Here is a 57,671-nt window from a genome sequence, read left to right as displayed (position 1 = left end):
TAAAGAAATGGATCCGGTTACTGGCCCATCAAGAAACAGTATCGTAGAGCCTGCTTATACCTTTGTGGACGCTGGTGTGACATACCAGTTAACCGATAATACTCGTATTAAAGGCGCGATCTATAACTTGCTGGATGAGGAAATCAGTTACGAAGAATACGGATATGTCGAAGATGGTCGTCGCTACTGGTTAGGTTTAGACGTCGCATTTTAATTATTGTTGTAATAAGGCCGAGCATTGTCTCGGCCTTTTTTAATCCTGCTTTACTATGATTCAACAGGTGCGTTTTTCAGCCTGATCAGGTAGTATCTGTGACACGAAATTTTTGGTAGGGCGAAGGATAAATGCTAAAGGTTGCGATCAATGGATTTGGACGTATAGGTCGTAATGTTCTGCGAGCCGTATATGAAAGCGGAAAACATCAGCAGATCAAGGTTGTGGCGGTTAACGAATTAGCGCAGCCAGAAGCGATGGCGCACCTACTGCAATATGACACTAGTCATGGTCGCTTCGGTAAAAAAATCTCCCACGACCAAGAACACTTGCATGTTCATCATGACAGCGGCGAATATGACTCTATTCGCATTCTTCACCTCTCTGAACTCGAACTACTTCCTTGGCGCGATTTAGAAGTCGATATTGTCTTGGATTGCACTGGCGTGTTTGGTTCGCAAGCCGATGGGCAAGCGCATATAGAAGCTGGCGCGAAGAAAGTGCTGTTTTCACACCCGGGCGCAAACGACATAGATAATACGATTATCTATGGTGTGAACCACGAAACTCTGAAAGACGAGCACCGTGTTGTCTCCAATGGCTCTTGTACTACCAACTGTATCGTTCCCATCATTAAAGTGTTAGACGAAGCCTTCGGTATTGAGTCCGGTACCATTACCACGATTCACTCTTCCATGAACGATCAGCAAGTAATCGATGCGTACCATAACGATCTACGCCGTACCCGCGCTGCTAGCCAATCTATTATTCCGGTTGACACCAAGTTGCATAAGGGGATTGAAAGAATCTTCCCGAAATTTTCCAACAAATTCGAAGCAATTTCTGTTCGTGTCCCAACCGTTAACGTCACCGCAATGGATTTAAGTGTCACAATTAATACAAATGTGAAAGTTAATGACGTAAATCAAACCATTGTTAACGCATCTCAGTGTACATTACGTAACATTGTTGACTATACTGAATCGCCACTCGTTTCCATCGACTTTAACCACGACCCCCATAGTGCGATTGTAGATGGAAGCCAGACTAGAGTGAGTAACGGGCAACTCGTAAAAATGCTCGTTTGGTGCGACAACGAATGGGGCTTTGCTAACCGGATGCTGGATACTGCCTTAGCAATGCAAGCTTCTTCTCAAGTGGAGCAGTAATGACGAAGAAGTGATGGAGAATTTTTATTTCAAGCCTTGAAATAAATCCATGATATCTCCATATCATCTATAACCAGTTTGAAGAATTAACAGGCTTGGCAGGGTTGCCGAGTTTTCAAAAACTTTAATTATCAATATTTGAGAGGACACATCATGTCTGTAATCAAGATGACTGACCTGGATCTTGCAGGTAAACGTGTATTTATCCGTGCTGACCTAAACGTGCCAGTAAAAGACGGTAAAGTAACTTCAGATGCACGTATCATCGCATCTCTTCCAACTATTAAGCACTGCCTAGAAGCAGGCGCTAAAGTAATGGTTACGTCTCACCTAGGTCGCCCAACTGAAGGTGAATACGCTGAAGAGTTCTCTCTACAACCAGTTGTTAACTACCTAAACGACGCACTAGATTGTGAAGTTAAGCTTGCAAAAGACTACCTAGATGGACTAGAGCTAAACGCTGGTGAACTTGTTGTTCTAGAAAACGTTCGCTTTAACAAAGGCGAAAAGAAAAACGACGAAGAGCTATCTAAGAAATACGCAGCACTATGTGACGTATTCGTAATGGATGCATTCGGTACGGCTCACCGCGCTCAAGCGTCAACTCATGGTGTTGGTATGCACGCACCTATCGCTTGTGCTGGCCCTCTTCTAGCAAACGAGCTTGAAGCGCTAGGTAAAGCAATGGACAACCCAGCTCGTCCAATGGTTGCTATCGTAGGTGGTTCAAAAGTTTCTACTAAGCTAACTGTACTTGAGTCTCTATCTAAAATCGCTGACCAACTAGTTGTTGGTGGTGGTATTGCTAACACATTTATCGCAGCTGCTGGCCACAACGTTGGTAAGTCTCTATACGAAGCGGATCTAGTAGACACTGCTAAGAAGCTAATGGATGAGTGTGCAATTCCAGTAGCAACTGACGTTGCATGTGCGAAAGCATTCGACGAAAACGCAGAAGCAGAAATTAAACACGTTTCTGAAGTACAAGACGACGACATGATCTTCGACCTTGGCCCAGATTCAACAGCTGAACTAGCAGAAATCCTTAAGAACGCGAAGACTATCCTATGGAACGGTCCAGTAGGCGTATTCGAATTCAAGAACTTCGAAGCAGGTACTAAAGGTATCTCAGAAGCTATCGCAGCATCTGAAGGCTTCTCTGTTGCAGGTGGTGGTGACACGCTAGCAGCTATCGACAAGTTCGGTATCAAAGCTGACGTTTCTTACATCTCTACAGGTGGTGGCGCTTTCCTTGAGTTCGTAGAAGGTAAAGTTCTTCCAGCAGTAGAAATGCTAGAAGCACGCGCTAAGTAATTAAAGCAAAGCGGGGGAGTGATTCTCCCGCTTTCTTGTTTGCTGCAACGTGTGAGGAACTCTGCTAGAATAGCCTCAGTTGTGAGCAAACGTTTGCAAGATTTTCAACTTAACAAGTTTTGTTTAAAAACGACAGATAAATAGGATTACATCCATGTCTAAGATCTTCGACTTCGTAAAACCAGGTGTTATCTCTGGCGATGACGTTCAGAAAGTATTTGAAGTTGCAAAAGAAAACAGCTTTGCACTTCCAGCAGTAAACTGTGTGGGTACTGACTCTGTAAACGCAGTACTTGAAGCAGCTGCAAAAGTTAAAGCTCCAGTTATCGTTCAGTTCTCTAACGGTGGCGCTGCTTTCTTTGCTGGTAAAGGTCTAAAACTTGAAGGTCAAGAAGCTCAAATCCTAGGTGCTGTTGCTGGTGCGAAATACGTTCACGCTGTAGCTGAAGCTTACGGTGTACCAGTAATCCTACACACTGACCACGCTGCTAAGAAACTACTTCCTTGGATCGACGGTCTACTAGACGCTGGTGAAGAGTACTTCGCGCAAACTGGTAAGCCACTATTCTCTTCTCACATGATCGACCTTTCTGAAGAGTCTCTAGAAGAGAACATCGAGATTTCTGCTAAGTACCTAGAGCGCATGGCTAAAATGAACATGACTCTAGAAATCGAACTAGGTTGTACTGGTGGTGAAGAAGACGGCGTTGACAACTCTGATATGGATGCGTCTGAGCTATACACTTCTCCAGAAGACGTTGCATACGCATACGAGAAACTAAGCGCAATCAGCCACCGTTTCACTATCGCAGCATCTTTCGGTAACGTACACGGCGTGTACAAGCCAGGTAACGTTGTTCTAACTCCAACTATCCTACGTGATTCTCAAGCGCACGTTTCTGAGAAATTCGGTCTTCCAGCGAACTCTCTAAACTTCGTATTCCACGGTGGTTCAGGTTCTTCTCTAGAAGAAATCCGTGAGTCTATCGGTTACGGTGTTATCAAAATGAACATCGATACTGATACACAGTGGGCAACTTGGGATGGTATCCGTAAGTTCGAAGCTGAAAACCACGATTACCTACAAGGTCAAATCGGTAACCCAACTGGTGAAGATGCACCAAACAAGAAGTACTACGATCCACGCGTATGGTTACGTGCTGGTCAAGCTTCAATGGTAGCTCGTCTAGAGCAAGCATTTGCTGACCTAAACGCAGTTGACGTACTATAATCGTTACTGATTAAGTTACTTAAAAACCCGCTTTTTGAGCGGGTTTTTTTATGTCTATCATTTTGCCCCTATGTTTCTTTCCCTGTTTTCCTATTGATATCTTTATGCGTCAGGTTGTATTTTCTGGTGGGATGTTCCCCCTTTAACGTTTTTAAATAAAAACATAGGAATATCAGTCATAGGAGTGGCGAAATAAGAGTGCATTGCGTAACCTGTAACAAGCCAATATCAGAAAACTCTGATAAAGTCTTGTTTTGCATATCTTTGCGAAACTCTGACTTTGAAAAAAGTCAAAGTTGGGATATTGTGCCAAAAATCTGACACTGTTCAGTGGGGCAATAGGGATGTTGTTTTAGAAAAGAGCCTTTAAAAAAACAAGGTTCATAAATTAACGGCAATTGGATTTATATATCTTTATTTTTGAGGATAAGAATTATGGCAGGTGAATCGGTGGGTATCGATACCACTTTAACGGATGGTCTAACTCAGGCTGAAACTTGGCTGACAAACAACTCAGATCTACTGGTTCAGTACGGTGTGAACATTATCTCTGCGCTGCTTATTCTGTTTATCGGTAATATTATCGTTAAAGCAGTCGCTGGTAGTGTTTCTAAGGTACTAGAAAAGAAAAACATGGATAAGGCTGTCGTTGAATTTATTCACGGTCTTGTTCGTTACTTGCTATTTGTAATCGTACTTATCGCCGCTCTTGGTCGATTAGGCGTTCAAACCGCTTCAGTCGTGGCTGTAATCGGTGCGGCAGGTCTTGCTGTTGGTCTTGCGCTACAAGGTTCACTATCAAACTTTGCAGCTGGTGTACTCATTGTTGCGTTCCGTCCATTCAAATCTGGCGACTACGTAGAAATTGGCGGTGTAGCGGGTAGTGTTGAAGCAATTCAAATCTTCCAAACTGTTCTAAAAACACCAGACAACAAGATGGTTGTTGTGCCTAACTCGTCAGTAATCGGTGGTGCAATTACTAACTACTCTCGTCATGCAACACGACGTGTCGACTTAGTGATTGGTGTGTCATACAAAGCGGATCTTAAACTAACGAAGAAAGTAATTCGCGAGACGCTAGAAAAAGATCCGCGTATCTTGAAAGATCCTGATATCACAATCGGCGTACTTACGCTGGCAGACTCTTCAGTAAACTTTGTGGTTCGCCCATGGGTGAAAACTGCAGATTACTGGGGCGTATACTTTGATGCAATGCAAGGTATTAAAGAAGCATTGGATGAAAATGGTATCGAAATTCCATTCCCACAAATGGATGTTCATCTGAACAAAATCGACGCTTAATACAAGCGGTAGATATTCGAAAGCGAGGCCAATTGGCCTCGCTTTTTTATATCTCATAAAGAATGTGATTACCGGCAAGCAATAGACGTTTTAGATGTTTACCGGCAAAGCCAAAGGTGAATTCAGGCAACCCTGGCGTATAGAGCAACTCTTCGTGTAGATACAGGGTTGTATCTACAATGAGCGTGACATATTCAGGTAAGCCAATCGGACATACCGCTCCAGGCAAACAACCTAACACTTCGACCATTTCACCGTCGTCACAAATTGATGGGCGTTTACCTGTGACGGCTTTTATTTGTTTGGCATCGAGGCGAGAGTCTTTTTCTGTTAGATAAATTGCGTAGCCTTGTCCTTTAAGTTTTAAGAAGAGGCTTTTGGTGTGCGTGCCTGTCCATCCAAGCTCGGACGCAATTCTTATATCCGTGTCAAAGTCTAAGATGGCTTCATGCTGCCATTCCCGAAAAGGAATAGAGAGCGCGTTGAGTCGCTCTCTATTGATATCATAGATACGCTTTAGTGACTCCATGTCTATGTTGTCCTGTTGATTACCAGTACTTTTCAATAAGTTCGCTAGCTAAAATATACGCTATCGTGAACATCATTACTGCGACCGCGATGTCGATGCCTTTTTTCACTCTTGGCTTTGATAGGGTAGGGCCTAGTTTTGCGGCTCCTATCGACAAGGTATAGAACCAAACAAAGGAAGCCATCATCGTACCTAGTGCAAAAGCAATTCGGTCATGGCCTTCAAACTGCCCACCAATAGAGCCCAGAATAACGACTGTATCTAAGTACAAATGTGGGTTAAGTACAGTGACGGCTAACGCGCCTAATATGACCGTTCGACGACCACGAGCGACGACTTCACCTTTTGATTCTGAGTCACTGTCTGACTTAAACGCGCTCTTAAGTGACAGTAATCCATAAAAGCTCAGGAAGGCAATACCACCAAGGGTCACCGATGTTAGTAAGATTTCATTTTGAGACAAAATCGCACCACCACCAAAGATACCTAGAGAAATGAAGATCATATCTAGGATGCTACAAATAGTGGCAGTCGTCAGGTGATGATTGCGCTTTATGCCTTGATTTAAGACATACGCATTTTGTGCGCCGATCGGAATGATCATTGATGCCCCTAAACCAAATCCTTGCAATAGAACCCACAAGCTCACACTTCACCTCACTTCAAAATAACCAATAAATGCTCAGAAGAGTGAAAGATAAAGAGTTTATCTAAATAAGTATAATTAATGATTTTAATATTATATTAGCCAAGCTAATTTAAGGGTTGATGTTTTATCAGGAGAGGAAGAGCAGGATGAGAGGGTTGGACTATAAATGGATTGAGGCATTAGATGCCGTGGTTTATCAGGGGAGCTTTGAGCGTGCAGCTGAGCATTTATTTGTCTCGCAATCAGCGATTTCTCAACGTATTAAACAATTAGAAAAGTTTCTCGCACAACCCGTTTTGGTTCGTAGTCAACCACCCAAGCCAACGCCGATTGGTAAAAAGTTATTAGGCCTTTATCGTCGAGTGCGCTTACTCGAGCATGAAATTCTGCCCGAGCTCAAGAATGATACCAGTACTCGACCTGTACAACTCTCTTTGGCGACCAATGCTGATAGCCTTGCTACTTGGCTACTGCCTGCACTGCAAGATGTCATGAAGCAGCGTCAAGTTGAACTCAAACTCACTATCTACGGTGAATCTCGTTCCATCGAAAAGCTAAAAAGTGGCGAAGTGACGGGGGCGATCAGCTTAGAATCCCAGCCGATACCTGGCTGTAGAGCGGATTACTTGGGACGTGTTGATTACGTTTGTGTCGCGAGTCCGGAGTTTTATCAGCGTTACTTTGCTCAAGGCGTCAATAACCAGACTTTGGCCAAGGCGCCGGCCGTTTCGTATGATCAATATGATGACCTACATAAAACCTTTCTTACCGAGCATTTCAATGTCAGCCCTGATAGCGTCATTCACCATAACATCAGCAGCTCTGAAGCGTTTCTAAAAGTGGCGTTAGCTGGTGTAGCCTATTGCTTAATCCCTCGTTTGCAAATTACCGACGAGCTAGAGCGTGGCGCGTTGGTTGATGTTACTCCCGGTTTTTTAATGTCCCATCGGATTTATTGGCATCATTGGCAACTGGAAACGGGGGTTCTACAAGAAATCTCACACGCGATAGTCGGGTATGCTCAGCGACACTTACCTCAATAAGTTCATTGTCGCATCGATGGGTTCATTGCCGACAGAGTGTTTCGTTGAAAAATCACGCCAATGTTACATAGTCAAAGTTGTGTTAGAAGTCATTCTGAGTGCTTGGATAATCGACAGAAGTTTCTATTATGAAACCATACACTTTCTCAGTAGTGACAGTTTTGTCTAAATCTTGAGCCTTTCTGCTGAGAGTAAGTACTTTATTTTTGTATGGATGGATTTATTGAATGAGACTGTATTCATTTTTGCTGGCTTCTGCACTCAGCCTTACTAGTGCTTCAGTGTTGGCGAACTCGCCTGAATTTGCTCACGTAACGACGACAGGTTATGGTGAAGTTATTGCTACACCAGATATGGCGACGTTTTCTGTAAAAGTGGTAGACACGACAATGACTGCTGAACAGGCCAAGCAGTCAGTAGACAAAACCGTTGAGCAATTTCTGAAAAATCTGTCTGATGCTGGCTTATCAAAAGACAATGTTACCAGCTCGAATTTATACCTTGCGCCTCAATACCACTACCCTAAATCTGGTAAAGCAGAGCTCGTTGGTTATCGCGCTTCTCGTAGCATTGATGTGACGGTTACGGATCTAAAAAACCTAAACCAGTACCTCGATATGGCGTTAGAAGCAGGGATTAATCAGGTTGATAATATTCAACTTAAGGTAAGCAACCAGGCTGAGTATCAGCAAAAGGCACGCATGGCGGCTATCCAAGATGCGCGAGAAAAAGCAGCGTCACTGGCTACTGGCTTTGAGAAAAAATTGGGTGATGTCTGGCAGATCAATTACAGACAGATGCACGTTCAGCCAGTTCTAATGCGCTCGATGGCGATGGACAGTAAAGAAGGGGCAAACAGCTACCAGGATTCTACCATGATTATTCGCGATCAAGTTGACGTGATTTACAAGCTGAAGTAATACTGGGTGCAAAAAGAAAAGGCAGGGTATTCCCTGCCTTTGTTATTTCTGCTTCACAAATTAGTGAAGGATACGAGCACGGATAGTGCCTTCAATACTTTTCAGTTTCGCTAGCGCTTCTTCTGAGCGCTCGGTTTCAACATCGATCACTACGTAGCCGATTTCAGCGGCTGTTTGTAGGTACTGTGCAGCAATGTTAATACCGTCTTCCGCGAAGATGGTGTTGATCTGAGTAAGAATACCAGGACGGTTTTTATGGATGTGAAGCAAGCGAGAGCACTCACCACCGTGCTCTGGCAGTGACACCTCTGGGAAGTTTACGCTTGAAAGCGTAGAGCCGTTGTCAGAGTACTTCGCCAGTTTTCCTGCGACCTCAACACCGATGTTCTCTTGTGCTTCTTGCGTTGAGCCACCAACGTGTGGAGTGAGGATGACATTATCGAACTTCTGCAAAGGAGATTCGAACGGGTCGGCATTCGTTTTTGGTTCTGTTGGGAATACATCAATCGCTGCACCCGCAATATGACCTGCTTCTAAACTATGGCAAAGCGCTGGAATATCCACGACAGTGCCGCGTGCTGCATTAATAAAGATTGAGCCTGGCTTCATGCGAGCAAACTCAGCTTCACCCATCATATTTTTTGTTTCTGGCGTTTCAGGAACGTGCAGAGAAATTACATCACACTTGTTTAGTAGTTCACTCATGGTATGTACTTGCGTCGCATTACCAAGGGATAATTTGTTCTCGATGTCGTAGTAGTAAACGCGCATACCTAAGTTTTCGGCAATAATACCTAGCTGCGTACCAATGTGGCCGTATCCGATAATGCCAAGACGTTTGCCACGTGCTTCGTAAGAGTTGTCAGCACTTTTCTTCCAAATACCGCGATGTGCAAGCGCATTCTTTTCAGGAATGCCACGCAGAAGTAGTAGGATTTGACCAAGTACCAGCTCCGCCACACTGCGTGTGTTAGAGAACGGTGCATTAAACACAGGAATGCCGCGTTTTGCTGCTGCGTCTAGGTTTACTTGGTTAGTACCGATACAAAAACAGCCAATTGCAACCAGTTTATTCGCCGCATTGATTACCTCTTCGGATAGGTTCGTACGGGAGCGAATACCGATGAAGTGCACGTCTTTAACCGCTTCAATCAATTCTTCTTCCGGAAGGGAACCTTTATGGTACTCAATGTTGGTATAACCAGCTGCTTGAAGAACTTCAACTGAAGAAGGGTGGAGTCCCTCTAACAAGAGGATCTTAATCTTTTCTTTTTCCAGTGAAACTTTGGCCATTTTTTCTCGTCCTTAAAATGGAAAGGTGGGCTAATGTGGCGCACATTGGGCAAAACTATTAAAAAGGGGATAATTGATAGTTTTGTAGGAGGACAAACGTTTCCTTGTGCGTCTTCTGTTCAATAAAGTAACAAAAAAAAATTGCTTTGGGTAAGAAAATTACGGAATAAGAGATAATTTTCTTAGAGAAAGGAATAAAAAACGGTGCCTTGCAGCACCGTATGTAATGAAATAACAGAAAAGTGAACCAGATAGGTCGATTTGAGCTGTTATTTATTCTTCAATTTTTGCGCCTTCTGGTGTACCTGTGATTACGACGTCAGCACCACGGTGAGCAAAAAGACCCACAGTCACCACACCCGCGATACCGTTGATCTTGTCTTCCATTTCTTTCGGGTTAGTAATCTGCATGTTGTGTACATCCAAAATTACGTTGCCGTTGTCAGTCACAACGCCTTCACGGTAAGCCGGATCACCGCCCAGTTTTACTAATTCGCGCGCAACGTAAGAGCGTGCCATTGGGATCACTTCTACAGGTAGTGGGAACTGACCTAGTACGTCAACTGCTTTGGTGCCGTCAACAATACATACAAACTTATCAGAGATTGCTGCGACAATTTTCTCACGAGTCAGAGCCGCGCCGCCGCCTTTAATCATTTCACGTGCTGGGTTAATTTCGTCTGCGCCATCAACATACACATCCAGCTTCATTACGTCGTTACACTCGTATACTTCAATACCAAGCTCTTTAAGGCGCTCAGTTGAAGCGACAGAGCTAGACACTGCACCTTTAATATCGTCTTTGATAGTCCCTAGTGCATCGATGAAGTGATTCACGGTAGAGCCAGTACCAACACCGACAATGCTGCCTTTCTCAACATATTTTAGTGCTGCCCAACCAGCCGCTTTTTTCATTTCATCTTGAGTCATGCCAATCTCCTGAATAGATGTTCGTTAACGTTTGCGGGCGTGATTATAGCGGCTTACTTGCCACTTTCCCATTGCCATATTCGGCTTGGGGTCACGATCTTAGGTAATGGAATGTCCCAGCTTTCAATTGGTAAGCGTTCTACATGTTGGCAGTCGTGAGCGATACCAACAGGCTTGGCACCTTCTCCGGTTATAAACCAATGAGACAGGGTGCGGTCATAATACCCTCCGCCCATGCCTAAGCGGTGGCCGATGCTGTCGAATCCAACCAAAGGTGTACAAATGATATCAAGTTGACGAACGGGTTTGAGATGGCGGATGTCCAGTTTGGGCTCTAAGATGCCGTATTTGTTGTAGACCAATTGATCATCACTTACGTACAGAAGAAACAGTAACTGACCTTTGGCAAACGGATGGATGACAGGTAGATAAACCGATTTTCCCTGTTGCCACAACCACTCAATGAGCGGCTTGGTATCAAGTTCACCGTCAGCAGAAAGATAAATAGCAATATGCTGTGCTTGCTGGATTTCAGGAAGTTGAGAAAACTGAGTGACAAGGTCGATCCCCGCTTGGAATTGCGTGTCGCTACACAATGCGTTGCGCTTTTCACGAATCAGTTTGCGGAAGTCTTGTCGAGAGAGGTCTGACATAGAGAGAATACCCCAGGGTGCCGTTGAGGATTGTGGCCCTTGAACCAGCTGGTTCAAGGCGGATCAGCAATGACAACCGTAGGCTTCTCGGTGCATGCCGAGCTTGCTCAATAGTTACCAAATACTAACCCTTAGGTATTGCTTATCGGCTCAGGGACTTAAATCCTGCTGACGCACACCCCAGGGTAAATTTTGTATTTACTGCTGTCCTTGCGTAACTTTGCTTAGTGCGTTCTCAAGAGACGCAGTGAGCTTTTCCATTCGCTCAGTAATTTCTTGCTGTTGACCGTTTGATTCGTATGACTTGGTGTGCAACTCATAACAAATATTCAATGCAGCGAAGGTCAGCAGTTGGATTTCATTGGTTACCTTAGTACGTTCGCTCATTTCTTTCAATCGGCGATCCAGATCTTTTGCCGCTGCAACAAGAGACTCTTCTTGTCCTGTCGGACAATTCACTCGTGTAACTTTGCCTAATATTTCAACGTCGATCGCTTGATTGCTCATGATGAATAAACTCTATATTCGCGCTATCTAAGGTGTTGCTTCATACAACTACCGAGGAGCAAACTATAGGAAAACCGCTATTAAGATTCAAGCATTTCCCATCACAGAAAGAGAAATGATGGCGAGATCACACAGGAATTGGGCAAATTGAGCAAATGCTGTTCAAAATTGAATTTGATAGCCGTTTCAGACCACTAACCTTGATGGTAGGATATACCAATACATTATTATGCAAGAATGAGCCAAGTTATGAGTGAAATCACCCTTCCTGAATACCAATCTATTGCTGCTGAACTGCAATCTGCAAGCCTAGCAGTAACACCGGCGGAATTACATGGCTTATTTGTCGGCATGTTAAGTGGTGGATTGGCGATTAATGATCAAACTTGGCAGCCTATTCTGTTTGACTACACCAATGATGGCATGGGTTGGCCTTCTCCTGCGCTAGCTTTTGCTCAAAGCGTATTCACCGTTACTGTCAATGAACTCACGGGCACGTCGATGGAGCTGTCTTTATTATTGCCAGATGAGCCGGGAGAAGAAGGCTTATTCACGTTGGCTGACAGCGTGTCCGATTTCGTAAACCACTTTATTTCTGGGTTAGGTCTAGCAGGTGTTGCGCTAAATAAAGCGTCAGATGACGCTAAAGAAGCATTGGCTGACCTAGAAGAGATTGCCAAATTAGGCATTGATGAAGATGACGACCTCGGTGAACAAGCGCAATTGCTAGAACAAGTGATTGAACACATCAAAGCTTGCGTACTAACGATTCATGCTGAGTTTGGTGTTCGCCCTGAAAGTAGCGATAAAAAGCCTACTATTCATTAATCGTAGATGGTCCAGAGGTTAGCATGAAGCAATATGATGTAGTCATTGCTGGTGGTGCCATGGCTGGTGCAACGTTAGCATTAGCGATTGACCATTTGTCTCAGGGAAAGCTCCGCATTGCCGTCATTGAGCCTTTTAAAGCGCAGTCAGATATGCACCCTGGTTTTGACTCTCGCTCAATCGCATTGTCTTACGGTACTGTCAATCTGTTGCGTCAACTACAGCTCTGGACCTCGATAGAGCCGTTTGTCACACCCATTGAACATATCCACGTTTCTGACCGCTCTCATGCTGGGATGACGGAAATTACCAAGCAAGAGATTGGCGTTGAAGCACTAGGGTATGTTGTCGAATTAGCCGATGTTGGTCGCGTATATCAAGAATTATTAGATAGCAGCGCATCTATTACGCTGTTTTGCCCTGACTCTGTTACCGATATCGAGCGCGAGCAAGACTGTACCCATATTACGTTGAAAAGCGGTGGGAAGCTTGAAGCAAAACTGCTGGTGGCAGCCGATGGTGCTGTTTCGACTTGTTGTCAGAAAATTGGTTTAGAGCTTTCTGAGCAAGATTTTGAACAAGTGGCTGTCATTGCCAATATTGTTACTCAAGAACCTCATCAAGGTAGAGCCTTTGAACGTTTTACTGAAAATGGCCCTGTTGCTTTATTGCCAATGAGTGACAATAGAATGTCTTTAGTTTGGTGTCTGCACCCTGAGGAAGCCCAAGCAGTTCTTGAGTTATCTGACCAAGCATTTCTCCAACGTTTACAACAAGATTTTGGCTGGCGCTTGGGCACGATGAAAAAAGTGGGACGACGTGCGAGTTACCCATTGCTTCTTCGCCATCGAAAGCAAAATATTTCTCATCGTTTTGCGATTGTTGGGAATGCGGCGCAAACGCTGCATCCGATAGCTGGACAAGGTTTTAATCTTGGTATTCGCGACGTCGTCTCGCTAGCAGAAGAAATCGTGCAGCAAAGCGATGATGTTGGTCTTTATCAAGGCTTGATGCGCTTTAGTCAGCGTAGAGAGGCAGACCGAAGCGAAACGATCTGGCTAACCAGTGCCTTAGTGCATATTTTTTCAAATGATTTACCCGCGATGCGAATTGGGCGAAATACAGCCTTAGCAGCGATGGATAACCTTTCTATTTTTAAGCAGCCGCTACTGCGCCATACGCTTGGTTTGGTAAAACGATGAACGGCCGCACTGAATTAGGTAATAAAAAGCAATGATGCAAAGTGTAGATATCGCCATCATCGGCGGAGGGATGGTTGGGTTGGCACTTGCTGCCGCGTTCAAGGACAGTGACCTGCGTGTCGCCGTAATAGAAGGCAAGGTGCCAGATGAGTCGTTGAAAGAGTTACCTGATGTGCGTGTGTCTGCGTTGAGCCGTTCTAGTGAGACGATCTTGCGTAAGCTTGGCGCTTGGCAGGGAATAGAGCAACGCCGAGCTTCACCATACTACGGAATGGAAGTGTGGGAGCAAGATAGCTTCGCTAGTATTGAGTTCAATGCACAAAGCATGGCACAACCTGATTTAGGGCATATTGTTGAGAATCGAGTGATTCAACTCGCACTGCTCGAACAAGTCCAAAAGCTCGATAACGTCACTATGTTTATGCCTGCACGTTGCGCGACCTTAGCGGTGGGCGAACAAGAAAGTTGGTTGACGCTCGACAATGGTCAAGCCATGACGGCTAAGTTAGTGGTCGGAGCCGATGGGGCAAACTCGTGGCTTCGTCATCAAATGGATATTCCGTTAACGCATTGGGATTATGGACATCATGCTCTGGTCGCGAATGTTAAAACCGCTGCTCCGCACAATAGCATTGCACGACAGATTTTTACTCCTCAAGGGCCATTGGCGTTTTTGCCAATGTCGCAACCAGATATGTGCTCTATTGTTTGGTCCACTGAGCCAAATCGTGCAGAGCAGCTATTGGCAATGAGTGAGCATGATTTCAACAAAGCATTGACGAGCGAATTTGATACACGACTTGGTCTATGTGAAGTCGTGGGAGAGCGTGCCGCGTTTCCTCTGAAAATGCGTTATGCGCGAGATTTTGTTGTGGAGCGAGTCGCATTGGTTGGTGATGCGGCCCATACTATTCATCCTCTAGCGGGCCAGGGGGTAAATTTAGGTTTATTAGATGCAGCCAGCCTCGCTCAAGAGGTGTTAGCGCTATGGAAGCAAGGCCAAGATATTGGCAGCAAACGCAACCTGAGAGGTTATGAGCGTTGGCGCAAAGCGGAAGCAGCAAAGATGATCGCTGCAATGCAAGGATTCCGAGACCTGTTCTCTGGAGAGAATCCTGCTAAGAAGCTGGTTCGTGGCATTGGTTTGAGTTTAGCGGGTCAACTGCCGGGAGCGAAAGATGAGATCATGAAGCGTGCGCTTGGTCTAAAAGGTCATTTGCCGGATCTGGCACGTCAGTAGGTGTAAAGCGAACTTCAAATACACAAAAGGCTGGTTAATCCAGCCTTTGTATTATCAACGTTTTGCTAAGCATATGCGCATCGGAGTTTCATTATTTCTTGGTTGATCTCTTTGACCGCTCGGAAATGGCGTTGCTCTGCTTTCTCCGGCAGTATTAACTTGCCGTTATCAAACTCGAATCTACCGACCCCGTAAATATAAATTCTTCCTTTAAAAAGACGACTTATATGTTTAGCTATCATACTTGGTGTATAGCGCTTAAACAGTCTCATATTTACTTTCCTTTTATCTAACCTAGCCTAGGTATTCTACGTTTTGGACGCGAAAATTATTGTGACAGCCATAGTATTAAATACAGATGTAGGGTGTTGCGTCAGAGATTTGTGTTGTCTTAGACAATTTGACAGTGTCATCTCTTAAATAGCGTGAGGATTACCCCAAAAAATCACCGTTCAAGGAACCCTTACGACAATACACTCCTTTTTACGTGACGCATTAAGCAATAGTTTTGTTACAGAATTAAGAATAGAACGAAAATGATTGTTTGCTAATTGTTTCTATTAAGGTGGTATCCGACAGAACAAGCTTTACGTCCTAACGGTTAGAGAAAGAGGAAGAGAAAAAAGTTCCGCACAAAAAAAAGCCCGCTTCAGCGGGCGAATAGTCACAGATGCATTACACAAAAGTGGACAGCTGACGGCATGAATACTGTCATTCAGTCAGCTGATTCACTTTATGTTGGTTAAGTGCTTGTTTGAAACTTAACCAACAAATTCAGCATATACGAGTTTTATCTTTGTGACTATTTATGTTTTATATGTGATTAAAAATTCTCTCGTCTATTTTTATAGATATGAGCGAGATCACGTGATGATAGAAACACTACGTGCTATTACATTATTTTTAGACGACTAACGACATATCTCAGCTACGGTCGGCTGACACAATTGGATCAGATCTTGGATAGAAAGCGCCAGTCCAGCCATGCGATCGCCACTGCTGATCGTGACTTCCTGTTCTTCTAGTAAGCTAGGATCGAACACGATCGGCATGTGTCGTTTGAGTAATAGTGGAGTGACAGTACCAATTTTGTAACCTGTGATGGCCTCAACGTCGGCTTGATCAACGCAAGTCATCCGGCGGCATTGCAGTAACGAGCGCACTTTTTTGGGATCGACACTACGATCACCAGGCGCACAGGCGAGAGCATATTGATTACCCATGTCTCGTAGCAAGATCGCTTTTACCATTTGAGAAGGGCGAATGCCGCGTTGTTGCGCGGCATCCTCAATAGTGGTTGCTGGTCTTTGATGCGGTAACAGACGAAACGGAATGTGTTGGTCTGTGAGAAATTGCATCAAAGGAGTATTGATTGTATTACTCATCATCAAGACTGTAAGGCAGTGATTCGATTGTCCACTCACATTCTGGTTGAGCAACCAAACGAAGACGAGTGTCTTCATCGAGATTATTGGGCAGTACGATCAGGCCAATCGCTTGATTGTCGCTGAACTGGTAGTGGTTTAATAAAGCACCCACTGAACGCCAGTTTTCACCCACGCTGCGTTCGAGCTCAATTGGCTCGTCACTGAATGGAGCAGAAGTTGCCCCTTTTACGATGTACATCGCACGTTTATTTGTACCGCGATACTTAGCTCGTGCTACCGTTTCTTGTCCTGTGTAGCAGCCCTTTGTGAAGCTAATGCCTCCTAAAGCTTGCACGTTGAGTGCTTGTGGAATGTGAGCATTCTGCGCGGATGCAGAGACAAATGGTAAACCAGCTTCAATGTCGAAACGATTCCAAAGCTCATTTGTCGTAAGGGCAGCATCTGTATTTTCAACGACTTGTTGCGCAGCTGGCGCACTTAATATCATTAGCCAGCGGTTTTGTGAAACTTGTACCGCGGTGCCGCCTTCAACAGGGCGAACGCTGCCAGTCGTTTTGCTCATTGAAGAAATAAGCTCATCGGCTTTGACGCCGGCAACACCTAAGATAACTTCATCAGAAGCTTCAATCGTTACTTTAGAGAAAATGGCGTATTTTTTTATTTCGCTAAGTTCTACGTCAATCGCCGATTTTGGTTGGATCATGCCGTAGCCATCGTGGTGATGGAAAAGGCGGAACACACTCCACACTTTACCTTTCGCATCACAATGTGCGCCTAATGTTGATTGGTCTTGTTCTAAAGAAACGACATCGCAGGTAACCTGACCTTGTAAGTATGATTTTTTATCGTCACCGACCATGGTGATCATGCCGAAATTGTCCAGCAGTGAGATAGATAACTCTGGAAGTGCGTCTTGAGTTGAGAGAGGTAGTGCTGAAAAACGAGTTTGCCATTCCATAATTACAATGCCTTTTGAAGATATTTTTCCGCTATGTTATACCCAAATAACCTTGAGATACTAGGGGAGCGATTTACGAATCAACATTTGTCTGCTTTCACTATCGTATTGTGACCCGCACACTAGTGACGTAGCACATCCCTTGTTACACTCCGCACTAACAACAAGACATCTATGAAGGAATAGTGAATGTACACTCCGGAAGAAAAAGCGCGTATTAAATGGGCTTGTCGTCGAGGCATGCTTGAGCTTGACGTAGTAATTATGCCGTTTTTTGAAGAGTGCTTTGATACTCTGAGTGAACAAGAGCAGCGTGACTTTGTTTCTTTACTTGAATGCGATGATCCTGATCTGTTTACTTGGATAATGGGGCATGGCCGCAGCGAAAACTTAGGTCATGCTGCAATGGTTGATAAAATTGTCGCCCATAACCTCAGCAAAGTTCGTTAATTTTACCGCTTCTCCCTCTCTGACTGCCCGAGTTCTCAATGTAATACTTTTCTTACTGATGACTTGGGCCGTTACCCTCTCTAGCATCCCTCTCGTATTATCGATTTATTTGTTATTAATGATTGTTAAGGCACTACTGAGCCAAGGCTTTGTTAAACCTACAAGTCAGGGTTATTGGTATGTGCATTGCGATGGCTCGGTTAGGTTTGAGGCCCTTGAGTATAGTGAATGCTCGGCGGCTCTTGAGTCTGAAAAGGATCAGTTACAACGAGTCGATACATCGACATTGCCATTCAAGATAACATTTCGATTGCAGTCTGGCCGTAGCGTCACGATTTGGCGTGATAGCTGTGACGATCAGCATTACCGTCAATTATCTTTGGTATTACGCCAGTGGGAAATGAAACAGGGAGCCAATGCTCCCTGTTGATGTAATAGTTTATTTTGTCGAATTAAAGCTGTTTAGCTGGAACCAAAATCGTTGGTCCGCTGTTTTCCAGTTGGTTCGGATAATCAAGCGTGTAGTGCAAACCTCGACTCTCTTTACGCTGCATCGCACAACGAACCATCAGCTCTGCTACTTGTAAAAGGTTACGCAGTTCTAATAAGTTGTTCGATACACGGAAGTTGCTGTAGTACTCATGCGTTTCTTGTTGCAACAGTTGGATACGGCGCAAGGCGCGTTCTAAACGCTTGTCAGTTCGTACAATGCCCATGTAGTCCCACATAAACAGACGAAGCTCGTGCCAGTTGTGCTGAATGATCACTTCTTCATCACTGTTGGTCACTTTACTTTCATCCCAACATGGCACCTGTGAAGGAAGCTCCACGTTAGTGTGATGTTTTAGAATATCTTTCGCCGCAGACCAAGCATAAACCACGCATTCGAGAAGTGAATTTGATGCCATGCGGTTAGCACCATGCAGCCCTGTATAGCTGACTTCGCCAATTGCATACAAGTTTTTAAGATCGGTGCAGCCATTTCTATTCACCATGACACCGCCACAAGTGTAGTGCGCAGCAGGTACGATTGGGATTGGCTCTTTGGTCATATCAATGCCCAAGTCCATCAAACGTGAGTAAATGGTTGGGAAGTGCTTAGTAATAAAGTCCGCAGGTTTGTGACTAATGTCGAGGTACATACAGTCGGCACCCAAACGCTTCATTTCGAAGTCGATAGCACGAGCCACGACGTCACGCGGAGCAAGCTCTTTACGCTCATCGAAATCTGGCATAAAGCGAGAACCATCTGGACGACGCAGGTAAGCACCTTCACCACGTAACGCTTCGGTCAACAAGAAGTTACGCGCCTCGGGGTGGTATAAACACGTCGGGTGGAACTGGTTAAACTCCATATTTGCCACACGACACCCTGCACGCCAAGCAATCGCAATACCATCACCAGACGACACATCTGGGTTAGAGGTGTATTGATAAACTTTTGAAGCGCCACCTGTAGCGAGAACCACAAATTTGGCCCGCACGGTTTCGACATGCTCTTCGTTGCGGTTCCAAATATAAGCACCGATAACTTTGTTTTTATCACCGCCAATTTTGTCTTCGGTGATTAAGTCCAGCGCATTGTGACGTTCGAGAACATGAATGTTTGGATGGTTGTGAGCGTTATCTTGCAGAGAGGTTTGCATCGCCATACCTGTCGCATCTGCCGCGTGAAGAATACGACGACGACTATGGCCACCTTCACGAGTTAAGTGGTAGCGAGGTTCATCGTCAGAGTCATCTTCTTCACGATCAAATGGGACACCACCGTCGATCAACCACTGTACGCACTCTTTTGAATGTTCAGCAATGAACCTCACGGTGTCCTCATCGCAAATACCATCGCCGGCGATTTGTGTATCTTCAACGTGTGAATCAATGGTGTCTGACTCATCAAATACAGCAGCAATACCACCCTGGGCATAATAGGTCGCCCCTTCGCTGCGTGGCCCTTTACTCAGCACCATCACTTTACAGTGGTTAGCTACGCGCAAAGCCAACGACAAACCAGCCGCGCCACTCCCTACCACTAACACATCACACTCATGTTCACGATTTGTGTTCATATAACTTTTATAATCCCAAGCTAAGGTAACAAAGTCACCTTGTGTATTATTTGCACACCATGTGCATTCCATTATCGCGACACCCGTCGCTAAGGGCTAAGTTGGGAGACCTATCGACATCCGTGTTACTGCGGTGACTGAGCCACTCTTCTTTTTCATGCAGAGCATGAGCATGCTTCCTAAGTTATATTTGTAACGCGGTGTTCAGATAGCCATTAGCCATGCAAATGAAAAGTAATAGTTTGTCAATGCCATTGCTTTTCCATGCTCGACCCAGCACAATCTGGGACAGAGATCATTCATTATACCCATTTCCCCTCAAGATGCTCGCTTGTCAAACTTAGACTAAAGTCAGGCAACGGTGGTCATTTGGGTATAGACATCACACTGTGAAAAAACAATGACAAAAAACTTGAGAAACCATGGAACTTTCTCATTCACGTTAGGGTCACAATAGTGCTCAAGTAAGCAGTGGTGTCAATACTACGTTTTGCATAATTAGTACCCATATCTGAGAAGAGTAGGGGCATAACAAATAGGAGTATCCGCTCGAATGAACGAGCAGCTGACCGATCAAGTATTGATTGAGCGAGTTCAGAATGGCGATAAGCAAGCATTCAATCTGCTGGTAACGAAGTACCAGAACAAGGTATGTAATCTTATTTCCAGATACGTTAGTAATCCTGGCGATGTACCAGATGTAGCACAAGAAGCGTTTATTAAAGCTTACCGAGCTATTCCCAGCTTTCGTGGGGAGAGTGCGTTTTATACGTGGCTGTATCGCATTGCAGTGAATACTGCGAAAAATCACATTGTTGCTCAAGGGCGTAGACCTCCAGCGACAGATGTCGATGCTGAAGATGCTGAATTTTACGAAACAGGTAGTGCACTTAAAGAAATATCGAACCCTGAGAACTTAACGTTGTCCAAAGAATTGCAACGGGTGGTGTTCAGTGCAATCGAAGCTTTACCTGAAGATTTAAAAACCGCAATGACATTACGAGAGCTCGATGGCTTGAGTTATGAAGAAATTGCAGAAGTGATGGATTGCCCGGTAGGAACGGTACGATCGCGTATCTTCCGTGCTCGTGAGGCGGTGGAAAAGAAAATCAGACCTCTTTTGCAACGCTAGTACAAGTAATAACTATGGTGAAAATAATGGCTGACAAAGAAAAACTTTCAGCTCTCATGGATGGAGAATTGGTCGATAAGGCTTTAATTCAAGAGTTAGAGCAAGACCAAGAGAGCCGTGATGCTTGGCAGAACTACCACCTGATTGGTGATGTGATGCGAGGCGAAGCGCCAGCAAAACCTGAGTGGAATATTGCTGAAAGCGTGGCGTTAGCGTTAGAAGATGAACCTGCACATCGTGCGTTTGATTCGCACGGTGCAAATGTTATCTCAATTGCTGATACGCCAAAAGAGTCGCAACCAGAACCGCAAAAAGCAAAACGTCAGTTGCCAGGTTGGTTGACACAGTTTGGTCAAGTTGCTGTTGCTGTATGTGTATCGCTTGTCGTTATTTTAGGTGTACAGCAGTACGGTGGTAGCGATTCAATGTCGCCGCAAACAGACCAATTGCCTGTGTTGCAGACAGTTCCGTTTGCTGGCAGCGCAGAGCCTGTGAGTTTAACTCGTGAGTCTGTTGAGCGTTCTGTAGGTGAAGCAAATATGCAAGAGCAACGTAAGCGTGTTCATGCTATGCTGCGAGACTACGAATTGCAGTTACGAATTAACAGTGATGCATCTCAACAAGATGCAAATCTGAATCCGGATATTGAATGAAAAAATTTCTGATCAGCGCTTGCGCTCTGTTCAGTATGATGTCTTCTCAAGCCTTTGCTGGTGATAAGCCAGCGGAGGCTTTATTGCATCAAATGAGCGAGGCGAGTAAGAATTTAAGTTACGAACTCTCTTATATCCTTATCAAAAAGAACAGCATTGAGCCGTTGCTGTATCGTCATGCGACGCATGGTGACGATCAATATGCTCATCTTGTCTATTTAAGTGGCCCTGTACGCGAAGTGATTCGTCGCGGCACAGAAGTAAGCTATATCGAAACGGGTTTAGAACCATTCACCATCGAGTCAGGTAAAATGGTCGCTCCGACCATGCCTATGCTCAATACCAATATCGATGAGCTAAACTTGTATTACGACTATGTAAAAGTGGGTAGAGCTCGTGAAGCAGGTGTAGCAACACAAGTGCTGCGTGTCGTCCCTAAAGACGGTCTGCGCTATTCATACGTACTATGGATCGATGAAAAGAGTAAATTGCCGTTACGTGCCGACCTTGTGGACCGTGATGGTGAGATGCTTGAACAATATCGCACTATTTCTTACACAGTGAATCCAAAAATCGCAGAGTTAATGAGTGGCCTACAAGATGTTCAATTACCAGCTGTTCTCACCATGCCAAAAGGCGATATTGGGACCAGTAATTGGCAGGTAGGTTGGATCCCTGAAGGTTTCGAGCCGAACGAGCTCAACCGCTATCGTATGGCCGTTACTAATCAAATGGTGGAGAGCCAGCTGTATTCTGATGGTCTGTTTAGCTTCTCTGTTTACGTAGCAAACAAAGATGAGCATTCGTTAAAAGGGCAGTTGGTTCGCCAAGGCCGAAGAACGCTACACAGTTTTGTGAGCGGTCAACATGAAATCTCCGTTGTAGGAGACATTCCGCCGACCACAGCACAACGTATCGCCCAATCTGTCACATTTAATGTAACAAAGAGTAAACAACAATGATGACCGCGTTGGCTACTGTGACAGACGTACATCGTCGCGGTAAACAATACGAAATTGATTTAAGCTGCGAACAGCAGACCAGTTGCAGTAGTTGCTCTTCACAGAAAAGTTGTGGAACGGGCGTTGTGACTAAAGCCATTGGTAACAAGAGTTTATCTTGGCACCTGCGCACGGATAAATCAGTGAAGATAGGTCAAGTCGTCGAGATAGGCTTTCCTGAGTCGAGCCTGATAAAATCAGCAATGGCGGTTTATTTACTGCCGTTGTTTGGTTTGATTATTGGTGCGATGTTTGGTCACTTCCTATTAGCGCCGCTGACCGCGGGCGGGGAAGGTATCATCATATTGGCATCAGTATTATTTGCAGCTGGTGGAATGTGGATCGCAAAACGTGTTTCTCGTCCGTTAGAGGATGAATCCAAGCGCCAAGTTACCCTTGTTAGGGTACTTGGGGAGCCAATCCAGTAAGCGCTGTCCCCCTCCACTTAAGGTTATTTGGGTATGTACTTTAAATTACGTGCGCCCGTTAACGAAATTCGGTAGAATCTGCCAACTTGATTGAAATGCCGTCAGTAGATGGCGTTTCTTACTGTCCCTATTTGTAAAGAGTTAGTCACCCTAAATCTATGAAGCACATTCGTAACTTTTCGATTATCGCCCACATCGACCATGGTAAGTCGACCCTATCAGACCGTCTAATCCAAGTTTGTGGCGGGTTAACCGATCGTGAAATGGCCGCACAGGTTCTGGATTCTATGGATCTTGAACGTGAGCGTGGTATCACCATTAAATCTCAGAGTGTGACGCTAAACTACACCGCTAAAGACGGTGAAACGTATCAGCTGAACTTCATCGATACTCCGGGGCACGTTGACTTTGCATATGAAGTATCACGTTCTCTAGCGGCTTGTGAAGGTGCGCTATTGGTTGTAGATGCGGGTCAAGGTGTTGAAGCTCAAACACTGGCTAACTGTTACACCGCGATTGAGATGGATCTAGAGGTTGTGCCAATCTTGAACAAGATTGACCTACCAGCAGCCGATCCTGAGCGCGTGGCAGAAGAAATTGAAGAAATCGTTGGTATCGATGCAATGGAAGCAACCCGCTGTTCTGCGAAGACAGGCATCGGTGTTGATGACGTTCTAGAGAACATCGTATCAGCGATTCCAGCACCGGAAGGTGACCCAGATGCGCCATTACAAGCGCTGATCATTGACTCATGGTTTGATAACTATCTTGGCGTTGTTTCTCTAGTACGTATTAAAAACGGCGAACTGAAGAAGAACGATAAGATCAAAGTGATGAGTACGGGCCAAGTTTGGGGTGTAGACCGTCTTGGTATTTTTACGCCAAAACAAGTAGATACCGATATCCTTCGTACTGGTGAAGTAGGTTGGGTGGTTTGTGGTATTAAAGACATCCTTGGTGCACCAGTTGGTGATACGCTGACTATGGCTAAGAACGGCTGTGAAAAACCGCTACCAGGTTTTAAGAAAGTAAAACCTCAGGTTTACGCAGGTCTGTTCCCGGTATCTTCTGACGATTACGAGAACTTCCGTGATGCGCTGGGCAAATTAAGCCTAAACGACGCATCGCTATTCTACGAGCCAGAAAACTCAGCGGCACTTGGCTTTGGTTTCCGTTGTGGTTTCCTTGGCATGCTGCACATGGAAATTATCCAAGAGCGTCTAGAGCGTGAATACGACTTAGATCTTATCACCACGGCACCAACGGTAGTTTACGAAGTTGAAAAGACCGATGGTGAACTGCTGTACGTTGATAGCCCTGCCAAACTACCAGCGATCAATGATATTGAAGAAATTCGTGAACCGATCGCTCGTTGTAATATCCTGGTACCTTCAGAGTACCTAGGTAACGTGATCACGCTGTGTGTTGAAAAGCGTGGTACTCAGGTCGATATGGTTTACCACGGTAACCAGGTTGCCGTGACTTACGATATTCCAATGGCAGAAGTGGTACTGGATTTCTTCGACCGTCTGAAATCGACATCTCGTGGTTATGCGTCTTTGGATTACAACTTCCAGCGTTTTGAAGCTTCGAATATGGTACGTGTAGACGTTCTTCTGAACGGTGACACCGTTGATGCATTGGCGATGATCACACACAAAGACCAGTCTCAGACTCGCGGTCGTCAGCTGGTAGAGAAGATGAAAGAATTTATCCCTCGCCAAATGTTTGATATCGCAATCCAAGCAGCGATTGGTAACCACATTATCGCACGTTCAACTGTAAAACAGCTGCGTAAGAACGTAATCGCGAAATGTTACGGCGGTGACGTAAGTCGTAAGAAGAAACTTCTGAAGAAACAGAAAGAAGGTAAGAAGCGCATGAAGCAGATCGGTAACGTTGAGCTGCCTCAAGAAGCGTTCCTAGCCATCCTTCACGTAGGTAAAGACTAAAGTTGAACTTTGTCTCACACTTGTCGGTCTTAAGACGTTAGATATTAAAATAAGTGAAAGGGTTTCGGCTCTTTCACTTTCGTATTTTTAGATAAGGGAATTTAATGGCGAATACATTCTCACTGATGCTGGTTATTACGACTTTGGTAACTGGCGTGGTTTGGCTATTGGAAAAGCTGGTTTTCGCGAAAAAGCGTCAGGAAAAACTGGCGGAGATTCAAGCTCAGACGTCTAATGGTTTGGATGCAGTGACCTTGCAAAAAGTTGAGCGTCAGCCTTGGTGGGTTGAAAATAGCGTCTCAATTTTTCCTGTGATTGCGTTCGTTTTAGTATTACGTTCTTTTATCTACGAACCATTTCAAATTCCATCAGGCTCAATGATGCCGACTTTGTTGGTGGGTGACTTTATCTTGGTAGAAAAATACGCCTATGGCTTGAAAGATCCGGTATGGCGCACGCAGTTAGTTGAAACAGGTAAACCTGAGCGTGGTGATATCGTGGTATTCAAATACCCGCCACAACCAAGTGTGGATTACATTAAGCGTGTTGTTGGTTTGCCTGGTGATATCGTGCGTTATTCAAGTGATAAGCAGCTTTGCGTGCAAAGCCAAGGTGAATCGGCGTGTAAACCAGTTAAACTGAGCAATGTTGAAGAAAGTCAGTTTAGCTCGAACGGTATTCCAATGATCCAACTGGATGAAAAATTGGGTAACGTGGAGCACAATGTTTTGGTTAACCCTCTTGTTCGTAACCGTGTGGAGCAATACTTCCCACGTAGCGGCACGACAGAGTGGGTTGTACCACAAGGTCAGTACTTTGTGATGGGTGATAACCGTGACAACAGTGCTGACAGCCGTTACTGGGGCTTCGTTCCTGAAGCAAACTTAGTCGGCAAAGCTGTCGCCATTTGGATCAGCTTCGAGTTTGATCGTGGCGCAGATAGCGTTCTACCTTCATGGATTCCAACTGGTGTGCGTTTTAACCGCATCGGTGGTATTCACTAACCATTTTATATCGAGAGAGTATGAATTCTCCAATTGATAAACTAGAGAGAAAGCTCGGCTACCAGTTTCAAGATGCCGGGCTTATCAACTTGGCGCTGACTCACCGCAGCGCCAACAGTAAGCATAATGAACGTCTTGAGTTTCTGGGCGATTCAATTTTAAGTTTTGTCATCGCTGATGATCTGTACCATCGTTTCCCGAAAGTGAACGAGGGTGACATGAGCCGTATGCGTGCTACTTTGGTTCGTGGACATACATTGGCGGAACTGGGTCGTGAATTCGATCTAGGAGATTATTTAAAATTAGGTCCAGGTGAATTGAAGAGTGGCGGTTTCCGCCGAGACTCTATTTTAGCCGATGCGGTTGAAGCCATTATTGGCGCAATTTACCTAGACAGCGATCTTGAAGTCGTGCGAGGCATTGTACTGAGTTGGTACAACTCACGCCTTGAAGCCATTAAACCTGGCGTCTCACAAAAAGATCCGAAAACTCGCCTACAAGAGTTCCTGCAAGGCAGAAGAAAACCGCTGCCTGTGTACACAGTGACTAATATTAAAGGTGAAGCGCACAACCAAGAGTTTACGGTTGAGTGTGAAGTAGCAGGTGTGGACAAGCCTGTAATCGGGAAAGGCACCAGCCGCCGCAAGGCAGAACAAGCGGCCGCTGAAACAGCACTTGAGCAATTAACAAATGGCTGATAACGAATTTGATATCGATGCGTTTTTCGCATCACAAGGTGAGCCAAGCTCGCCAGAAAACCAGCATTGTGGCTTCATTGCCATAGTTGGTCGCCCAAACGTAGGTAAGTCGACACTTCTGAACAAAATCTTGGGTCAGAAGATTTCGATCACCTCACGTAAGCCGCAAACAACACGCCACCGCATTATGGGTGTGGACACAGACGGCGATTACCAAGCGATTTACGTTGACACGCCAGGACTTCACATCGAAGAAAAGCGTGCGATTAACCGCTTGATGAACCGTGCGGCTAACTCATCTCTAAGTGATGTAAACCTAGTGTTCTTCTTAGTCGATGGTACGCATTGGACTAAAGACGATGAAATGGTGCTAACTAAGCTTCAAAAATCGAACTTCCCAGTTGTGCTTTGTGTCAATAAAGTCGACAACGTGCAAGATCGTAACGAAGTGATGCTACACATGGCTGAGATGTCTAAGAAGATGGACTTCGTTGACGTTGTGCCAATCTCTGCGAAGCAAGGAAAGAACATTGATGTACTGCGTAAGCACGTGCGTAATCACTTACCTAAAGCAACGCACCACTTCCCAGAAGAATACGTGACTGATCGCTCCCAGCGCTTTATGGCATCTGAAATTGTGCGTGAAAAGTTAATGCGTTTCACGGGTGAAGAATTGCCATACTCGGTAACGGTCGAGATTGAACGTTTTGATTACAACCCAGAAACCGACGGTTTCCATATCAATGCCTTGATTCTTGTTGAGCGTAATGGACAGAAGAAAATGGTGATTGGTAAAGGTGGCGAGAAGATCAAGACCATTGGTCGTGAAGCGCGTTTAGATATGGAAGAGTTGTTCGGTCGTAAGGTTTACCTAGAAACCTGGGTAAAAGTGAAATCTGGCTGGGCAGACGACGAACGAGCACTGCGCTCGTTGGGTTATATCGACGACTTATAATCTTGGCTGCGAAGATGCTTCGCTCCAACATCGATGAAAAATTAGTATCGATTAAAATAAGGAGCCGCTCGGCTCCTTATTTTTTATTTCACACTTTTTAGGCACAATGACTTAGATGAGTAATCTGTCTTCCGAAGGTTTACAGCGCTGTTTTGTTTTACATCGCCGCCCTTACAGTGAATCGAGCTTAATCCTTGATGTATTTAGTGAGGAATATGGCCGAATGACTTTAATGGCCAAAGGCGCGCGCAGTAAGCGTTCGAACTTAAAAGGCGCATTGCAACCTTTTACTCCGCTGTTACTTAAATGGTCGGGAAAAGGTTCAATGAAGACTTTGCGTCAAGCTGAGCCGATAAGCCTAGGTTTACCGTTAACGGGCATTAATCTCTACTCTGCCATGTACGTTAATGAACTGATTGGTCGGATATTGATGGCTGAAGTGCCGATGCCAGCGCTATTTCATGATTATTTGCATGCGTTAACAGAGTTGGCACACAACGAAAACCCAGAGCCAGCACTGCGTCGTTTTGAGTTAGCATTGCTATCTGCGATGGGGTATGGCGTAGATTTCTTGCACTGTGCAGGTACTGGCGAGCCCGTCGACCCAGAGATGACGTATCGTTACCGGGAACAAAAAGGCTTCATAGCTTCGGTTAGGCGCGATAACCTCACGTTTTTAGGGAATGAACTGATTGCTATCAGTGAGCGGCGGTTCGTCACTAAAGAGCAGCTAAAAGCGGCAAAACGCTTTACACGTATAGCCTTAAAGCCGTATCTTGGCGGCAAACCTTTAAAAAGTCGTGAATTTTTCATTCAGACCCCCAGAGCACGGAGTAACGGAAAATGAGCTCAATTTATTTAGGCGTCAATATCGACCATATTGCCACTCTACGTAATGCACGTGGTACAAAATACCCTGATCCTGTTCACGCTGCAGAAATTGCTGAGCGTGCAGGCGCGGATGGTATCACAATTCACTTACGTGAAGACCGTCGCCATATTTTGGATCGTGATGTACGTATTCTGCGTGAAACCATTCAAACGCGTATGAATCTAGAGATGGCAGTGACAGACGAAATGGTTGAGATTGCGCTGCAAACTCAACCAGAGTTTGTGTGCTTAGTGCCTGAAAAACGTGAAGAACTGACGACGGAAGGTGGCTTGGACGTTGTGGGGCAGCTTGAAAAAATTAAAGCTGCGACGAAAAAGCTGACAGATGCAGGCATTAAAGTTTCACTCTTTATTGATGCTGACCGTCAACAGATTGAAGCTGCGAAAAAGTGTGGTGCTCCGTTTATTGAGCTACACACGGGTCATTATGCTGATGCGACGACAGAAGACGAACAACAAGCTGAACTGAAGAAGATTGCCGCTGGTGCGAGTTATGCTCATGACCTAGGTATTATTGTTAATGCCGGGCATGGCCTGACTTATCACAATGTCGCGCCAATTGCTGCATTACCAGAAATTTACGAACTCAACATTGGTCACTCAATCATTGGTCGCGCGGTATTTGATGGTTTGAATAAAGCGGTTGCGGACATGAAAGCACTGATGATTGAGGCACGCCAGTAATAGGGCTATCTAGATGGCGATTATAGGGTTAGGCACCGACATTGCAGAAATTGAGCGTATTGAAAAAGCGCTAGCTCGTAGTGGTGAGCCTTTTGCTCAGCGTATTCTTTCAGAAGAAGAAATGGCTAAATTTTCACAGCTTAAGCTGCAAGGCCGTTATCTTGCTAAGCGCTTTGCGGTCAAAGAAGCGGCCTCAAAAGCATTGGGGACAGGGATCGCGAAAGGGGTCACGTTTCACGATTTTTCCATCTCGAACGATGCGCTTGGAAAACCAGTACTCGCATTGACGGGCACAGCAAAACAAATAGCGGATGCGATGGGCGTTAACCACATTCACCTGTCCATTTCCGATGAGCGTCATTACGCTGTGGCGACGGTCATTTTTGAATCCTAGCTTGTAAGTCTTAAACAAAATACTAAAAAGCCAGAGCAGATGCTCTGGCTTTCTTGTCTCTCGAGCAGATTACTGTTCAAGGTATAATTTTGCAGTCGTTGTGACTTTAATCATTTCATCTTGCAGCTCGAACATTTCAGGCTCAACCTCCTCAAGACTGATCCCTGAGCGCAGTGCTTGCTCAAGCGTCGCACAGAGTGATTTCAGCCTAGGCACTCCGCAATATGAGCTACTGCCGTGCAGCTTATGGATGACATGAATTAGGTCATCACGGGAGATATCTTCTTGCTCCAGAGCTTGGTCAACGACTGCTTCTACTTCAGGGATGAACTCAATCAACATGCGCAGCATGTCTTTGGCTAGATCCTCTTTATTCGCGCTCTGTTTTAAGGCAGCTTGCCAATCAATAATCACATCCTGCTGAGGCGAAGAAACGGATTGTGGCGCGATCCCTTCAGGCTCATCAACGTATGAAGGGGCGACTTTGCCAATGCTCTCCGTACAAGCATTTGGGTTCCAGTGAACCAAAACCTGTTGTAGCACATGCTCTTCAATAGGTTTGGTCAAGTAGTCATCCATTCCTGCCGATAGCAAGCGATCTCTTTCACCCGCCATGGCATGCGCAGTTACCGCAATCACTGGCGTGTCTTTATTTAACTCCAACTCTTTAATGTGCTGACAAGCGGTCACCCCATCCATTTGTGGCATTTGGATATCCATGAAGATTAAATCGTACTTTTTCTCTGTCGCCAGGTTCACCGCTTGCTGGCCATTGCTGCAGGCGGTGACGGTTTCTACTCGTTCGCGAAGCAGAGCGGAAATCAGCTTCAAGTTCGCTGGGTTATCATCCACCGCTAACACCGTCAGAGGTAAACGCTCCCCTTCGCTTGGCGTAATTGGAGCACTCAATGTTGGTGGTGATTCGACATGTTCGCTAATCAGGCTTTGTAGCAGTTTACGGCGAGACAACGGCTTCGTCAGGCATTGGACGTGATGCTCTGTCATAATTTGGTCGGCAAGTGCCAGTTCGGTACTCGGCGTCCCTAGGATCACACTCGGAGCCATGCGTTTCGCTTGTTCTATCCAAGGTGTAATGACGTCTGCATCATGCGTTTGATTCGCCGCTAAATTCAGTAATACATAGTCATATTGTTCTTCGTTTTTCGGTAGCGAAGAGCGGTAGGTTACTAAGATACCTTCTTGACTTAGAATCTGTTGGGTTACGGATGCGGCTTGCATGTTTGGTTCAATCAACAGCAACTGTTTGCCCGTTAGAAGCTCCACTTCAATCAGTTCGCTCATTGGCATCTCTGTTGAGTGCAAGCGCACCGTAAACCAGAATGTCGAACCTTGGTGTAGGCGGCTGGTTAAGCTGATCTCGCCACCCATCTGGCTTACCAATTTCTGCGTGATAACCAAACCTAACCCAGTGCCGCCGTAGCGACGTGAAATGCTGGCATCCGCTTGGCTAAATGCTTGGAATAATTGCGCTTGCTGACGTTCAGAAATACCAATGCCGGTATCACGCACCATGAATTGCAGTTCGACGGAGTCCCCAGATTGAGAGCGCATTTCAACGCTAACATCAATGTTACCTCGCTCGGTAAACTTGATGGAGTTACCGACTAAGTTCGTCAAAATTTGCTGGATACGTAGTGGGTCCCCAACTAAACCCGGTGGAATTTTAGGGTCGACTTTTAGGGTGATTTCTAACCCTTTCTCATGTGCACTTGTGGCTTGTAGGTTAATCACTTCTTCTAAACTTTCTCGGAAATCAAACGGAATGTTTTCCAGCGCCAGCTTACCCGCCTCAAGTTTCGAGAAGTCGAGAATGTCATTGATGATGTTCAGTAGATTGTTCGCCGATTTCTCAATCGTCTGTAGGTAATCAGTTTGGCTGTTAGAAAGCTGCGTTTTAAGCATTTGACGAGTAAAGCCAATAACCCCATTGAGTGGAGTACGCAGTTCGTGCGACATGTTCGCCAAGAACTCAGATTTAACCCTGGCCGCTTCTTGCGCACGTTTCTTCGCGATATCTAACTCAACGTTCTGAATCTCTAGCTGCTCAAGCGTTTCACGCAAGTCTGATGTGGCTTGGTCTATACTGTGCTGCATCTCCACGTGATATTCCGATAGCGATACCGCCATGGCGTTAATACCGTTTTTCAGTTGGTCTAACTCACCATGCATTTTACCTTCGATACGCACGTCTAGGTGACCACGGCGAATGCGGTCAACGACATTCTTCATGTGGGTGATAGGTTGGGTAACATCGTGCATCAGACGTGAAGCAAACACACTTGCCAAGCCAAGACCGAGTATAAGAACTAAAAAAGCAGAGAAAACTTCTTGATACTGTTGCAGCCTTAAAGAGGAGAGATCTAACTCAACGGCAATATAACCAATTGCTTTGGTTCCTTGGCTTTCGTTCGATAACTCCGCTAAATAGTGACCCTCGGACAAAATAGGTACGCGCAATATCAGTGAGTTTTCGTAGATTTCCGAATTGCCCAGTTGCGGGATCGGTTTATCTTTAGGGAACATCAAGGCTTCGAAATTAGGGTGAAAGTTAGATGTCACGAAGAGCTCATGATGTTCATCAAACACTGCGATACTACGAACCAGTTTAGAGTTTTTGCGATGGGCGTAGCTTATCAAGCGACGTACCGCCTCTCGGCTTTCTGATAGTAGATGAGTTTCACTGGCAATTGCTAACGGCTCAATGATGCTGTTACCAGTGGTGATAACTTGTTTCTCAAGATCTTGGTAGCGGTTGAAAGAGAAAAAACCGCTCAGTAATAAACCAATGATGAGAGTGGGAGCGAGAGTCAGTGTAATTACACGTGCTCGTAAGCCATATCTGGTCATGTTATCTAATTACATCGGAGTCTGGATATGGGAAAATAACGCATTATTTCTCAAGCGCACGATAAGGCGTTGAGCAAAGAAGTGACGTCACCTAATAAACGGTAAGCATAATCAAGTCACTCGAATCACACAACGGCTGCAATCAAGAATAGTGAAGCCGAAGAGCAATTAGACATAAATCAGGCATAGAGCATGGCACGCATCTTTCAACCGAAAAAGAAAACCCAACTCAATACTCGTCATCAAGCGGTGCAAGTGGAGCGTTTAGATCACTACGGCGCAGGTATTGCTTACCTAAAGAAAAAACCACTGTTTATTGATGGCGCATTGCCGGGAGAAGAAGTCGTCACGCAGTTAGTGGAAGAAAAAAGTAAATTTGCTCGCGGTAAACTGATTAAGATTCTTAAGCCGAGTGACACTCGCGTGGAGCCATTTTGTCCGCATTACCACGAGTGTGGTGGCTGTGACTTGCAACACCTAGATTATAACCAACAATTGACGCACAAACAGCAAACACTGCGTCAGCTGATGCGAAAGTTTTCAGGCAATGATATTGAGCTTGATGCGCCATTATTAGGGGATTCACTGGCCTATCGTCGTCGTGCGCGAGTGAGCTTATTTGTCGATAAAAAAACACGTCAATTGCACTTTGGTTTCCGTAAAAAGCAGAGTAAGCAAATCGTGCAAGTGACCGACTGCCCAGTGCTGGCGCCGGAACTGAACGTTCTGCTTCCAGAGATTTATTCAGTACTAAAAGCGTTTAAAAAGCCGGAACAATTGGGCCATGTAGAGCTGGTACTTGGTGATAATGGGCCGTGTATTACGTTGCGTCACTTGAGTGCTCTGACAACGGTTGAAACTAACGCTCTAACGGAGTTGGCAAAGCGTCATGGTGCATCGCTGTACCTAATGCCAGCAACAGATCAGCTAAACCTTGTTGAAGGTGATATGCCTTTTTATCAAGAAGTTGGCGTGAAAATTCCTTTTGCGCCAAATAATTTCATTCAAGTGAACCAAGCCGTAAACCAAAAAATGGTCAAGCAAGCGGTTGAGTGGTTAGACCCGCAAAAGAGTGACCGAGTGTTAGATTTGTTCTGCGGCGTAGGCAACTTCAGTTTACCGATTGCGAAGTTAGCTAAGCACGTGGTTGGGGTTGAAGGTGTTGCAGAGATGGTCGAAAAAGCCACAAATAATGCATCCTTGAACCAAATCAATAATGCGCAATTTTATCACGCTAACCTTGAGCAAGATTTTGAAGGGCAGGTCTGGGCGTCAGAACGGTTTGATAAAGTGCTGTTAGACCCAGCACGCGCGGGGGCAAGTGGGATCATCGATCAAGTTTCTGAGCTTGGCGCACAGCGTGTAGTTTATGTTTCTTGTAATCCTGCTACCCTTGCTAGGGACAGCCAAAGCTTGATGGAGCAAGGCTATAAATTAACTAAATTAGGTATGCTGGACATGTTCCCTCATACCAGTCATCTAGAATCGATGGCATTGTTTGAAAAGTCCTAACTTTAGGACTTTGGCCCCTTATTTGTGGTGGGTGGTCATAAAGCCAGCGTTTACGCGCAGGTAAAAGAACTAACCTGGACGGTGTTAGTCAAACCACACGAATATAATAATTAGGATGATGAGATGGTTGCGGTAAGAAGCGCGCATTTAAACCAAGATGAACAGTTTGAACTCGAAAACTGGGTGGCTAGCCTAGGACAAGAGAAAAACACAGCCTCACGCTTAATCGAAGTATATCGAGATTGCCAGACGGTATTAGCCGATAGCGAGCAAGCGGAACTGTTGTTGTGGCGTGGACGAGAAATGATCGAAATTTTGATCACCTTGTCTATGGATCAGGCCACCTTAGTGGCTGCACAACTGTTTCCTTTGGTTTCAAGTGGTGCTTTTAACAGAGAAATTCTGGAAGAGAAATACAGCAAAGAAATCATAAAATTAATCGATGGCGTTGAAGAGATGGCGGCTATTGGCCAACTCAATGTCAACATGGAAGGCAGTGCGGCGTCATCTCAGGTAGATAACGTACGCCGCATGCTGCTTGCCATGGTGGATGACTTCCGCTGCGTGGTTATCAAGCTTGCGGAGCGAATTTGTAACCTTATTGAAGTTAAAAAAGCGCCTGATGAAGTTCGACGTGCGGCGGCAAAAGAGTGTGCCAACATCTATGCGCCGCTAGCAAACCGATTAGGCATCGGTCAGCTGAAATGGGAAATTGAAGATTACGCTTTCCGCTACCAACAACCGGAAACTTACAAACAAATTGCCAAGCAGCTTTCTGAGCGACGTATTGTTCGTGAACAGTACATCAAAGACTTTGTTGAAGACCTCACGCACGAAATGGAAGTGTCAGGTATTAACGCCGAAGTGAGTGGTCGACCTAAGCACATCTACAGCATTTGGCGAAAAATGCAGAAGAAGAGTTTGGCATTCGATGAGCTGTTTGATGTTCGAGCAGTACGTATCATCGCAGACAAACTGCAAGACTGTTACGCGGCTTTGGGCGTAGTTCACACCAAATACAAGCACCTACCGAGCGAGTTTGATGACTACGTTGCTAACCCTAAACCAAACGGTTATCAATCGATCCACACCGTAATTCTAGGGCCAGAAGGCAAAACCATCGAGATCCAGATTCGTACCAAGCAAATGCATGAAGAGTCGGAGCTGGGTGTTGCAGCGCACTGGAAATATAAAGAAGGGGCAAGCAGCCGAAGCGGTTATGATGAGAAGATCACGTGGCTGCGTAAGCTACTGGATTGGCAAGAAGAAATGTCAGATTCTGGCGAAATGCTTGATGAGCTACGTAGCCAAGTCTTTGATGACCGCGTCTATGCGTTTACGCCTCGTGGCGATGTTGTCGATTTACCTATGGGGGCAACGCCGCTAGATTTTGCCTACCATATTCACTCCGAAGTGGGACACCGTTGTATTGGCGCCAAAGTCGGAGGCCGCATAGTACCGTTTACTCATAAACTACATATGGGTGATCAGGTTGAGATTATCACTCAGAAAGAGCCTAACCCATCGCGAGACTGGTTAAACCCATCATTAGGCTTCGTTCATTCTGGCCGCGCGCGTGCCAAAATTAACGCCTGGTTCCGAAAGCAAAGCCGTGAGAAGAACCTCGAAGCGGGTCGTGAAATTCTTGAACATGAGTTAGCAAAAATTGGCGCAACGTTAAAAGATGCTGAGCATTACGCTCTCAAACGGTTTAACGTCAAAACACCAGATGAGCTTTACGTTGGTGTTGGTAGCGGTGATTTGCGTATCAACCAAATCATTAACCATATTAATGCGCTCGTTAACAAGCCAACGGCAGAAGAAGAAGACCAGCAAGCACTGGAAAAACTGCAAGAAGCAGAGCACAAATCACCAGCGCAAAGCCGACCGAAAAAAGACGCCGTCGTTGTAGAAGGTGTCGATAATCTAATGACGCACCTAGCGCGTTGCTGTCAGCCAATTCCAGGTGACGATATCTGTGGCTACATCACGCAAGGCCGCGGGATTTCAGTACACCGTAGTGACTGTGAACAGCTAGAAGAACTGCGCCATCACGCGCCAGAGCGTATCATCGATACTGTCTGGGGCAGCGGCTTCGTCGGGTCATACATCCTCACCGTCCGTGTTGAAGCGATGGAGCGAGGTGGTCTACTCAAAGACATTACGACACTGTTCGCCAACGAAAAGATCAAAGTGACCAGTATGAAGAACCGAGTCGATTACAGACGTCAACTTGCCATCATGGACTTTGACCTAGAAGTCACCAATATTGAGGTGCTTTCTCGTGTTTCGAAGCGTGTTGAGCAGATTAAGGATGTGATGACGGTGAAACGCCTTGGCTAACTTTCACGTCGTACTTGTCACTTTTACTGCGTTAACTGCGTTTTCTTGCTCCATCACATAGGCGAGCTATGCTCAGGAGTCGCGAAAACTTGTTGCCTTGTCAAAGTAACAATTACTTAGTGAAAGCTGCTGAGAAAATATAATGTAGAAGGTGAGTGGTTTTGGCCGCTCACCTTTTTCTTTAGTAGAAAGGTTTAAAGGAACAAAAAATGAGTCATCCAATTGAACAATTAGAACAAATCATGGCGAAGTTGCGTGACCCAGAAAACGGTTGCCCTTGGGACTTAAAACAAACCTTTGACACCATCATTCCGCACACCATCGAAGAAACTTACGAAGTGGTGGACGCGATTCAAAACCGTGATTGGCCGAACTTACAAGAAGAGTTGGGTGATTTGTTGTTCCAGGTGATTTTTTACAGTCAATTAGCGAAAGAGCAAGGGTTGTTCGACTTTTCGGATGTCGTCGAAACCGTGAATGAAAAACTGACTCGCCGTCATCCGCATGTTTTTTCAGATGTTGAATTTGAATCGGACGAGGAAATCAACGCCAACTGGGAAGCCGAAAAAGCAAAAGAAAAAGCGCAGGTGGGCAAAGCGGAAGAAAGTATCCTAGACTCAATACCAAACTCTTTGCCAGCACTTTCTCGTGCTACAAAGATACAGAAAAAATGTGCGAAATATGGATTTGACTGGGACTCTCTTGGCCCGGTCGTCGATAAGGTGCGAGAAGAAATTGATGAAGTCATGGAAGAAGCACTACAAGTTCAACCAGATGAAGAAAAAGTGGAGTTGGAACTCGGCGATTTGCTATTTGCGACCGTCAATTTGGCACGCCATCTTGATAAAAATCCAGAAGTCGCACTAGGGAAAGCAAACTTAAAGTTTGCGAGACGTTTTAAGCAAGTTGAAGGAAAGGTCCAGCAGTCAGGCAAAGCGCTTACAGATTGTTCTTTATCAGAGCTCGACGATTTCTGGGATGAAGTAAAGCGAGAAGAGTCTAGATAGGGGAAAATAAGCGGAATATACAATATGAGGCCAGTTTGCCTCTTAACACGAAAACGGACTTTGGTTTGTCTTTGCTCACTTTGATTTGAAGCAAAAAATAAAAAATTACGGTGTGATAGATTTCACGTTGTGGCGGTAAGGAGCTTCTGGTATATTTATCTCCCGTCCAGAAGCACTCCATTTCCCTCATTCAACCAATTTCAGGTTAAACATGACGACAAATTACATTTTTGTTACTGGCGGGGTTGTATCCTCTCTAGGTAAAGGTATTGCAGCAGCATCTCTTGCGGCTATTCTAGAAGCTCGTGGTCTTAAAGTGACTATGATGAAGCTTGACCCTTACATCAACGTTGACCCGGGCACAATGAGCCCTACTCAGCACGGTGAAGTGTTCGTTACAGAAGATGGCGCAGAGACTGACCTTGACCTTGGTCACTACGAGCGTTTCATCCGTACCAAGATGACCAAGCGTAACAACTTTACTGCAGGTCGTGTTTATGCCGACGTACTTCGTAAAGAACGTCGTGGTGACTACCTAGGCGCAACTATTCAAGTTATCCCTCACATCACTAACGCGATCAAAGACCGTGTAATTGCTGGCTCTGAAGGCCATGATGTGGCTATCGTTGAAGTTGGCGGTACCGTTGGTGATATCGAATCACTACCATTTATGGAAGCGATTCGTCAGCTAGCCGTTGAACTAGGCCGTGAGCGCGCAATGTTCATGCACCTAACACTTGTTCCTTACCTAGCGGCAGCGGGCGAAGTGAAAACTAAGCCAACTCAACACTCTGTAAAAGAACTTCTATCTATCGGTATTCAGCCAGATATCCTAGTTTGCCGTAGCGACCGCGTTATTCCAGCGAATGAACGTAAGAAAATCGCACTATTCTGTAATGTTCCAGAAAAAGCAGTAATTTCAATGAAGGACGTAGATTCTATCTACAAGATTCCTCAATTGATCAAGTCTCAAGGTCTAGATGATCTTGTGTGTGCTCGCTTTGGCATCACAGCTCCTGAAGCTGATCTTTCTGAGTGGGAACAGGTTATTTACGAAGAAGCAAATCCTACTGGTGAAGTAACCATCGGTATGGTTGGTAAATACACTGAATTGCCAGATGCATACAAGTCTGTGAACGAAGCGCTTAAACACGCTGGCTTGAAAAACCGTCTAAGTGTCACAATTAAGTATGTAGACTCACAAGATATCGAAACAAAAGGCGTTGAGCTGCTAGAAGGCTTAGACGCGATCCTAGTTCCAGGTGGCTTCGGCGATCGTGGTATTGAAGGCAAGATCCGTGCGGCTCAATATGCACGTGAAAACAATGTGCCTTACCTAGGTATTTGTTTGGGTATGCAAGTTGCACTAATTGAATACGCGCGTAACGTTGCGGGTATGGAAGGTGCACATTCAACAGAATTTAACAAAGAGACTAAGTACCCTGTGGTAGGTTTGATCACAGAGTGGGTAGACGAGTCAGGTAACGTAGAAGAGCGTACTGAAAAGTCTGACCTAGGTGGTACGATGCGTCTTGGTTCACAGCTATGTCACCTAGAGAAAGGTACGAAAGCTCGTGAACTTTACGGTAGCGCGACGATCCATGAACGTCACCGTCACCGTTACGAAGTGAATAATGTGCTTCGTCCGCAAATCGAAAAAGCAGGTCTGAAAGTTTCTGGCCTATCAGCGGACAAGAAGTTAGTGGAAATGATTGAGAACCCAGCTCACCCATGGTTTGTAGCGGCTCAGTTCCACCCAGAATTCACATCGACTCCTCGCGATGGCCACCCATTGTTTGCAGGTTTCGTTAAGGCTGCGGGCCAAAACGCACGCGGCGAATTCGAGAAGTAAAAGGATACGGGCGGCGGCGAAGGTTGTGCTGCTGCCCTTTAAAATTGACATTTATATTTGAAACGAGAGGAAACATTAATGTCTAAGATCGTTAAAGTTCTAGGTCGTGAAATCATCGACTCACGTGGTAACCCAACTGTAGAAGCTGAAGTACACCTAGAAGGCGGTTTCGTAGGTATGGCGGCAGCTCCATCTGGCGCATCTACTGGTTCTCGCGAAGCTCTTGAGCTACGTGACGGTGACAAAGCACGTTTCCTAGGTAAAGGTGTTCTTAAAGCAGTTGAAGCTGTAAACGGCCCAATCGCTGAAGCTCTAGTTGGCAAAGACGCTAAAGACCAAGCTGCAATCGACGCAGTAATGATCGAACTAGACGGCACTGAAAACAAATCTAAATTCGGTGCTAACGCTATCCTAGCTGTTTCTCTAGCAAACGCTAAAGCTGCTGCTGCAGCTAAAGGCATGCCTCTATACGAGCACATCGCTGAACTAAACGGTACAGCTGGTCAGTTCTCTATGCCTCTACCAATGATGAACATCATCAACGGTGGTGAGCACGCAGACAACAACGTTGACATCCAAGAGTTCATGATCCAACCAGTTGGCGCTAAGACTCTTAAAGAAGGTCTACGTATCGGTGCTGAAGTATTCCACAACCTAGCTAAAGTTCTTAAGTCTAAAGGCTACAGCACTGCAGTTGGTGACGAAGGTGGTTTCGCTCCTAACCTTAAATCTAACGCTGAAGCTCTAGAAGTTATCGCAGAAGCTGTTGCAGCTGCTGGTTACGAACTAGGTAAAGACGTTACTCTAGCTATGGACTGTGCAGCATCTGAGTTCTTCGACAAAGAAGCTGGCATCTACAACATGAAAGGCGAAGGTAAAACTTTCACTTCTGAAGAGTTCAACCACTACCTAGCTGAGCTAGCTAACCAATTCCCAATCGTTTCTATCGAAGACGGTCTAGACGAGTCTGACTGGGATGGCTTCAAGCACCAAACTGAACTACTAGGTGACAAACTTCAACTAGTAGGTGACGACCTATTCGTTACTAACACTAAGATCCTTGCTGAAGGTATCGAGAAAGGCGTAGCTAACTCTATCCTTATCAAGTTCAACCAAATCGGTTCTCTAACTGAGACTCTAGCTGCAATCAAGATGGCTAAAGACGCAGGTTACACAGCAGTAATCTCTCACCGTTCTGGCGAAACTGAAGATGCAACTATCGCTGACCTAGCGGTAGGTACTGCTGCAGGTCAAATCAAAACTGGTTCTATGAGCCGTTCTGACCGTGTTGCTAAGTACAACCAACTAATCCGTATCGAGGAAGCTCTAGGTGAGCGAGCTCCTTTCAACGGTCTTAAAGAAGTTAAAGGTCAAGCTTAATTCTTAATTGAATAAGTTTAGCTAAATAGCTTTCTAGAAACGCTCCACTTCGGTGGGGCGTTTTTTATTTAAGAGCGATGAACCGTTCTGGCCGTGTTGCTTGCCATACCTAAAGAAAGCAACCCATTTATCTGCATCGAGGAAGCTCTAGATGAGCACGCTCCTCCATGTTTCAAAGAAGCGGTCTTAAAGAAGCTCAAGCTTAGTTCTTCATTGGATTAACCGCTTAGATTGAAGCTTTGAAATACCCTGATTTTGCGGGGTGTTTTTGTATCTATAGGCTTGTATTTCTTGGTCTTACTTTGGTGAGTGCTAAGAATAGCTTCATATGTCTTTGTTTCATTTTGCTGCTTATTTCTTGTAAGGAGCGTGTGAGTCTCCCTTTCTCCCCTAGAGGCAACCTCGCATTTATGCTATATATGTCACCTTATCTAATTCCTTTCGGTACAGAATGTTAGCAGCGATATGCGAATCTTTGTTATAGCCCTTACGCTACTGTTTGGCTTGCTTCAATACACTCTATGGTTTGGTAAAAACGGAGTGTCTGACTACTACACAGTAAAAGATGAAATTGAAGTTCAGCAACAAGTGAACAGCAAGCTACAAGCTCGCAATAATGAAATGTTTGCTGAGATTGATGACTTAAGGCAAGGTCTTGATGCGATTGAAGAACGTGCGCGTCATGAGCTTGGTTTAGTTAAAGATGGCGAGACTTTCTACCGCATTATAGGTGAGGAAAATCATTAAAATGTTGGATGTGAACTCATCGCATGTCGCAATTGTTCCCGCTGCCGGTGTCGGTAGTCGAATGAAGGCTGACCGCCCTAAGCAATATTTATTGATCGACGGAAAAGCGGTGCTGGAACACACTGTAGAAAAGTTGCTGTCGCACCCACGAATTTCGAAAGTGGTTGTCGCCATTACCGAAGGTGACCCTTATTTCCCTGAGTTAACCATCGCGAACCATCCCGATGTAATTCAAGTCGCGGGTGGCAAAGAGCGCGCTGATTCCGTACTTTCAGGGCTAAACTATGTCAATGAACATCTGGAAAGCGAGTGGGTATTGGTCCACGACGCTGCAAGGCCATGTGTATTAACATCCGACATTGACCGTTTGATTGATGTTTGCTGCGCTCACCCAACGGGTGGCATCCTCGCATCTCCAGTGAGAGACACAATGAAGCGAGCAAACGTAGCACAAGATATCGGTCATACGGTAGAGAGAGAAGCATTGTGGCATGCATTAACTCCACAAATGTTTAAAACTCAACAACTGACTCGAGCACTGGCTGACGCATTAGAACAAGGCGTAGCCATCACGGATGAAGCATCGGCTTTAGAGTGGTTGGGCGAAACGCCTGCTTTAGTCCAGGGTAATGCGAACAACATAAAAATTACTCAGCCAGAAGATCTCGCGTTAGCCGAGTTTTATCTGAGCCGTGAGCGCGGCTAAAAAAGAAAGGATAAAAAATGATTCGAATTGGTCACGGTTTTGACGTGCATAAATTTGGTGGTGAAGGCCCGGTCATTATCGGTGGTGTTGCTATCCCTTACGAGCAGGGCTTAGTAGCCCACTCAGATGGTGATGTTGCTCTTCATGCTTTGACTGATGCGCTGCTTGGCGCGATTGCTGCGGGTGATATTGGTCGTCACTTCCCAGACACGGATGACAAATGGAAAGGCGCAGATAGCCGCGAATTGTTGAAAGACGTTTATCGTCGTGTCAAAGAGCAAGGCTACCGCCTTGGTAATGCCGATGTCACCATCATGGCACAAGCACCTAAGATGGCACCTCATATTGACGCGATGTGTGCGGCGATTGCGGAAGACCTAGAAACCGATATTAGTAACATTAACGTAAAAGCGACGACGACAGAGCGTCTCGGTTTTACTGGACGCAAAGAAGGCATTGCAACGGAAGCCGTGGTGCTTCTGTTCAAGCAATAATTAACCAACTTGCTCCTTAATGCTGTGTAAACAGCGGAAAAACATCATGTCAGATATTTTATCTTCATTGGCTTATCTAACGGGTAAGCCTGTTGCATCGGCAAAAATCAAAGCGCAACCAGAACATTTTCAGGTTCGTGAGGATTTAGGTTTTGCCTTTACGGGCGAAGGCGAGCACCTAATGGTGCGCATTCGGAAAACTGGAGAAAATACCAGTTTTGTTGCGAATGAGTTGGCGAAAGCTTGTGGCGTAAAGTCGAAAGACGTGAGCTGGGCAGGCCTTAAAGACCGCCATGCTGTGACGGAACAGTGGCTGAGTGTCCATTTACCGAAAGGGGAAACTCCGGACTTCTCGGCATTCCTAGCTCAATATCCGAGTATTGAAATCTTAGCGACTGATCGACACAACAAAAAACTGCGTCCTGGAGACTTAATAGGGAACGAGTTTGTTGTCACTTTGTCTGAAGTGACTGACGTTGAAGATGTAGAGCAACGCCTTGAAAAAGTGAAACAAGTTGGTGTGCCAAACTACTTTGGTAGTCAGCGTTTTGGCAATGATGGCAACAACCTTGAAGAAGCACGTCGATGGGGACGCGAAAACGTTCGTACCCGTAATCAAAATAAGCGTAGCATGTATTTATCAGCGGCGCGTTCGTGGATCTTCAACCGTATCGTTTCTGCTCGTCTAGAAAATGGTGTGTTTGATAAATTCATCGATGGTGATATTGCACAGACAAGTTCTGGCACTCAGTTGATTGATGCAAGCAATATCGCAGATCTACAAGCACAATTTGCTGTAGGTGAAGTGGCAATTACCGCGGCCCTAGCAGGTGATAATGCGCTTCCAACTCAAGCGGATGCGCTTACTTTAGAGCAACCGTTTTTAGATGAAGAGCCTGATCTCATGGCATTGATTCGCGGGAATCGTATGCGCCATGACCGTCGAGATATTGCACTTAAACCAAAAGACTTAGCTTGGGCGGTTGAAGGTAATAATATTACGCTGACTTTCTCACTGGATGCAGGATCTTTTGCAACCTCTATCGTTCGTGAGTTAGTTAATGAGGTTGAAGTAGAAAGAGAATACTAATGGAACAGGATTCACTAAACGCGAAGCCCCTAAGAGTCTTAATCAGCAACGACGATGGCGTACATGCGCAAGGGATTCATGCACTTGCTGATGAGTTGCGAGATATCGCTGAAGTGACCATTGTTGCACCCGATCGAAACCGTTCAGGTGCTTCGAACTCACTGACACTAGAGCAACCATTACGCGTAACTGAAATTGCCCCAAATATCTATTCAGTGCAAGGAACGCCTACAGATTGTGTACATTTCGCACTGAATGAGCTGATGAAAGATGATTTGCCCGATCTTGTTTTATCAGGCATCAACCATGGTGCAAATTTGGGTGATGACGTTCTTTACTCAGGAACGGTAGCTGCAGCAATGGAAGGGCATTTCCTTGGTGTTCAGTCGGTTGCTTTTTCGCTAGTGGGTAAGCGTCATTTCGAATCTGCCGCAAAAATTGCACGTCAAATTGTGCAACAGCATTTAGCGTCTCCGATTCCAACGAATCGGTTATTGAACGTAAACGTGCCTGACTTACCAGCGGAAAACCTGGGCGAAATCGAAGTCACGCGTTTAGGTGCGCGTCATCACGCAGAGAATATGATTAAGCAGAAAGATCCGAGAGGTCATGATATTTATTGGTTAGGGCCTCCAGGAAAAGAGCAAGATGCGGGTGAGGGCACAGACTTTTATGCGATTGAACATGGTCGAGTTTCAATGACGCCTCTGCAAGTTGATCTCACTGCTCATGAATCGCTGCGTGCAATGGATAGTTGGTTAAAGGAAGAGAAGTAATGAGTAACCCACATGCTGACAGGTTGATAGCGTTTCTTATCTCCAGTGGCATCAAAGACCAAAGAGTTCTGGATGCTATCCAACGCTTACCACGAGAAAGCTTTGTCTCTCAAGCGATGATGCACCAAGCCTACGATAACAATGCGTTACCGATTGGTCAGGGACAAACTATTTCTCAACCTTATATTGTTGCTCGTATGACCGAGTTACTCGAACTAGAGCCAACGAGTCACGTACTGGAAATCGGAACGGGTTCCGGTTATCAAACCGCAGTACTGGCGAAAATTGTTGACCATGTATACTCCGTTGAGCGAATTAAATCGTTGCAATGGGAAGCAAAACGCCGTCTGAAGCAATTGGATATCTACAATGTTTCAACCAAGCATGCTGATGGGTGGCAAGGCTGGGAAGCTCGTGGTCCTTTCGATGCCATCATTGTTACTGCTGCTGCAGAAGTGATCCCCCAAGCACTTCTCGCACAATTAAAAGATGGCGGTAAGATGGTGATTCCTGTTGGAGATACGGAGCAACAGTTACTAAAAATTGAACGTAAGGGAGATGAATATCTCTCTACTGTTGTGGAAATGGTTCGATTTGTACCTCTGGTTGCGGGTGATTTAGCTTAAGGGTTAGGGATAGGTGAGTAAGTTATTACGTCATATTGGTATTAGCTTTGTGTTTGCTGCAGGACTAGTTGGTTGTGCAGCGCATTCTCCTGCACCTGTCTCTAGCTTAAAGAAAGACTATTCAAGCCTTGAAAGAGGAAGTTACAGAGGGAGTTATTATGAGGTAAAAAAAGGCGATACACTTTACTTCATAGCTTATGTCACAGATAAAGATGTAAATGATCTTGTCCGTTACAATGAGTTAACTCAGCCTTACACCATCTACCCTGGACAGAGGCTAAAACTTTGGGCTCCGAAATATGTCGCCCCTAAATATGGCCAAAAAGTTGAACCCGTTGTGGTTCCTGTTGTTACGACGCCACCAGCCCCAGTGACGAAAACATCAACAGCCTCTAAACCGAAAACTTCAAGTAAAAACTCTAGTCAAAAACCTACAGAGACTAAGCCTAAAGTCGTACAAAAACAGCCTCCAAAGAAGGTTGAACAATCGAAAACAAAGGAGTATGTTGGTTCAAAAGATAACCAAAAAGTGAAGCAAAAAGCGCCAGTTACCACGGCGAAGAGTGATAAAGTTTCTAAGTGGTTGTGGCCAACAAAAGGGAGAGTAATCAAGAACTTTTCGGCGGGAGAACAGGGAAATAAAGGTATCGACATCGCAGGACAGCGTGGTCAACCTATCGTTTCAACCGCAGCCGGCACCGTTGTTTATTCAGGCAATGCGCTACGAGGTTATGGCAACTTAATTATAGTAAAGCATAACGACAATTATTTAAGCGCCTATGCACATAATGACAAACTGCTGGTATCAGAAGGACAAAGTGTAAAAAGCGGACAGAAAATCGCCACCATGGGTAGTTCCGGTGCTAAATCAGTCAAGCTACACTTTGAAATTCGCTATCAAGGTAAATCGGTGAATCCAAAACGCTATTTGCCTTAAAACTTTGAAAAACAACTTGCGACATCATTTAGCGACATATTGAGTTGTCATGTCTTGCTAACTCGCCAGGGGGAGGCGTTATGAGTATCAGCAACACAGTAACCAAAGTTGAAGAGTTTGCATTTGACAATGCGTCAGTGAAGACCATTGATAACGAACTCGAAAAATCATCATCCACAGAAAGCAAAACGGCTGCGCGTGAAGAATTTGACGCGAGCAGTAAAAGCTTAGACGCAACTCAGTTGTATCTAGGTGAAATTGGCTTCTCACCTCTACTTACTGCCGAAGAAGAAGTGCTTTATGCTCGACGAGCCCTGCGTGGCGACGAAGCGGCACGTAAACGTATGATCGAAAGTAACCTACGTTTGGTGGTCAAGATCTCTCGTCGATACAGTAATCGAGGTCTAGCACTACTCGATCTGATTGAAGAAGGTAACCTTGGCTTGATCCGTGCGGTCGAGAAGTTCGATCCAGAGCGTGGTTTCCGCTTCTCTACTTATGCGACCTGGTGGATCCGACAAACGATCGAACGTGCGTTGATGAACCAAACTCGTACGATCCGTCTACCTATTCATGTCGTGAAAGAGCTGAACATTTATCTGCGTACTGCGCGTGAACTTTCTCAGAAGCTCGATCACGAACCTACCGCAGAAGAAATTGCTGCTCAGTTAGATATTCCAGTCGAAGATGTAAGCAAAATGCTACGTCTCAATGAGCGTATCAGTTCTGTCGACACACCAATCGGTGGTGACGGTGAAAAAGCGCTGTTGGATATTATTCCCGACGCAAACAACTCCGATCCAGAAGTCTCGACTCAAGATGACGATATCAAATCATCGCTGATTCATTGGTTAGAAGAGTTGAATCCAAAACAGAAAGAAGTACTTGCACGACGTTTTGGTCTTTTAGGTTATGAGCCTTCGACGCTTGAAGAAGTTGGTCGAGAGATTGGTTTGACACGTGAGCGCGTACGTCAAATACAAGTGGAAGGTTTACGTCGTCTTCGTGAAGTTTTAATCAAGCAAGGTTTGAATATGGAAAACTTATTTAACGTCGAAGATGATTAAATAATCCGTACTTCAGTAGATATGTAAAAGGCTATGGTTATCCATAGCCTTTTTTCTTTTGCGCTCGCTTAAGTGAATCGATTTAAAGCATCTTCTTCAAACGATACAACTCTTCAAGTGCTTGGCGTGGAGTCAAATCATCAGGATCAATACCAGATAAGGCTTGTTCGATCTCGCTAGGTTCTGGAATTAGACTCAATTGGTTAGCCACATCTACTGCACTTGGACGTGGTGCGTCACTGTTTTGCCCTAGTTGCTCTAGCTGAGATAGCTTGTTACGCGCATTTTTGATAACCGTTTTTGGTACACCTGCTAAGCCCGCAACAGCTAGGCCGTAAGACTTACTTGCCGCACCTTCTTGAACTGCGTGCATAAAGGCAATGCTGTCTCCATGCTCTACGGCATCCAAGTGAACGTTCGCTAAGTTTGGCAGTTGGTTTGGCAACTCTGTCAATTCGAAGTAGTGAGTTGCAAATAGTGTCATCGCACCAATTTGTGTTGCGAGCCATTCCGCACTTGCCCAAGCTAAAGAGAGGCCATCGTAAGTACTGGTACCGCGACCGATTTCATCCATTAGCACTAAACTGTTTTTAGTCGCATTGTGCAGAATATTAGCGGTTTCCGTCATTTCTACCATGAAGGTAGAACGACCAGATGCAAGATCATCTGACGCACCAATACGAGTAAATATACGATCTAAAGAACCAATTTGTGCAGATTCTGCAGGTACATAAGAGCCGATATGCGCCATCAATGCAATCAGCGCAGTTTGACGCATGTAGGTGGATTTACCACCCATGTTTGGACCGGTGATGATCAACATCTTACGAGCTGGGTTAAGCTCAATTGGGTTCGCGATGAACGGTTCTGTTGTTACTTGCTCTACGACTGGGTGACGACCCGCTTGAATGTGAATGCCAGCGTCTTTCACAAGCGTTGGTCGGCAGTAATCCAACGAATCTGCACGCTCTGCTAGGTTTTGTAGTACATCCAGTTGAGACAGAGCAGAAGCTAAATTCTGCAGCTTCTCCAGATTTGGCATCAATAGATCAAACAGTTCTTCCCACAGCTGCTTTTCAAGTGCCAGCGCTTTCGATTTCGAGTTAAGTACTTTGTCTTCGTGCTCTTTGAGCTCTGGGATGATATAGCGTTCGGCATTTTTTAGTGTTTGGCGACGTACATAGTGCGGTGGAACCAAATGGCTCTGGCCACGGCTCACTTGAATAAAGAAGCCATGTACGTTGTTGTAGCCGACTTTAAGCGTATCGATGCCGTGTCGTTCACGCTCATCTCGCTCAAGCTGCTCAAGATATTCTGTTGCACCGTCTGCTAATTTGCGCCATTCATCGAGCTCGGCATTATAGCCTTCAGCGATCACACCACCATCACGAATAACAACTGGCGGATTTTCTTTAATTGCACGCTCTAACAGATCACATACTTCGTCAATCGGAGCTGCGTATTGCGCCAGTTTTGCTAGATATGGATGGGTCAAAGAAGCGGTGACAGATTCTAGCTCTGGTAGCTGCTGCATGGCATTGCGAAGTCTAGCCATATCGCGAGGGCGAGCAGAGCGTAGTGCAAGGCGTGCTAAGATACGTTCAATATCACCAATTTGTTTTAACGTTGGTTGAAGATCGGCAAACAGCGCTTGTTCTTTAATCTCACCAATAGCATCAAGACGATTGTTTAACGTTTCAATGCAACGCATAGGCTGATGTAACCAACGCTTCAGCATTCGGCTGCCCATCGGCGTCGCACAATGGTCGAGTACCGCAGCGAGCGTGTTATCGGTTCCGCCTGCTAGATTTTGAGTAATTTCCAGGTTGCGTCGGGTAGCGGCATCAAGGATTACGGATTGATCCTGATGATCAAACGTTAAAGAGCGAATATGAGGTAAAGCCGTACGTTGAGTATCTTTTACGTACTGGATCAAACAACCAGCAGCACATAACCCTAAGGACGCATGTTCTACGCCAAAACCAACCAGATCTTTGGTGCCAAACTGTTGATTGAGTTGTTGCTTAGCCGTATCAAGCTCAAACTCCCATACTGGGCGACGACGGTTACCGTTGCGGCTCGCCATTAAATGTACAGGTTCAAAATCTTCTGGGAATAGTAGCTCACGTGGTGCGGTACGCTGAAGCTCGGCTGTCATCGCTTCTTCGGTTTCTGGTTCTGTCAGTTGGAAGCGACCAGAAGTGACATCCAGCGTCGCATAACCGAACTTACCGTTGTGATGGTAAATTGCTGCGATTAAGTTATCGACACGCTCAGAAAGTAATGCTTCATCAGTAACAGTGCCTGGTGTCACGATACGCACAACTTTACGTTCTACCGGACCTTTGCTGGTGGCTGGATCGCCAATTTGTTCGCAGATTGCGACTGATTCACCAAGCTGAACAAGTTTTGCTAGATAGCCTTCTACTGCGTGAAATGGCACTCCCGCCATAGGAATAGGCTCTCCAGCTGACGAACCGCGCTTAGTTAGCGAAATATCAAGCAGTTGGGACGCTCGCTTTGCATCATCGTAAAAGAGTTCGTAGAAATCGCCCATGCGGTAGAACAGCAAAATCTCAGGGTTCTCAGCTTTTAGCTTGAGGTATTGCTGCATCATCGGAGTGTGTTTTTGTTCAGCTTTCACAGGTAAATTCTTTTGTTTATTTCCGTAGCGGCTTAGGATACGTGAATCCCTATCAAGTAAAAAGAGACAAAGGGCATTTTGGCTATGGAAAAAACAACAAAATTGAGCGCAGATTTAGGCGCATTATTGGCAAAGTATGGTCATGTTTTAACGACGGCAGAATCGTGCACGGGTGGCGGTGTTGCGACCGCTATTACTGATATTGCAGGCAGCTCAGGTTGGTTAGATAGAGCTTTTGTCACTTACAGCAACGAAGCCAAAATGGAAATGCTGGGTGTGAGAGCGGAAACCTTAGAGGAACATGGTGCCGTGAGTGAGCCCGTTGTGATTGAAATGGTGCAAGGTGCGCTTCAACACTCGAATGCTACTATTGGGGTTTCCATCAGTGGTGTTGCTGGACCGGGAGGAGGCAGTGATGAAAAGCCGATTGGAACCGTCTGCTTTGCTTTTGCGGATAAGCACGACTGGCTCTTTGTTGAGACCATGCATTTTTCTGGTGACAGGGCGGAAGTTCGTCAACAAGCGGTGATGCATGCATTGACTCGATTGCATCAACATTTAATTTAGAATTTCTTACACTGTCTTAGCCCAGAATTGATAAGGGCTAGAGCAAATCCTTAGAAGCAGTGAACTAAATTTTTTCTATACAGGTATAGACACTGTATGAATCAACAGTATAATAACTTTCATTGCTGAGCAGGTTAGCTGCTTAAGAAAAATGAATTACTATTCGTCGCCCAAAGAAGATGAATAAATCGGAGAAAGTAATGGACGAGAACAAACAGAAAGCGCTCGCCGCTGCGCTAGGTCAAATTGAAAAGCAATTCGGTAAAGGCTCTATCATGCGCCTTGGTGATAACCGCGCAATGGACGTAGAAACGATTTCAACAGGCTCTCTTTCTCTTGATATCGCTTTGGGTGCAGGTGGTCTGCCAATGGGTCGTATCGTAGAAGTCTACGGTCCAGAATCTTCAGGTAAAACAACACTAACGCTTGAGCTTATCGCTGCTGCGCAACGTGAAGGTAAAACTTGTGCGTTTATCGATGCAGAGCACGCTTTGGACCCTGTCTACGCGAAGAAACTTGGTGTAGATATCGATGCGCTCTTGGTTTCTCAGCCAGACACTGGTGAGCAAGCACTAGAGATTTGTGATGCACTAGCTCGCTCTGGCGCTATCGACGTAATGGTTGTTGACTCAGTTGCGGCGCTAACACCAAAAGCAGAAATTGAAGGCGAAATGGGCGACAGCCACATGGGTCTGCAAGCACGTATGCTTTCTCAAGCGATGCGTAAGCTAACTGGTAACCTAAAACAGTCTAACTGTATGTGTATCTTCATCAACCAAATCCGTATGAAGATTGGTGTGATGTTCGGTAACCCAGAAACGACCACGGGTGGTAACGCACTTAAATTCTACGCTTCTGTTCGTCTTGATATTCGTCGTACTGGCGCAATCAAAGAAGGTGACGAAGTCGTTGGTAACGAAACGCGCATCAAAGTGGTTAAGAACAAGATTGCTGCACCGTTTAAAGAAGCCAATACGCAAATCATGTACGGTCAAGGCTTTAACCGCGAAGGTGAGCTGGTAGATCTAGGCGTGAAGCACAAGCTGGTTGAAAAGGCTGGTGCTTGGTACAGCTATCAAGGCGATAAGATTGGTCAAGGTAAAGCGAACGCGTGCAACTACCTACGCGAGCATCCTGAAGTGGCTAAAACCATCGATACTAAATTGCGTGAAATGTTGTTAGCGCCAGCCCTTGCGGAAGCTCCTGAAGCAGGCGAGGCGCCTGAGCAAGCTGAAGAGTTTTAATCCCTTCACAGATTAAAAAGTGATAAAGCCCTGCAATGCGGGGCTTTGTTGTATCTATTGACATCAAAAATCGAATCATCACAAAGGCCATTGAGAGTCTGTACAGCAAAAATACCTTTAGGATCACCATGTACCAAAAGCGCCAGACACCAACATTATCGAGCAAAGAGGCGGCTATCCAACTGCTTAGCCGTCGCGATCATGGTCAGTATGAGCTGTACCAAAAACTGTCGATGAAAGGCTATGAAGCATCAGACATCGAAATCGCGATTAATTTTTGCTTAGACCATAACTATTTAGATGATTTACGTTATGCGAAGAGCCAAATTAGGCAGCATGTATACAAAGGACATGGCGAGCGTCGAATTCGCCAAGAGTTAAACCAGAAACGTGTTGCGGAATCGGTGATTGAGCAAGCCATGGCTGAAGAACCACAAGACTGGTTTGAACTTGCTAAGCAGGCGGCAGAAAAGAAATTCAAAGGCGTCAAAGCCAAGGACCAAAAAGAATACGCAAAACAAGTCCGTTTTCTACAATACCGAGGCTACAGTTTCGACCAAATTAGCTATGCGCTTGCCTTTGAAGACCAAGATTAGCGTTGATCCAATTGCGCTGATTTTTGTTTTGCTTCAAATTTTTTCTTCTACTCCCTCTTTTCCTCAAGAAAACTAGTCTCAGCTGTTTGCATGATCTACAATACGGCAAAATTCTAACTCGACTATTTTCAGGAAGAGCTGCATGTACATGAGCACTGACGAGGTTCGTAACGCGTTCCTCAAGTTCTTTGAAAGCAAAGGACACCAAATCGTAGAAAGTTCATCGTTAGTTCCACATAACGACCCAACCCTGCTGTTCACAAACGCAGGTATGAACCAATTTAAAGATTGTTTCTTAGGCTTAGAAAAACGAGCCTATACTCGAGCGACTACGGCTCAACGTTGTGTACGTGCTGGTGGTAAACACAACGACCTGGAAAATGTTGGCTTTACCGCTCGTCACCACACATTCTTTGAAATGCTAGGCAACTTCAGCTTTGGCGACTATTTCAAAGAAGATGCGATTTCATTTGCTTGGGAATTCCTAACCGAAGTTCTTAAACTGCCTGCGGATCGTCTATTGGTAACCGTTTACGAAACCGATGACGAAGCATTCGACATCTGGAACAAAAAAGTTGGCGTGCCTGCTGATCGTATCGTTCGCATTGGTGACAAAGAAGGTGGCAAGCCTTACGAGTCTGATAACTTCTGGCAAATGGGCGACACTGGTCCTTGTGGTCCATGTACTGAAATCTTCTACGATCACGGTGAACACATCTGGGGTGGTCGTCCTGGCACGCCTGAAGAAGATGGTGACCGTTTCATCGAGATCTGGAACAACGTATTCATGCAGTTCAACCGTCACGCAGACGGCACTATGGAACCGCTACCAAAACCATCGGTAGATACTGGTATGGGTATCGAGCGTATCTCTGCAATCATGCAAGGCGTTCACTCAAACTACGAAATCGATGTATTCCAAACTCTTATCAAAGCCGCGGCTGAAGTCATTGGTTATGAAGATCTATCGAACCAATCGCTACGCGTTATTGCTGACCACATCCGTTCATGTTCATTCTTGATTGTTGATGGTGTGATGCCTTCAAACGAAGGTCGTGGTTACGTACTACGTCGTATCATTCGTCGTGCCGTACGTCATGGTAACAAGCTAGGTGCACAAGGTGCATTCTTCTATAAGCTTGTTGGCGTATTAGCAGAAGTGATGGGTACAGCAGGCGAAGAGCTGAAGCGTCAACAAGCAGTGGTTGAAAAAGTACTGCGTATCGAAGAAGAAAACTTCGGTCGTACACTTGAGCGCGGTATGGTAATTCTTAACGAAGCATTAGATAACCTAGATGGCAAAGTGCTAGACGGCGAAACGGTATTCAAGCTTTACGATACTTACGGCTTCCCAGCAGACCTCACTAACGACGTTGCACGTGAGCGTGAGTTCGCGATCGACGAAGAGGGTTTCGAAAAAGCGATGGAAGAGCAGCGTCAACGTGCGCGTGAAGCTGGTCAATTCGGTACAGATTATAACTCAGCAATCAAAGTTGATACGCAAACAGAATTCTGTGGTTACACTGGTACTAAAGGTTCTAGTTCAGTCGCTGCGATGTTTGTTGAAGGCAACGAAGTAGATTCACTATCTGCAGGCGATAAAGCCATCATCGTGCTTGGTGAAACGCCATTCTACGCAGAGTCAGGCGGTCAGTGTGGTGACGCGGGTGAAATCCGTACTGAGTCTGGTGTGTTCCGCGTTGAAGACACTCAAAAACTCGGTAACGCAATTGCACACCACGGTGTAATGGCAGAAGGCGTGCTAGCGAAAGGTGACGAAGTGGCAACCATCGTTGACGCAGAGCGTCGCGCAGCTATCTCTCTTAACCACTCAGCGACGCACTTGCTACACGCAGCACTACGCCAAGTTCTTGGTGAGCACGTAACTCAGAAAGGCTCACTAGTGAAAGCTGACAGCCTACGTTTCGATTTCTCACACCTAGAGTCGGTAACTGCAGCAGAGCTGAAAGAAGTTGAGCGTCTAGTAAACGCACAAATTCGTCGTAACCACACGATTGAAACCAATGTGATGGACATTGAGTCTGCTAAGAAGAAAGGCGCAATGGCATTGTTTGGTGAGAAGTACGATGATGAAGTTCGCGTGCTGTCTATGGGCGACTTCTCTACTGAGCTTTGTGGTGGTATTCACGCATCAAGCACGGGTGATATTGGTCTATTCAAAATCACATCAGAAAGCGGTATTGCAGCCGGTATTCGTCGTATTGAAGCGGTAACAGGCGAGGCGGCATTAGACGCTATTGAAGCTCAAAACGCGAAGTACGAAGAAAAACTGGCGGAATCGGCTCAAAAAGCAAAAGCACTAGAAAAAGAAGTGCAGAAGCTAAAAGATAAGATGGCGGCCGCAGAAAGCGCTAACATCATGGGCAAAGCGGTTGAAGTAAATGGCACAAAAGTTCTAGTTGCGGCCCTTGAAGGTGCTGATAGCAAGAACCTACGTACCATGGTTGATGACATCAAGAATCAAATGGGTTCTGGTGTTGTACTGCTTGCAAACGTAACGGGTGACAAGGTTGGCTTGATTGCTGGTGTGACTAAAGATCTCACTGGTAAAGTAAAAGCAGGTGATCTGGTTAAAATGGTTGCAGAGCAAGTCGGTGGTAAGGGCGGTGGTCGTCCAGACATGGCTCAAGCCGGTGGTACTGATGTTTCAGCACTACCAGAGGCAATCAAAACAGTTCAGCCTTGGCTAGAAGAGCGTTTATAAGCTCTTAACTAATAAAATTACGCTCAATCAAGTTTCTTTGATTGAGCGTAATTTTTTTTAGCAACCAAGTGGTTTAATTGACCAAAAGTTAACCGAGTCATTTAAGCTGCTTGGTTTTTGTTGTAACTACTGCTTATATAATTTTTCTCAAAGGAAATATTTAAGATGTAAGCAGTTCTAAAGAGACTTCGGTCTTGGGAAGGTGAAGACTGGTGAAAAAGCCCCTTATCGTGCAAAAGTTTGGCGGAACCTCTGTGGGTTCAATTGAAAGAATCCACCAAGTCGCTGAACACATCATTAAGGCGAAAAATGATGGCAATCAAGTTGTTGTTGTCGTGTCTGCAATGTCAGGCGAAACAAACAGACTGATGGATCTCGCTAAACAGATAGATAGCGTACCTACAGCTCGAGAACTTGATGTTTTGCTCTCTGCTGGTGAGCAAGTGTCAATGGCACTGTTAGCCATGACTTTGAATAAAATGGGTCATGCTGCGCGCTCGCTTACCGGAGCACAGGCGAATATTGTGACGGATAATCAACACAATGACGCAACGATTAAACACATTGATACCACGACAATTATGGGATTGCTTGAGCAAGACCAAATCGTGATTGTTGCGGGCTTTCAAGGTGTGAATGAGAACGGGGATATCACCACATTAGGTCGAGGTGGCTCAGATACGAGCGCTGTGGCACTGGCGGGCGCATTGCGCGCTAACGAGTGTCAAATCTTTACCGACGTTGATGGTATTTATACTTGTGACCCACGTGTAGTGAAAAATGCGCGCAAATTGGCGGTTATCGATTTTCCTTCAATGGAAGCGATGGCAAGCCGAGGCGCAAAAGTATTACATTTACCTTCAGTGCAATTTGCATGGAAGAATAATGTGCCACTACGCGTGCTTTCGACATTTGATGTTAATGAAGGCAGTTTGGTAAAGGGGGAGTCAGGCAATCAAGCCGTCTCTGGTATAGCCATTCAACGTGACCTTGCCATTATCGAAGTCGATAAAGAACATTTATCTAGTGCTACAAAACAATGTCAGATGCTGGGTATAGACATTTGGAATGTGATCGAGGAAGCAGAACGGGCAGGTATCATGATAAAACAAGATGCATGTGCCAAGTTCGATCTGGTGTTCAGCGACAAAATCCGTAATAGTGAAGTAGTAAGCCTGTTGACCGCAGTGGGGCTTGAGGCCAATGGAATGGTAGAGCACGCATGCGATTTGTTAGCAAAGCGAGATATTGAGATCAATTTCAGCGCAACGAATGCACTCACTATGATGCTAGTTTTAGCACCCGAATGTGTGGATACAGCAGCAAACATTCTGCATGATGCTTACATTACGTCTAGTGAAGCATTAAACATTCAACAAAAACATGCCTTTTTAGGCTGATTTTCGCTAACAAGGTAGTTTACGAAAATATAACTTTTGTTGGATAATAGCTTTGTAGCAAGAAAATTTAGAGATTACTCAAGGAGCAAAGAATGCTAATTTTGACTCGCCGCGTAGGCGAAACACTGATGATTGGTGATGAAGTGACTGTAACTGTACTAGGTGTGAAAGGTAACCAAGTACGTATCGGCGTTAACGCTCCGAAAGAGGTTTCAGTTCACCGTGAAGAAATCTACATGCGCATTCAAGCTGAAAAAGGCAATGGCAACGTTGCTTCAGGTAACTACTAAGTCGCTCCTGTTTACAGAGCTTAGTTTGAATGAAAAAGGCTAACCGAAGGGTTGGCCTTTTTAGTCTTTAATGTTTTTGAAGATTTGCGGAAACCATTGTGTTGAGTGTGGCTGTGAATCCGTCAATATTGTTGAATCGAACACCAGGAAGTCGTTTGAAAATAAATGTCTTTTTTTCAGAGAAGACTCTCTTTTTTTCATCATAATAGAGTGGTAAAGTTCGTTTAATAGTCACTTTGATTAAATCAGCAACGGTTAAGTCAGTTTCGTGGATTTTTTCAAAGAAAGTGTTTGACATATTTTCGGTAAAACGTAATATGTGCCTCCGCAAGACGGTGAGGTGGCCGAGAGGCTGAAGGCGCTCCCCTGCTAAGGGAGTATACGGTTTATCCCGTATCGAGGGTTCGAATCCCTCCCTCACCGCCATTCTTGCAACGTTGAGAAATCAACAAAAAAGTGCGTCCTTAGCTCAGCTGGATAGAGTACCTGGCTACGAACCAGGCGGTCGGAGGTTCGAATCCTCCAGGACGCGCCATATCTCTTCTGAGATATAACAATGAAAACGGTGAGGTGGCCGAGAGGCTGAAGGCGCTCCCCTGCTAAGGGAGTATACGGTTTATCCCGTATCGAGGGTTCGAATCCCTCCTTCACCGCCATTCATTGACTGGCCCGATGGCCTTTTTTTTGTTTCGTAAGAAATGAATGTGATTTGCTTCACAACTTCCTAGCAAGAAGATCTGCGCGTCCTTAGCTCAGCTGGATAGAGTACCTGGCTACGAACCAGGCGGTCGGAGGTTCGAATCCTCCAGGACGCGCCACTTATTAAAGGGTAATGCCCTGATGTTGACGAAAGTTGATATCGAAAACTGCGCGTCCTTAGCTCAGCTGGATAGAGTACCTGGCTACGAACCAGGCGGTCGGAGGTTCGAATCCTCCAGGACGCGCCACTTATTAAAGGGTATTGCCCTGATATTGATGAAAGTTGATATCGAAAACTGCGCGTCCTTAGCTCAGCTGGATAGAGTACCTGGCTACGAACCAGGCGGTCGGAGGTTCGAATCCTCCAGGACGCGCCACTTATTAAAGGGTAATGCCCTGATGTTGACGAAAGTTGATATCGAA

The 57,671-nt window shown here is 45.4% G+C and carries 54 protein-coding genes, 6 tRNA genes and 1 other RNA gene (1 of these 61 running past the window's edge); 48 read left to right on the top strand and 13 right to left on the bottom strand.

The window, feature by feature from the left end; translation table 11 throughout:
• From FKN08_RS21045 to mscS, 5 genes are all read left to right on the top strand, one after another.
• Positions 1-214, top strand: the final stretch of a protein-coding gene (locus FKN08_RS21045; protein WP_170892838.1) for a ligand-gated channel protein. 1,745 nt of this gene lie to the left of the window's left edge; 214 of the gene's 1,959 nt are visible here — the last part of the coding sequence; its start codon lies off the left edge, out of view; it ends in the stop codon at positions 212-214.
• Between the two features lie 131 nt (positions 215-345).
• Positions 346-1,383, top strand: coding sequence for an erythrose-4-phosphate dehydrogenase (gene epd, locus FKN08_RS21040; RefSeq protein WP_006743084.1), 1,038 nt, complete (start codon positions 346-348; stop codon positions 1,381-1,383).
• A 153-nt stretch (positions 1,384-1,536) separates the two neighbouring features.
• Entirely contained in the window at positions 1,537-2,697 is a 1,161-nt protein-coding gene (locus FKN08_RS21035; RefSeq protein WP_005393948.1) for a phosphoglycerate kinase, read from the top strand.
• A gap of 154 nt (positions 2,698-2,851) precedes the next feature.
• On the top strand, positions 2,852-3,928 hold the full coding sequence (gene fbaA / locus FKN08_RS21030) for a class II fructose-bisphosphate aldolase (RefSeq protein WP_005393947.1): 1,077 nt from the start codon (positions 2,852-2,854) through the stop codon (positions 3,926-3,928).
• Between the two features lie 435 nt (positions 3,929-4,363).
• Complete coding sequence (mscS, locus tag FKN08_RS21025; protein ID WP_005393946.1) at positions 4,364-5,230, top strand: small-conductance mechanosensitive channel MscS; 867 nt, start codon at positions 4,364-4,366, stop codon at positions 5,228-5,230.
• Between the two features lie 46 nt (positions 5,231-5,276).
• On the opposite strand, the gene FKN08_RS21020 is transcribed toward mscS, so the two are convergent.
• Together FKN08_RS21020 and FKN08_RS21015 are read right to left on the bottom strand one after the other, a co-directional pair.
• A complete protein-coding gene (locus tag FKN08_RS21020) occupies positions 5,277-5,759 on the bottom strand; it encodes a YbaK/EbsC family protein (protein WP_161444047.1) in 483 nt (160 codons plus the stop codon).
• Positions 5,760-5,778: 19 nt separating this feature from the next.
• Positions 5,779-6,408 carry a LysE/ArgO family amino acid transporter gene (locus tag FKN08_RS21015; protein WP_065646102.1) on the bottom strand — a complete coding sequence of 210 codons (630 nt, stop codon included), beginning with the start codon at positions 6,406-6,408 and terminating at the stop codon, positions 5,779-5,781.
• Between the two features lie 146 nt (positions 6,409-6,554).
• On the opposite strand from FKN08_RS21015, the gene FKN08_RS21010 reads away from it, so the two are divergent.
• Positions 6,555-7,451 carry a LysR family transcriptional regulator ArgP gene (locus tag FKN08_RS21010; RefSeq protein WP_046875104.1) on the top strand — a complete coding sequence of 299 codons (897 nt, stop codon included), beginning with the start codon at positions 6,555-6,557 and terminating at the stop codon, positions 7,449-7,451.
• A gap of 227 nt (positions 7,452-7,678) precedes the next feature.
• The gene (locus FKN08_RS21005) at positions 7,679-8,371 is read left to right on the top strand and encodes an oxidative stress defense protein (RefSeq protein WP_005393939.1); all 693 of its coding nucleotides are present in this window, start codon (positions 7,679-7,681) and stop codon (positions 8,369-8,371) included.
• 60 nt (positions 8,372-8,431) lie between these two features.
• On the opposite strand, the gene serA is transcribed toward FKN08_RS21005, so the two are convergent.
• The 5 genes from serA to FKN08_RS20980 form a co-directional block, all read right to left on the bottom strand.
• Positions 8,432-9,664, bottom strand: a complete 1,233-nt coding sequence (serA, locus tag FKN08_RS21000; protein ID WP_005393937.1) for a phosphoglycerate dehydrogenase — start codon at positions 9,662-9,664, stop codon at positions 8,432-8,434.
• A 273-nt stretch (positions 9,665-9,937) separates the two neighbouring features.
• Positions 9,938-10,594, bottom strand: coding sequence for a ribose-5-phosphate isomerase RpiA (rpiA, locus tag FKN08_RS20995; RefSeq protein WP_005380982.1), 657 nt, complete (start codon positions 10,592-10,594; stop codon positions 9,938-9,940).
• Between the two features lie 53 nt (positions 10,595-10,647).
• Entirely contained in the window at positions 10,648-11,247 is a 600-nt protein-coding gene (locus FKN08_RS20990; RefSeq protein ID WP_047008829.1) for a 5-formyltetrahydrofolate cyclo-ligase, read from the bottom strand.
• Between the two features lie 5 nt (positions 11,248-11,252).
• A non-coding RNA gene (gene ssrS, locus FKN08_RS20985) (6S RNA) lies at positions 11,253-11,437 on the bottom strand.
• An 8-nt stretch (positions 11,438-11,445) separates the two neighbouring features.
• Complete coding sequence (locus tag FKN08_RS20980) at positions 11,446-11,754, bottom strand: cell division protein ZapA (RefSeq protein ID WP_005393932.1); 309 nt, start codon at positions 11,752-11,754, stop codon at positions 11,446-11,448.
• 249 nt (positions 11,755-12,003) lie between these two features.
• Between FKN08_RS20980 and FKN08_RS20975 the strand changes: the two genes are divergently transcribed.
• Genes FKN08_RS20975 through FKN08_RS20965 form a run of 3 tightly spaced genes read left to right on the top strand, consistent with a single transcriptional unit; the run spans position 12,004 to position 15,024 of the window.
• The gene (locus FKN08_RS20975; protein WP_145532495.1) at positions 12,004-12,582 is read left to right on the top strand and encodes a YecA family protein; all 579 of its coding nucleotides are present in this window, start codon (positions 12,004-12,006) and stop codon (positions 12,580-12,582) included.
• 23 nt (positions 12,583-12,605) lie between these two features.
• The gene (ubiH, locus tag FKN08_RS20970) at positions 12,606-13,784 is read left to right on the top strand and encodes a 2-octaprenyl-6-methoxyphenyl hydroxylase (RefSeq protein ID WP_170892837.1); all 1,179 of its coding nucleotides are present in this window, start codon (positions 12,606-12,608) and stop codon (positions 13,782-13,784) included.
• Between the two features lie 31 nt (positions 13,785-13,815).
• Positions 13,816-15,024 carry an FAD-dependent 2-octaprenylphenol hydroxylase gene (locus tag FKN08_RS20965; protein ID WP_005393929.1) on the top strand — a complete coding sequence of 403 codons (1,209 nt, stop codon included), beginning with the start codon at positions 13,816-13,818 and terminating at the stop codon, positions 15,022-15,024.
• 65 nt (positions 15,025-15,089) lie between these two features.
• Here the strand turns inward: FKN08_RS20965 and FKN08_RS20960 are convergent, their stop codons facing one another.
• The 3 genes from FKN08_RS20960 to ygfZ form a co-directional block, all read right to left on the bottom strand.
• Positions 15,090-15,296 (bottom strand): DUF1107 domain-containing protein, encoded by a 207-nt coding sequence (locus FKN08_RS20960; protein ID WP_005380970.1) that lies wholly within the window; start codon positions 15,294-15,296, stop codon positions 15,090-15,092.
• A gap of 639 nt (positions 15,297-15,935) precedes the next feature.
• A complete protein-coding gene (locus tag FKN08_RS20955; RefSeq protein ID WP_031780369.1) occupies positions 15,936-16,409 on the bottom strand; it encodes a YbaK/EbsC family protein in 474 nt (157 codons plus the stop codon).
• Positions 16,402-17,370: a tRNA-modifying protein YgfZ gene (ygfZ, locus tag FKN08_RS20950; protein ID WP_145473485.1), complete on the bottom strand. Its 969-nt coding sequence runs from the start codon at positions 17,368-17,370 to the stop codon at positions 16,402-16,404. The genes FKN08_RS20955 and ygfZ overlap by 8 nt, the downstream gene beginning before the upstream one ends.
• 189 nt (positions 17,371-17,559) lie before the next feature.
• Between ygfZ and FKN08_RS20945 the strand changes: the two genes are divergently transcribed.
• Positions 17,560-17,820: a succinate dehydrogenase assembly factor 2 gene (locus tag FKN08_RS20945; RefSeq protein ID WP_005393925.1), complete on the top strand. Its 261-nt coding sequence runs from the start codon at positions 17,560-17,562 to the stop codon at positions 17,818-17,820.
• Complete coding sequence (locus FKN08_RS23930) at positions 17,768-18,250, top strand: protein YgfX (RefSeq protein WP_308384594.1); 483 nt, start codon at positions 17,768-17,770, stop codon at positions 18,248-18,250. Before FKN08_RS20945 ends, FKN08_RS23930 begins: the two co-directional genes overlap by 53 nt.
• 22 nt (positions 18,251-18,272) lie before the next feature.
• Here the strand turns inward: FKN08_RS23930 and nadB are convergent, their stop codons facing one another.
• Entirely contained in the window at positions 18,273-19,886 is a 1,614-nt protein-coding gene (gene nadB, locus FKN08_RS20940; RefSeq protein WP_170892836.1) for an L-aspartate oxidase, read from the bottom strand.
• A 553-nt stretch (positions 19,887-20,439) separates the two neighbouring features.
• Between nadB and rpoE the strand changes: the two genes are divergently transcribed.
• The 11 genes from rpoE to acpS all read left to right on the top strand — a co-directional run bounded on the left by rpoE (position 20,440) and on the right by acpS (position 29,678).
• Positions 20,440-21,018, top strand: a complete 579-nt coding sequence (rpoE, locus tag FKN08_RS20935; protein ID WP_005380946.1) for an RNA polymerase sigma factor RpoE — start codon at positions 20,440-20,442, stop codon at positions 21,016-21,018.
• 26 nt (positions 21,019-21,044) lie between these two features.
• Entirely contained in the window at positions 21,045-21,671 is a 627-nt protein-coding gene (locus FKN08_RS20930) for a sigma-E factor negative regulatory protein (protein ID WP_170892835.1), read from the top strand.
• On the top strand, positions 21,668-22,633 hold the full coding sequence (gene rseB / locus FKN08_RS20925) for a sigma-E factor regulatory protein RseB (RefSeq protein WP_005393918.1): 966 nt from the start codon (positions 21,668-21,670) through the stop codon (positions 22,631-22,633). Before FKN08_RS20930 ends, rseB begins: the two co-directional genes overlap by 4 nt.
• Positions 22,630-23,100, top strand: coding sequence for a SoxR reducing system RseC family protein (locus FKN08_RS20920; protein WP_005384575.1), 471 nt, complete (start codon positions 22,630-22,632; stop codon positions 23,098-23,100). The genes rseB and FKN08_RS20920 overlap by 4 nt, the downstream gene beginning before the upstream one ends.
• Before the next feature lie 158 nt (positions 23,101-23,258).
• Complete coding sequence (gene lepA, locus FKN08_RS20915; protein WP_005393909.1) at positions 23,259-25,052, top strand: translation elongation factor 4; 1,794 nt, start codon at positions 23,259-23,261, stop codon at positions 25,050-25,052.
• A gap of 104 nt (positions 25,053-25,156) precedes the next feature.
• Positions 25,157-26,056, top strand: a complete 900-nt coding sequence (gene lepB, locus FKN08_RS20910) for a signal peptidase I (RefSeq protein WP_170892834.1) — start codon at positions 25,157-25,159, stop codon at positions 26,054-26,056.
• Between the two features lie 20 nt (positions 26,057-26,076).
• Positions 26,077-26,754 carry a ribonuclease III gene (rnc, locus tag FKN08_RS20905; protein ID WP_005393907.1) on the top strand — a complete coding sequence of 226 codons (678 nt, stop codon included), beginning with the start codon at positions 26,077-26,079 and terminating at the stop codon, positions 26,752-26,754.
• Entirely contained in the window at positions 26,747-27,709 is a 963-nt protein-coding gene (era, locus tag FKN08_RS20900) for a GTPase Era (RefSeq protein ID WP_006743309.1), read from the top strand. The genes rnc and era overlap by 8 nt, the downstream gene beginning before the upstream one ends.
• Before the next feature lie 115 nt (positions 27,710-27,824).
• On the top strand, positions 27,825-28,556 hold the full coding sequence (gene recO, locus FKN08_RS20895; RefSeq protein WP_005384578.1) for a DNA repair protein RecO: 732 nt from the start codon (positions 27,825-27,827) through the stop codon (positions 28,554-28,556).
• Positions 28,553-29,284: a pyridoxine 5'-phosphate synthase gene (gene pdxJ, locus FKN08_RS20890; RefSeq protein WP_006743311.1), complete on the top strand. Its 732-nt coding sequence runs from the start codon at positions 28,553-28,555 to the stop codon at positions 29,282-29,284. The genes recO and pdxJ overlap by 4 nt, the downstream gene beginning before the upstream one ends.
• A 13-nt stretch (positions 29,285-29,297) precedes the next feature.
• Complete coding sequence (acpS, locus tag FKN08_RS20885) at positions 29,298-29,678, top strand: holo-ACP synthase (protein WP_012841407.1); 381 nt, start codon at positions 29,298-29,300, stop codon at positions 29,676-29,678.
• Between the two features lie 69 nt (positions 29,679-29,747).
• Here the strand turns inward: acpS and barA are convergent, their stop codons facing one another.
• Positions 29,748-32,546: a two-component sensor histidine kinase BarA gene (gene barA / locus FKN08_RS20880; RefSeq protein ID WP_170892833.1), complete on the bottom strand. Its 2,799-nt coding sequence runs from the start codon at positions 32,544-32,546 to the stop codon at positions 29,748-29,750.
• Between the two features lie 192 nt (positions 32,547-32,738).
• Between barA and rlmD the strand changes: the two genes are divergently transcribed.
• The 13 genes from rlmD to rpoS all read left to right on the top strand — a co-directional run bounded on the left by rlmD (position 32,739) and on the right by rpoS (position 47,083).
• Entirely contained in the window at positions 32,739-34,058 is a 1,320-nt protein-coding gene (gene rlmD / locus FKN08_RS20875) for a 23S rRNA (uracil(1939)-C(5))-methyltransferase RlmD (RefSeq protein ID WP_170892832.1), read from the top strand.
• A 123-nt stretch (positions 34,059-34,181) separates the two neighbouring features.
• Complete coding sequence (relA, locus tag FKN08_RS20870) at positions 34,182-36,401, top strand: GTP diphosphokinase (protein ID WP_139060525.1); 2,220 nt, start codon at positions 34,182-34,184, stop codon at positions 36,399-36,401.
• Positions 36,402-36,610: 209 nt separating this feature from the next.
• Positions 36,611-37,408, top strand: coding sequence for a nucleoside triphosphate pyrophosphohydrolase (gene mazG / locus FKN08_RS20865; RefSeq protein ID WP_170892831.1), 798 nt, complete (start codon positions 36,611-36,613; stop codon positions 37,406-37,408).
• A 211-nt stretch (positions 37,409-37,619) separates the two neighbouring features.
• Positions 37,620-39,260 (top strand): CTP synthase, encoded by a 1,641-nt coding sequence (locus FKN08_RS20860; RefSeq protein ID WP_005393892.1) that lies wholly within the window; start codon positions 37,620-37,622, stop codon positions 39,258-39,260.
• A gap of 78 nt (positions 39,261-39,338) precedes the next feature.
• Positions 39,339-40,640, top strand: a complete 1,302-nt coding sequence (gene eno, locus FKN08_RS20855) for a phosphopyruvate hydratase (RefSeq protein WP_005383785.1) — start codon at positions 39,339-39,341, stop codon at positions 40,638-40,640.
• 465 nt (positions 40,641-41,105) lie between these two features.
• Positions 41,106-41,387, top strand: a complete 282-nt coding sequence (gene ftsB / locus FKN08_RS20850) for a cell division protein FtsB (RefSeq protein ID WP_005380907.1) — start codon at positions 41,106-41,108, stop codon at positions 41,385-41,387.
• Position 41,388: 1 nt separating this feature from the next.
• The gene (gene ispD, locus FKN08_RS20845; RefSeq protein ID WP_047008818.1) at positions 41,389-42,093 is read left to right on the top strand and encodes a 2-C-methyl-D-erythritol 4-phosphate cytidylyltransferase; all 705 of its coding nucleotides are present in this window, start codon (positions 41,389-41,391) and stop codon (positions 42,091-42,093) included.
• Between the two features lie 17 nt (positions 42,094-42,110).
• The gene (gene ispF / locus FKN08_RS20840) at positions 42,111-42,587 is read left to right on the top strand and encodes a 2-C-methyl-D-erythritol 2,4-cyclodiphosphate synthase (RefSeq protein ID WP_012841409.1); all 477 of its coding nucleotides are present in this window, start codon (positions 42,111-42,113) and stop codon (positions 42,585-42,587) included.
• 46 nt (positions 42,588-42,633) lie between these two features.
• Positions 42,634-43,677 carry a tRNA pseudouridine(13) synthase TruD gene (gene truD / locus FKN08_RS20835; RefSeq protein ID WP_170892830.1) on the top strand — a complete coding sequence of 348 codons (1,044 nt, stop codon included), beginning with the start codon at positions 42,634-42,636 and terminating at the stop codon, positions 43,675-43,677.
• Positions 43,677-44,453 carry a 5'/3'-nucleotidase SurE gene (surE, locus tag FKN08_RS20830; RefSeq protein ID WP_005393882.1) on the top strand — a complete coding sequence of 259 codons (777 nt, stop codon included), beginning with the start codon at positions 43,677-43,679 and terminating at the stop codon, positions 44,451-44,453. Before truD ends, surE begins: the two co-directional genes overlap by 1 nt.
• A complete protein-coding gene (locus FKN08_RS20825) occupies positions 44,453-45,079 on the top strand; it encodes a protein-L-isoaspartate(D-aspartate) O-methyltransferase (protein WP_074191789.1) in 627 nt (208 codons plus the stop codon). The genes surE and FKN08_RS20825 overlap by 1 nt, the downstream gene beginning before the upstream one ends.
• Before the next feature lie 13 nt (positions 45,080-45,092).
• Positions 45,093-46,016: a peptidoglycan DD-metalloendopeptidase family protein gene (locus FKN08_RS20820; protein WP_006743295.1), complete on the top strand. Its 924-nt coding sequence runs from the start codon at positions 45,093-45,095 to the stop codon at positions 46,014-46,016.
• A gap of 80 nt (positions 46,017-46,096) precedes the next feature.
• Complete coding sequence (gene rpoS, locus FKN08_RS20815; RefSeq protein WP_005393877.1) at positions 46,097-47,083, top strand: RNA polymerase sigma factor RpoS; 987 nt, start codon at positions 46,097-46,099, stop codon at positions 47,081-47,083.
• Between the two features lie 82 nt (positions 47,084-47,165).
• Here the strand turns inward: rpoS and mutS are convergent, their stop codons facing one another.
• The gene (gene mutS / locus FKN08_RS20810) at positions 47,166-49,727 is read right to left on the bottom strand and encodes a DNA mismatch repair protein MutS (protein ID WP_006743294.1); all 2,562 of its coding nucleotides are present in this window, start codon (positions 49,725-49,727) and stop codon (positions 47,166-47,168) included.
• A gap of 84 nt (positions 49,728-49,811) precedes the next feature.
• Here mutS and pncC point away from each other — a divergent pair, with 84 nt between their 5' ends.
• The 12 genes from pncC to FKN08_RS20750 all read left to right on the top strand — a co-directional run bounded on the left by pncC (position 49,812) and on the right by FKN08_RS20750 (position 57,625).
• Positions 49,812-50,294 (top strand): nicotinamide-nucleotide amidase, encoded by a 483-nt coding sequence (gene pncC / locus FKN08_RS20805; protein ID WP_074191788.1) that lies wholly within the window; start codon positions 49,812-49,814, stop codon positions 50,292-50,294.
• Between the two features lie 200 nt (positions 50,295-50,494).
• Positions 50,495-51,538 carry a recombinase RecA gene (recA, locus tag FKN08_RS20800; protein ID WP_005393872.1) on the top strand — a complete coding sequence of 348 codons (1,044 nt, stop codon included), beginning with the start codon at positions 50,495-50,497 and terminating at the stop codon, positions 51,536-51,538.
• 128 nt (positions 51,539-51,666) lie between these two features.
• A complete protein-coding gene (gene recX, locus FKN08_RS20795) occupies positions 51,667-52,134 on the top strand; it encodes a recombination regulator RecX (protein WP_005393871.1) in 468 nt (155 codons plus the stop codon).
• 142 nt (positions 52,135-52,276) lie between these two features.
• On the top strand, positions 52,277-54,859 hold the full coding sequence (gene alaS / locus FKN08_RS20790) for an alanine--tRNA ligase (RefSeq protein WP_170892829.1): 2,583 nt from the start codon (positions 52,277-52,279) through the stop codon (positions 54,857-54,859).
• Positions 54,860-55,071: 212 nt separating this feature from the next.
• Positions 55,072-56,259, top strand: a complete 1,188-nt coding sequence (locus tag FKN08_RS20785; RefSeq protein WP_012841412.1) for an aspartate kinase — start codon at positions 55,072-55,074, stop codon at positions 56,257-56,259.
• Positions 56,260-56,351: 92 nt separating this feature from the next.
• Positions 56,352-56,549: a carbon storage regulator CsrA gene (gene csrA, locus FKN08_RS20780; protein ID WP_004415691.1), complete on the top strand. Its 198-nt coding sequence runs from the start codon at positions 56,352-56,354 to the stop codon at positions 56,547-56,549.
• 334 nt (positions 56,550-56,883) lie between these two features.
• Positions 56,884-56,975 (top strand) — tRNA-Ser (locus FKN08_RS20775).
• Positions 56,976-57,007: 32 nt separating this feature from the next.
• A tRNA-Arg gene (locus tag FKN08_RS20770) sits at positions 57,008-57,084 on the top strand.
• Between the two features lie 29 nt (positions 57,085-57,113).
• Positions 57,114-57,205: transfer RNA gene (locus FKN08_RS20765), tRNA-Ser, on the top strand.
• Positions 57,206-57,290: 85 nt separating this feature from the next.
• Positions 57,291-57,367 (top strand) — tRNA-Arg (locus FKN08_RS20760).
• A gap of 52 nt (positions 57,368-57,419) precedes the next feature.
• Positions 57,420-57,496: transfer RNA gene (locus tag FKN08_RS20755), tRNA-Arg, on the top strand.
• 52 nt (positions 57,497-57,548) lie between these two features.
• Positions 57,549-57,625 (top strand) — tRNA-Arg (locus FKN08_RS20750).
• Positions 57,626-57,671 lie beyond the last annotated feature (46 nt).

It is taken from the genome of Vibrio sp. 1-2 (7-a) (genome assembly GCF_013048515.1).
In the GTDB taxonomy this organism is placed as follows: Bacteria; Pseudomonadota; Gammaproteobacteria; order Enterobacterales; family Vibrionaceae; genus Vibrio; species Vibrio diabolicus.
The sequence above is the reverse complement of the archived record's forward strand: the minus strand, read 5'-3'. Positions and strand labels throughout refer to the sequence as shown.

Bases quoted from the DNA above. Each gene is read 5' to 3' on its own strand.
- epd (WP_006743084.1), top strand. From the start codon at position 346: ATGCTAAAGGTTGCGATCAATGGATTTGGACGTATAGGTCGTAATGTT.
- FKN08_RS21035 (WP_005393948.1), top strand. From the start codon at position 1,537: ATGTCTGTAATCAAGATGACTGACCTGGATCTTGCAGGTAAACGTGTA.
- fbaA (WP_005393947.1), top strand. From the start codon at position 2,852: ATGTCTAAGATCTTCGACTTCGTAAAACCAGGTGTTATCTCTGGCGAT.
- mscS (WP_005393946.1), top strand. From the start codon at position 4,364: ATGGCAGGTGAATCGGTGGGTATCGATACCACTTTAACGGATGGTCTA.
- FKN08_RS21020 (WP_161444047.1), bottom strand. From the start codon at position 5,759: ATGGAGTCACTAAAGCGTATCTATGATATCAATAGAGAGCGACTCAAC.
- FKN08_RS21010 (WP_046875104.1), top strand. From the start codon at position 6,555: ATGAGAGGGTTGGACTATAAATGGATTGAGGCATTAGATGCCGTGGTT.
- FKN08_RS21005 (WP_005393939.1), top strand. From the start codon at position 7,679: ATGAGACTGTATTCATTTTTGCTGGCTTCTGCACTCAGCCTTACTAGT.
- serA (WP_005393937.1), bottom strand. From the start codon at position 9,664: ATGGCCAAAGTTTCACTGGAAAAAGAAAAGATTAAGATCCTCTTGTTA.
- rpiA (WP_005380982.1), bottom strand. From the start codon at position 10,594: ATGACTCAAGATGAAATGAAAAAAGCGGCTGGTTGGGCAGCACTAAAA.
- FKN08_RS20990 (WP_047008829.1), bottom strand. From the start codon at position 11,247: ATGTCAGACCTCTCTCGACAAGACTTCCGCAAACTGATTCGTGAAAAG.
- FKN08_RS20980 (WP_005393932.1), bottom strand. From the start codon at position 11,754: ATGAGCAATCAAGCGATCGACGTTGAAATATTAGGCAAAGTTACACGA.
- FKN08_RS20975 (WP_145532495.1), top strand. From the start codon at position 12,004: ATGAGTGAAATCACCCTTCCTGAATACCAATCTATTGCTGCTGAACTG.
- ubiH (WP_170892837.1), top strand. From the start codon at position 12,606: ATGAAGCAATATGATGTAGTCATTGCTGGTGGTGCCATGGCTGGTGCA.
- FKN08_RS20965 (WP_005393929.1), top strand. From the start codon at position 13,816: ATGATGCAAAGTGTAGATATCGCCATCATCGGCGGAGGGATGGTTGGG.
- FKN08_RS20960 (WP_005380970.1), bottom strand. From the start codon at position 15,296: ATGAGACTGTTTAAGCGCTATACACCAAGTATGATAGCTAAACATATA.
- FKN08_RS20955 (WP_031780369.1), bottom strand. From the start codon at position 16,409: ATGAGTAATACAATCAATACTCCTTTGATGCAATTTCTCACAGACCAA.
- ygfZ (WP_145473485.1), bottom strand. From the start codon at position 17,370: ATGGAATGGCAAACTCGTTTTTCAGCACTACCTCTCTCAACTCAAGAC.
- FKN08_RS20945 (WP_005393925.1), top strand. From the start codon at position 17,560: ATGTACACTCCGGAAGAAAAAGCGCGTATTAAATGGGCTTGTCGTCGA.
- FKN08_RS23930 (WP_308384594.1), top strand. From the start codon at position 17,768: ATGCTGCAATGGTTGATAAAATTGTCGCCCATAACCTCAGCAAAGTTC.
- nadB (WP_170892836.1), bottom strand. From the start codon at position 19,886: ATGAACACAAATCGTGAACATGAGTGTGATGTGTTAGTGGTAGGGAGT.
- rpoE (WP_005380946.1), top strand. From the start codon at position 20,440: ATGAACGAGCAGCTGACCGATCAAGTATTGATTGAGCGAGTTCAGAAT.
- FKN08_RS20930 (WP_170892835.1), top strand. From the start codon at position 21,045: ATGGCTGACAAAGAAAAACTTTCAGCTCTCATGGATGGAGAATTGGTC.
- rseB (WP_005393918.1), top strand. From the start codon at position 21,668: ATGAAAAAATTTCTGATCAGCGCTTGCGCTCTGTTCAGTATGATGTCT.
- FKN08_RS20920 (WP_005384575.1), top strand. From the start codon at position 22,630: ATGATGACCGCGTTGGCTACTGTGACAGACGTACATCGTCGCGGTAAA.
- lepA (WP_005393909.1), top strand. From the start codon at position 23,259: ATGAAGCACATTCGTAACTTTTCGATTATCGCCCACATCGACCATGGT.
- lepB (WP_170892834.1), top strand. From the start codon at position 25,157: ATGGCGAATACATTCTCACTGATGCTGGTTATTACGACTTTGGTAACT.
- rnc (WP_005393907.1), top strand. From the start codon at position 26,077: ATGAATTCTCCAATTGATAAACTAGAGAGAAAGCTCGGCTACCAGTTT.
- era (WP_006743309.1), top strand. From the start codon at position 26,747: ATGGCTGATAACGAATTTGATATCGATGCGTTTTTCGCATCACAAGGT.
- recO (WP_005384578.1), top strand. From the start codon at position 27,825: ATGAGTAATCTGTCTTCCGAAGGTTTACAGCGCTGTTTTGTTTTACAT.
- pdxJ (WP_006743311.1), top strand. From the start codon at position 28,553: ATGAGCTCAATTTATTTAGGCGTCAATATCGACCATATTGCCACTCTA.
- acpS (WP_012841407.1), top strand. From the start codon at position 29,298: ATGGCGATTATAGGGTTAGGCACCGACATTGCAGAAATTGAGCGTATT.
- barA (WP_170892833.1), bottom strand. From the start codon at position 32,546: ATGACCAGATATGGCTTACGAGCACGTGTAATTACACTGACTCTCGCT.
- rlmD (WP_170892832.1), top strand. From the start codon at position 32,739: ATGGCACGCATCTTTCAACCGAAAAAGAAAACCCAACTCAATACTCGT.
- relA (WP_139060525.1), top strand. From the start codon at position 34,182: ATGGTTGCGGTAAGAAGCGCGCATTTAAACCAAGATGAACAGTTTGAA.
- mazG (WP_170892831.1), top strand. From the start codon at position 36,611: ATGAGTCATCCAATTGAACAATTAGAACAAATCATGGCGAAGTTGCGT.
- FKN08_RS20860 (WP_005393892.1), top strand. From the start codon at position 37,620: ATGACGACAAATTACATTTTTGTTACTGGCGGGGTTGTATCCTCTCTA.
- eno (WP_005383785.1), top strand. From the start codon at position 39,339: ATGTCTAAGATCGTTAAAGTTCTAGGTCGTGAAATCATCGACTCACGT.
- ftsB (WP_005380907.1), top strand. From the start codon at position 41,106: ATGCGAATCTTTGTTATAGCCCTTACGCTACTGTTTGGCTTGCTTCAA.
- ispD (WP_047008818.1), top strand. From the start codon at position 41,389: ATGTTGGATGTGAACTCATCGCATGTCGCAATTGTTCCCGCTGCCGGT.
- ispF (WP_012841409.1), top strand. From the start codon at position 42,111: ATGATTCGAATTGGTCACGGTTTTGACGTGCATAAATTTGGTGGTGAA.
- truD (WP_170892830.1), top strand. From the start codon at position 42,634: ATGTCAGATATTTTATCTTCATTGGCTTATCTAACGGGTAAGCCTGTT.
- surE (WP_005393882.1), top strand. From the start codon at position 43,677: ATGGAACAGGATTCACTAAACGCGAAGCCCCTAAGAGTCTTAATCAGC.
- FKN08_RS20825 (WP_074191789.1), top strand. From the start codon at position 44,453: ATGAGTAACCCACATGCTGACAGGTTGATAGCGTTTCTTATCTCCAGT.
- rpoS (WP_005393877.1), top strand. From the start codon at position 46,097: ATGAGTATCAGCAACACAGTAACCAAAGTTGAAGAGTTTGCATTTGAC.
- pncC (WP_074191788.1), top strand. From the start codon at position 49,812: ATGGAAAAAACAACAAAATTGAGCGCAGATTTAGGCGCATTATTGGCA.
- recA (WP_005393872.1), top strand. From the start codon at position 50,495: ATGGACGAGAACAAACAGAAAGCGCTCGCCGCTGCGCTAGGTCAAATT.
- recX (WP_005393871.1), top strand. From the start codon at position 51,667: ATGTACCAAAAGCGCCAGACACCAACATTATCGAGCAAAGAGGCGGCT.
- alaS (WP_170892829.1), top strand. From the start codon at position 52,277: ATGTACATGAGCACTGACGAGGTTCGTAACGCGTTCCTCAAGTTCTTT.
- csrA (WP_004415691.1), top strand. From the start codon at position 56,352: ATGCTAATTTTGACTCGCCGCGTAGGCGAAACACTGATGATTGGTGAT.